Origin of the sequence: Microcoleus sp. B6-A1, assembly GCF_036705085.1 — a bacterium.
Classification (GTDB): domain Bacteria; phylum Cyanobacteriota; class Cyanobacteriia; order Cyanobacteriales; family Microcoleaceae; genus Microcoleus.
Window position 1 is genome coordinate 1 of sequence record NZ_JAUBTU010000028.1, and the last position, 57671, is coordinate 57671.

56 protein-coding genes and 1 tRNA gene (1 of these 57 running past the window's edge) are annotated in these 57671 nt (G+C 45.6%); 30 read left to right on the top strand and 27 right to left on the bottom strand.

What is annotated here, in order from left to right:
* Window positions 1-294 precede the first annotated feature (294 nt).
* Entirely contained in the window at window positions 295-1185 is an 891-nt protein-coding gene (locus tag QUB11_RS12600) for a phosphate/phosphite/phosphonate ABC transporter substrate-binding protein (RefSeq protein WP_333203305.1), read from the top strand.
* A gap of 146 nt (window positions 1186-1331) precedes the next feature.
* Window positions 1332-3239 carry an ATP-binding protein gene (locus tag QUB11_RS12605; RefSeq protein WP_333203303.1) on the top strand — a complete coding sequence of 636 codons (1908 nt, stop codon included), beginning with the start codon at window positions 1332-1334 and terminating at the stop codon, window positions 3237-3239.
* 280 nt (window positions 3240-3519) lie between these two features.
* Here QUB11_RS12605 and QUB11_RS12610 read toward each other — a convergent pair.
* Window positions 3520-3604, bottom strand: a tRNA-Leu gene (locus tag QUB11_RS12610).
* 198 nt (window positions 3605-3802) lie between these two features.
* On the opposite strand from QUB11_RS12610, the gene ndhL reads away from it, so the two are divergent.
* The 6 genes from ndhL to QUB11_RS12640 all read left to right on the top strand — a co-directional run bounded on the left by ndhL (window position 3803) and on the right by QUB11_RS12640 (window position 10140).
* Complete coding sequence (gene ndhL, locus QUB11_RS12615; protein WP_193972727.1) at window positions 3803-4018, top strand: NAD(P)H-quinone oxidoreductase subunit L; 216 nt, start codon at window positions 3803-3805, stop codon at window positions 4016-4018.
* Window positions 4019-4324, top strand: coding sequence for a DUF3007 family protein (locus QUB11_RS12620; protein ID WP_333104690.1), 306 nt, complete (start codon window positions 4019-4021; stop codon window positions 4322-4324).
* A gap of 212 nt (window positions 4325-4536) precedes the next feature.
* Window positions 4537-5334: a tryptophan synthase subunit alpha gene (trpA, locus tag QUB11_RS12625; RefSeq protein ID WP_333256943.1), complete on the top strand. Its 798-nt coding sequence runs from the start codon at window positions 4537-4539 to the stop codon at window positions 5332-5334.
* A 488-nt stretch (window positions 5335-5822) separates the two neighbouring features.
* The gene (locus QUB11_RS12630; RefSeq protein ID WP_333256946.1) at window positions 5823-6470 is read left to right on the top strand and encodes a DUF6658 family protein; all 648 of its coding nucleotides are present in this window, start codon (window positions 5823-5825) and stop codon (window positions 6468-6470) included.
* Window positions 6471-7268: 798 nt separating this feature from the next.
* Window positions 7269-7478, top strand: a complete 210-nt coding sequence (locus QUB11_RS12635; RefSeq protein ID WP_333256949.1) for a hypothetical protein — start codon at window positions 7269-7271, stop codon at window positions 7476-7478.
* Between the two features lie 250 nt (window positions 7479-7728).
* The gene (locus QUB11_RS12640; protein WP_333256952.1) at window positions 7729-10140 is read left to right on the top strand and encodes an ATP-binding protein; all 2412 of its coding nucleotides are present in this window, start codon (window positions 7729-7731) and stop codon (window positions 10138-10140) included.
* Between the two features lie 204 nt (window positions 10141-10344).
* On the opposite strand, the gene QUB11_RS12645 is transcribed toward QUB11_RS12640, so the two are convergent.
* The 3 genes from QUB11_RS12645 to QUB11_RS12655 all read right to left on the bottom strand — a co-directional run bounded on the left by QUB11_RS12645 (window position 10345) and on the right by QUB11_RS12655 (window position 14641).
* A complete protein-coding gene (locus QUB11_RS12645; RefSeq protein ID WP_333256955.1) occupies window positions 10345-11679 on the bottom strand; it encodes a serine/threonine-protein kinase in 1335 nt (444 codons plus the stop codon).
* Window positions 11680-11771: 92 nt separating this feature from the next.
* A complete protein-coding gene (locus tag QUB11_RS12650; RefSeq protein ID WP_333256958.1) occupies window positions 11772-12767 on the bottom strand; it encodes a pentapeptide repeat-containing protein in 996 nt (331 codons plus the stop codon).
* A 182-nt stretch (window positions 12768-12949) separates the two neighbouring features.
* On the bottom strand, window positions 12950-14641 hold the full coding sequence (locus QUB11_RS12655; RefSeq protein WP_333256961.1) for a hypothetical protein: 1692 nt from the start codon (window positions 14639-14641) through the stop codon (window positions 12950-12952).
* 207 nt (window positions 14642-14848) lie between these two features.
* Here QUB11_RS12655 and QUB11_RS12660 point away from each other — a divergent pair, with 207 nt between their 5' ends.
* Both QUB11_RS12660 and QUB11_RS12665 read left to right on the top strand, forming a co-directional pair.
* On the top strand, window positions 14849-16348 hold the full coding sequence (locus QUB11_RS12660) for an NAD(P)/FAD-dependent oxidoreductase (RefSeq protein WP_333256963.1): 1500 nt from the start codon (window positions 14849-14851) through the stop codon (window positions 16346-16348).
* A 134-nt stretch (window positions 16349-16482) separates the two neighbouring features.
* Complete coding sequence (locus QUB11_RS12665) at window positions 16483-16704, top strand: hypothetical protein (protein ID WP_333203288.1); 222 nt, start codon at window positions 16483-16485, stop codon at window positions 16702-16704.
* A 251-nt stretch (window positions 16705-16955) separates the two neighbouring features.
* Here the strand turns inward: QUB11_RS12665 and QUB11_RS12670 are convergent, their stop codons facing one another.
* Window positions 16956-17966: a leucine-rich repeat domain-containing protein gene (locus QUB11_RS12670; protein ID WP_333203286.1), complete on the bottom strand. Its 1011-nt coding sequence runs from the start codon at window positions 17964-17966 to the stop codon at window positions 16956-16958.
* A 178-nt stretch (window positions 17967-18144) separates the two neighbouring features.
* Between QUB11_RS12670 and QUB11_RS12675 the strand changes: the two genes are divergently transcribed.
* A complete protein-coding gene (locus QUB11_RS12675) occupies window positions 18145-18618 on the top strand; it encodes an ABA4-like family protein (RefSeq protein ID WP_333203284.1) in 474 nt (157 codons plus the stop codon).
* Window positions 18619-18852: 234 nt separating this feature from the next.
* Here QUB11_RS12675 and QUB11_RS12680 read toward each other — a convergent pair whose 3' ends face one another.
* On the bottom strand, window positions 18853-21774 hold the full coding sequence (locus QUB11_RS12680; RefSeq protein ID WP_333203282.1) for a GAF domain-containing protein: 2922 nt from the start codon (window positions 21772-21774) through the stop codon (window positions 18853-18855).
* 199 nt (window positions 21775-21973) lie between these two features.
* Between QUB11_RS12680 and QUB11_RS12685 the strand changes: the two genes are divergently transcribed.
* Window positions 21974-23164 (top strand): transposase, encoded by a 1191-nt coding sequence (locus QUB11_RS12685; protein WP_333203280.1) that lies wholly within the window; start codon window positions 21974-21976, stop codon window positions 23162-23164.
* Between the two features lie 187 nt (window positions 23165-23351).
* Window positions 23352-24515 carry a quinone-dependent dihydroorotate dehydrogenase gene (locus QUB11_RS12690; RefSeq protein WP_333203278.1) on the top strand — a complete coding sequence of 388 codons (1164 nt, stop codon included), beginning with the start codon at window positions 23352-23354 and terminating at the stop codon, window positions 24513-24515.
* 261 nt (window positions 24516-24776) lie between these two features.
* Here QUB11_RS12690 and QUB11_RS12695 read toward each other — a convergent pair whose 3' ends face one another.
* Window positions 24777-25004, bottom strand: a complete 228-nt coding sequence (locus QUB11_RS12695) for a hypothetical protein (RefSeq protein ID WP_333203276.1) — start codon at window positions 25002-25004, stop codon at window positions 24777-24779.
* Between the two features lie 279 nt (window positions 25005-25283).
* Between QUB11_RS12695 and QUB11_RS12700 the strand changes: the two genes are divergently transcribed.
* The 3 genes from QUB11_RS12700 to QUB11_RS12710 all read left to right on the top strand — a co-directional run bounded on the left by QUB11_RS12700 (window position 25284) and on the right by QUB11_RS12710 (window position 28253).
* A complete protein-coding gene (locus QUB11_RS12700; protein ID WP_333203274.1) occupies window positions 25284-25916 on the top strand; it encodes a transaldolase family protein in 633 nt (210 codons plus the stop codon).
* Between the two features lie 70 nt (window positions 25917-25986).
* Window positions 25987-27657, top strand: a complete 1671-nt coding sequence (locus tag QUB11_RS12705; protein ID WP_333203272.1) for a calcium-binding protein — start codon at window positions 25987-25989, stop codon at window positions 27655-27657.
* Window positions 27658-27701: 44 nt separating this feature from the next.
* On the top strand, window positions 27702-28253 hold the full coding sequence (locus QUB11_RS12710; RefSeq protein WP_333203271.1) for a GUN4 domain-containing protein: 552 nt from the start codon (window positions 27702-27704) through the stop codon (window positions 28251-28253).
* Between the two features lie 105 nt (window positions 28254-28358).
* Here QUB11_RS12710 and QUB11_RS12715 read toward each other — a convergent pair whose 3' ends face one another.
* Together QUB11_RS12715 and cax are read right to left on the bottom strand one after the other, a co-directional pair.
* Window positions 28359-30428: a serine/threonine-protein kinase gene (locus tag QUB11_RS12715; protein WP_333155454.1), complete on the bottom strand. Its 2070-nt coding sequence runs from the start codon at window positions 30426-30428 to the stop codon at window positions 28359-28361.
* A 1021-nt stretch (window positions 30429-31449) separates the two neighbouring features.
* A complete protein-coding gene (gene cax, locus QUB11_RS12720) occupies window positions 31450-32571 on the bottom strand; it encodes a calcium/proton exchanger (protein ID WP_333203269.1) in 1122 nt (373 codons plus the stop codon).
* A 280-nt stretch (window positions 32572-32851) separates the two neighbouring features.
* Here cax and QUB11_RS12725 point away from each other — a divergent pair, with 280 nt between their 5' ends.
* Together QUB11_RS12725 and QUB11_RS12730 are read left to right on the top strand one after the other, a co-directional pair.
* The gene (locus QUB11_RS12725) at window positions 32852-33322 is read left to right on the top strand and encodes a GNAT family N-acetyltransferase (RefSeq protein ID WP_333203267.1); all 471 of its coding nucleotides are present in this window, start codon (window positions 32852-32854) and stop codon (window positions 33320-33322) included.
* Between the two features lie 83 nt (window positions 33323-33405).
* Window positions 33406-33942, top strand: a complete 537-nt coding sequence (locus QUB11_RS12730) for a GrpB family protein (protein WP_333203265.1) — start codon at window positions 33406-33408, stop codon at window positions 33940-33942.
* Window positions 33943-34265: 323 nt separating this feature from the next.
* Here the strand turns inward: QUB11_RS12730 and QUB11_RS12735 are convergent, their stop codons facing one another.
* Together QUB11_RS12735 and QUB11_RS12740 are read right to left on the bottom strand one after the other, a co-directional pair.
* Window positions 34266-35591: a HAMP domain-containing sensor histidine kinase gene (locus QUB11_RS12735; RefSeq protein ID WP_333203263.1), complete on the bottom strand. Its 1326-nt coding sequence runs from the start codon at window positions 35589-35591 to the stop codon at window positions 34266-34268.
* Window positions 35592-35830: 239 nt separating this feature from the next.
* On the bottom strand, window positions 35831-36190 hold the full coding sequence (locus tag QUB11_RS12740; protein ID WP_333217946.1) for a response regulator: 360 nt from the start codon (window positions 36188-36190) through the stop codon (window positions 35831-35833).
* A gap of 395 nt (window positions 36191-36585) precedes the next feature.
* Between QUB11_RS12740 and QUB11_RS12745 the strand changes: the two genes are divergently transcribed.
* The 4 genes from QUB11_RS12745 (at window position 36586) to QUB11_RS12760 (ending at window position 40094) form a co-directional block, all read left to right on the top strand.
* A complete protein-coding gene (locus QUB11_RS12745) occupies window positions 36586-37002 on the top strand; it encodes a VOC family protein (RefSeq protein WP_333203261.1) in 417 nt (138 codons plus the stop codon).
* Between the two features lie 67 nt (window positions 37003-37069).
* Entirely contained in the window at window positions 37070-37666 is a 597-nt protein-coding gene (locus QUB11_RS12750) for a Uma2 family endonuclease (RefSeq protein WP_333203259.1), read from the top strand.
* A 157-nt stretch (window positions 37667-37823) separates the two neighbouring features.
* Window positions 37824-39023 (top strand): FAD-dependent monooxygenase, encoded by a 1200-nt coding sequence (locus QUB11_RS12755; protein ID WP_333390668.1) that lies wholly within the window; start codon window positions 37824-37826, stop codon window positions 39021-39023.
* Between the two features lie 255 nt (window positions 39024-39278).
* Window positions 39279-40094: an alpha/beta fold hydrolase gene (locus QUB11_RS12760; RefSeq protein WP_333390671.1), complete on the top strand. Its 816-nt coding sequence runs from the start codon at window positions 39279-39281 to the stop codon at window positions 40092-40094.
* A gap of 27 nt (window positions 40095-40121) precedes the next feature.
* Here QUB11_RS12760 and QUB11_RS12765 read toward each other — a convergent pair whose 3' ends face one another.
* The 4 genes from QUB11_RS12765 to QUB11_RS12780 all read right to left on the bottom strand — a co-directional run bounded on the left by QUB11_RS12765 (window position 40122) and on the right by QUB11_RS12780 (window position 42477).
* Complete coding sequence (locus QUB11_RS12765) at window positions 40122-40664, bottom strand: hypothetical protein (RefSeq protein WP_333390673.1); 543 nt, start codon at window positions 40662-40664, stop codon at window positions 40122-40124.
* Window positions 40661-41164 (bottom strand): DUF4365 domain-containing protein, encoded by a 504-nt coding sequence (locus QUB11_RS12770; protein ID WP_333390676.1) that lies wholly within the window; start codon window positions 41162-41164, stop codon window positions 40661-40663. The genes QUB11_RS12765 and QUB11_RS12770 overlap by 4 nt, the downstream gene beginning before the upstream one ends.
* 49 nt (window positions 41165-41213) lie before the next feature.
* Window positions 41214-42086 carry a PD-(D/E)XK nuclease domain-containing protein gene (locus QUB11_RS12775; RefSeq protein ID WP_333390678.1) on the bottom strand — a complete coding sequence of 291 codons (873 nt, stop codon included), beginning with the start codon at window positions 42084-42086 and terminating at the stop codon, window positions 41214-41216.
* A 109-nt stretch (window positions 42087-42195) separates the two neighbouring features.
* The gene (locus QUB11_RS12780) at window positions 42196-42477 is read right to left on the bottom strand and encodes a hypothetical protein (protein ID WP_333390681.1); all 282 of its coding nucleotides are present in this window, start codon (window positions 42475-42477) and stop codon (window positions 42196-42198) included.
* 260 nt (window positions 42478-42737) lie between these two features.
* Between QUB11_RS12780 and QUB11_RS12785 the strand changes: the two genes are divergently transcribed.
* From QUB11_RS12785 to QUB11_RS12795, 3 genes are all read left to right on the top strand, one after another.
* Window positions 42738-42968: a hypothetical protein gene (locus tag QUB11_RS12785; protein WP_333108520.1), complete on the top strand. Its 231-nt coding sequence runs from the start codon at window positions 42738-42740 to the stop codon at window positions 42966-42968.
* Window positions 42969-43068: 100 nt separating this feature from the next.
* Entirely contained in the window at window positions 43069-45840 is a 2772-nt protein-coding gene (locus tag QUB11_RS12790; protein WP_333390683.1) for a DUF3536 domain-containing protein, read from the top strand.
* A gap of 182 nt (window positions 45841-46022) precedes the next feature.
* Window positions 46023-46352, top strand: a complete 330-nt coding sequence (locus QUB11_RS12795) for a ferredoxin-thioredoxin reductase variable chain (RefSeq protein ID WP_445300768.1) — start codon at window positions 46023-46025, stop codon at window positions 46350-46352.
* 92 nt (window positions 46353-46444) lie between these two features.
* Here the strand turns inward: QUB11_RS12795 and QUB11_RS12800 are convergent, their stop codons facing one another.
* The 4 genes from QUB11_RS12800 to QUB11_RS12815 form a co-directional block, all read right to left on the bottom strand.
* Entirely contained in the window at window positions 46445-46678 is a 234-nt protein-coding gene (locus QUB11_RS12800; RefSeq protein ID WP_333035767.1) for a hypothetical protein, read from the bottom strand.
* A 274-nt stretch (window positions 46679-46952) separates the two neighbouring features.
* Window positions 46953-47747 (bottom strand): YdcF family protein, encoded by a 795-nt coding sequence (locus QUB11_RS12805; RefSeq protein WP_333390686.1) that lies wholly within the window; start codon window positions 47745-47747, stop codon window positions 46953-46955.
* Window positions 47748-47916: 169 nt separating this feature from the next.
* Window positions 47917-48300 (bottom strand): hypothetical protein, encoded by a 384-nt coding sequence (locus QUB11_RS12810; protein ID WP_333390689.1) that lies wholly within the window; start codon window positions 48298-48300, stop codon window positions 47917-47919.
* 29 nt (window positions 48301-48329) lie between these two features.
* Complete coding sequence (locus tag QUB11_RS12815) at window positions 48330-49895, bottom strand: AAA family ATPase (protein ID WP_333390692.1); 1566 nt, start codon at window positions 49893-49895, stop codon at window positions 48330-48332.
* 92 nt (window positions 49896-49987) lie between these two features.
* On the opposite strand from QUB11_RS12815, the gene QUB11_RS12820 reads away from it, so the two are divergent.
* Window positions 49988-51019: an adenosine kinase gene (locus QUB11_RS12820; protein WP_333390695.1), complete on the top strand. Its 1032-nt coding sequence runs from the start codon at window positions 49988-49990 to the stop codon at window positions 51017-51019.
* Here the strand turns inward: QUB11_RS12820 and QUB11_RS12825 are convergent.
* Window positions 51016-51195 (bottom strand): hypothetical protein, encoded by a 180-nt coding sequence (locus QUB11_RS12825; protein WP_333390698.1) that lies wholly within the window; start codon window positions 51193-51195, stop codon window positions 51016-51018. The two genes, QUB11_RS12820 and QUB11_RS12825, sit on opposite strands and share 4 nt — an antisense overlap.
* A 22-nt stretch (window positions 51196-51217) precedes the next feature.
* On the opposite strand from QUB11_RS12825, the gene QUB11_RS12830 reads away from it, so the two are divergent.
* Together QUB11_RS12830 and QUB11_RS12835 are read left to right on the top strand one after the other, a co-directional pair.
* Entirely contained in the window at window positions 51218-51871 is a 654-nt protein-coding gene (locus QUB11_RS12830; RefSeq protein ID WP_333155421.1) for a Uma2 family endonuclease, read from the top strand.
* A gap of 126 nt (window positions 51872-51997) precedes the next feature.
* Window positions 51998-52243: a DUF2281 domain-containing protein gene (locus QUB11_RS12835; protein WP_333390700.1), complete on the top strand. Its 246-nt coding sequence runs from the start codon at window positions 51998-52000 to the stop codon at window positions 52241-52243.
* An 89-nt stretch (window positions 52244-52332) separates the two neighbouring features.
* Here the strand turns inward: QUB11_RS12835 and QUB11_RS12840 are convergent, their stop codons facing one another.
* The 6 genes from QUB11_RS12840 to QUB11_RS12865 form a co-directional block, all read right to left on the bottom strand.
* Window positions 52333-52605 (bottom strand): type II toxin-antitoxin system RelE family toxin, encoded by a 273-nt coding sequence (locus QUB11_RS12840; RefSeq protein WP_106150286.1) that lies wholly within the window; start codon window positions 52603-52605, stop codon window positions 52333-52335.
* The gene (locus QUB11_RS12845; RefSeq protein ID WP_333390703.1) at window positions 52602-52805 is read right to left on the bottom strand and encodes a hypothetical protein; all 204 of its coding nucleotides are present in this window, start codon (window positions 52803-52805) and stop codon (window positions 52602-52604) included. The genes QUB11_RS12840 and QUB11_RS12845 overlap by 4 nt, the downstream gene beginning before the upstream one ends.
* A 40-nt stretch (window positions 52806-52845) precedes the next feature.
* Complete coding sequence (locus tag QUB11_RS12850) at window positions 52846-53028, bottom strand: hypothetical protein (RefSeq protein ID WP_333155414.1); 183 nt, start codon at window positions 53026-53028, stop codon at window positions 52846-52848.
* A 163-nt stretch (window positions 53029-53191) separates the two neighbouring features.
* Window positions 53192-53488: a hypothetical protein gene (locus tag QUB11_RS12855; RefSeq protein WP_333138225.1), complete on the bottom strand. Its 297-nt coding sequence runs from the start codon at window positions 53486-53488 to the stop codon at window positions 53192-53194.
* The gene (locus QUB11_RS12860; RefSeq protein WP_333390705.1) at window positions 53488-53898 is read right to left on the bottom strand and encodes a hypothetical protein; all 411 of its coding nucleotides are present in this window, start codon (window positions 53896-53898) and stop codon (window positions 53488-53490) included. The genes QUB11_RS12855 and QUB11_RS12860 overlap by 1 nt, the downstream gene beginning before the upstream one ends.
* A gap of 160 nt (window positions 53899-54058) precedes the next feature.
* Window positions 54059-54220 carry a hypothetical protein gene (locus tag QUB11_RS12865; protein WP_333390708.1) on the bottom strand — a complete coding sequence of 54 codons (162 nt, stop codon included), beginning with the start codon at window positions 54218-54220 and terminating at the stop codon, window positions 54059-54061.
* A gap of 300 nt (window positions 54221-54520) precedes the next feature.
* On the opposite strand from QUB11_RS12865, the gene QUB11_RS12870 reads away from it, so the two are divergent.
* Window positions 54521-54844 carry a DUF433 domain-containing protein gene (locus QUB11_RS12870; protein ID WP_333138231.1) on the top strand — a complete coding sequence of 108 codons (324 nt, stop codon included), beginning with the start codon at window positions 54521-54523 and terminating at the stop codon, window positions 54842-54844.
* Complete coding sequence (locus QUB11_RS12875) at window positions 54828-55067, top strand: DUF5615 family PIN-like protein (RefSeq protein ID WP_333390711.1); 240 nt, start codon at window positions 54828-54830, stop codon at window positions 55065-55067. Before QUB11_RS12870 ends, QUB11_RS12875 begins: the two co-directional genes overlap by 17 nt.
* 152 nt (window positions 55068-55219) lie before the next feature.
* Here QUB11_RS12875 and QUB11_RS12880 read toward each other — a convergent pair whose 3' ends face one another.
* A protein-coding gene (locus QUB11_RS12880) for a hypothetical protein (RefSeq protein ID WP_333390714.1) crosses the window boundary here: on the bottom strand, window positions 55220-57671 show its 3' portion. It continues 1775 nt past the right edge of the window; the window shows 2452 of its 4227 coding nt (coding positions 1776-4227); its start codon lies off the right edge, out of view; it ends in the stop codon at window positions 55220-55222.

A 57671-nucleotide genomic window follows, 5' to 3' on the forward strand; every position in this document is an offset into this window, starting at 1 on the left:
CCGCCCGTCCAAAAAGGACGGGCGGGACGCCCATCCCACAATAACAATTAAAATTGTAAGTTATTTAATTAGCGCTCCTGAGTTAAAGCTGGCAGCGTTTCATGAGTTAAGTTTACAAGATCCGCGGCCTGATACTCGCAACCATAAAACCCCTCGATAAAAATTTTCTTAATAATTTTGCCACAACAGTTGACTGAAGCTTAACCAACGGATAATCTATTTTAATGAAAGCTTATTCCAAATAGCTTATAATACTTATGCAATTTTCAACTGCCACTAAAACTCCTATAAATTATGAAGCGGCGGCATTTTGTTGGGTTATCGCTATTGTTTGTAGCAAGCTGTTCTACAACAGTAAATCAATCTAATCGCACTTCTTCCAGTTTGGCCGTAAGTGAACCTGAAACCCTTGAATTTGCTGTAACTGATGTTCAGGGTGCAGAAGATTTACAGCAAAATTATCAAACCTTTCGGACTGTTCTGGGAAAAGTTTTGGAGAAAAAAATTGAATTTTTCCCAGTAGATAACTATATAGCCGCAGCCGTAGCTCTCCAGTCGGGTCAGCTAAAATTAGCTCTAACAGGGCCATCTGAATATGTGATTATGCGGGCCCGGACAAATGCTGTTCCCATCATTGCCATCACCCGCCCGGACTATCACTCACTTATTCTTGTTCGTGCCAATAGCGAGATTAAGTCAGCAGCACAATTGAAAGGTAAAACAATAGCTATGTGGGAAGCAGGTTCAACCAGCGGTCATTTAGGGCCTACTAAAATTCTCCTCGACGCTGGATTAAATCCCCAAACTGACATCAAAATCTCAATGTTGGGTAAAAATGGTTTACAGGCTCTCAAAAAGGGTGAAGTTGATGCCTTAGCACTCGGTTATACAAGATATAAAGACTTGCTCAATAGCGAGGGTTTATCTGAAAGTGAGTTTCGGCTAATCGCAACAGGACAACCCTTGCCTAATGATTTGTTTGTAGCTAGTAGCAATCTGCCTATTGTTGTTGTTGAAAAAATGCGCGCTCGCCTGGTAGAAAATCAAGATAAGCTAATTGAAGCAATTTTAGTTGGGAAAGCTAATGATAAGTATCAAGGAGCTAAACTGGTGCCAGCAAACGACAGTGATTATAACATGATTCGTGAAGTTTATAAAGCCATTGGTCAGGGGAATGTCTTTTAAGGTTAAATTTTATCTAATACCCAATTTGTAGTAGAGCTTTAGCCCTTAATTCATAAACTATAGGGAATATTCCCTACTACGAATAAGAGACTTTATTTATGTGCATTTACTACTAAAGTTGTTAAAATTTAGCTCAGGTTGCCAGTATGCAAAAGTTTGAACAGGGAGAGAATAGGGCTGTGAGGTTCAAAAACCTTATCGTAAATAGAGGAAAAAATAATGTCCCTGTCACTGAAGGATCTCGCGACATTAAAAATCCTCTCAAAAAAACTCCCTTCACTGCAATTAACCGTTTCATTTCTCGCTTGAGCATTGCCCAAAAAATTAATTATGGCTACTCCCTAGCAATTGGAATAGCCGTACTAGGAACCACAGGGGGAATGATCTGTGGAGACTATTACCAAAAGCAAGCTTTCCAAGCTTTAACCTTCGCCGACGAGCAACAAGATTTGCTCAGGGATTTAGAATATTCCGTGCAGGCAGTGCAGTCACATCCCAAACGGCTAATCTCTGTCTTGGGAGATTCAATCTGGTTTGAATATGAAACTGCTAAGTTCTCGAAAGATGTTAATGCAGTTAAAAAAAATATTGCAGAAATAGACACTTTTAGTGAAGAATACTCGGAAGAATTAGCAGTAAATTATGCTGAATTAAAGGAATTATTAGACGGTTACACAACTGCGACAGATTCGTATTCTAAATTGCTCACCTCTTTTTGGAAAGAAATAGCTCCCTCCTCACTAAAACCAGAGGACGTTAAACAGGCGCAGCAGCAAGTATTGGATTTAATCAGAGGGGATAGAGCAGTTAAGCTCGATGTTCAGTTTGAGCGGCTCTCAGAGAGTTTGAGCTTGATGACACAAGTAGCTAAGGCACAGCAAAGACAAGCCTACATTAATTTTAATATAGCTGAGAAATTGCGAGTGCAAATCATCGTAGTGAGTATGTTAGTGTCAGTTGTGATCGCTACTTTTCTAGCCATCTGTACCAGTCGCGCGATCGCCATCCCTATCCAAGCTGTAACCAGCGTGGCTAAAACTATTACTCAACAAGCAAATTTTGATTTGCAAGCACCTGTCACCACAGAAGATGAAGTAGGAACCTTAGCAAAATCCATCAATCAATTAGTTCAATGGGTAGCAGAATACACCCATGAATTAGAGCTGGCTCGCCAAACTTTGGAAGAGCGAGTAGAAGAAAGAACAGAAGAGCTTACAGTAGCGCTTCACCAACTAAAACACACCCAAACCCAGTTAATCCAAACCGAAAAAATGTCCAGTTTAGGGCAGATGGTGGCAGGCGTAGCCCATGAAATAAACAACCCTATTAACTTTATTCACGGCAACCTAGAATACGCCAACGAGTATGTTATAAACTTGCTGAATTTACTTCGTCTCTATCAGCAGGAATACCCGCAACCCACAAAGGCGATCGCAGAAGAAATCGCAGAAATAGAACTAGACTTTCTCAGAGAAGATTTACTAAAACTGCTGGAATCTATGAAAATAGGTTCAGAACGCATCCGGCAAATAGTTTTGTCTTTGCGAAATTTCTCTCGCTTAGATGAAGCTCAAATGAAATTAGTTGATATTCATGAAGGCATTGACAATACACTGTTGATTTTGAACAGTCGGCTCAAGCAGGGAATTGAAGTTGTCAAAAACTATGGAGAGTTGCCCGAAATAGAGTGTTACCCAGCGCAGCTAAATCAAGTATTTATGAATATTATAGCAAATGCGATAGATGCACTAGAACAATCATCCCATGACTCTAAAAAAGGGAAAACTCCTCAGATTTTAATTCAGACCCAAAAGTTGGACAGTAGCCAAATTATGGTGCGAATTTGCGATAACGGCCCTGGCATTTCCCTCGCAATCCAAAGCAAGCTATTTGACCCATTTTTTACAACTAAAGCACCAGGAAAAGGCACTGGTATCGGACTGGCAATTTGCTACCAGATTGTGGAAAAACATCGGGGGAAAATAGAGGTAATTTCATCTTTGGGAGGGGGAGCAGAGTTTGCGATCGCACTCCCCGCCTCATCTCAAACTTGAAGCTAGATATTGTCTATTTTGAGGACATTAATGTGTTAACGACGGCACATAATTTGTTATTCGACTATTTAAACTCAGCTCCGACAGCCGCCCAATTTCCAGAACCAGCCGATTTGCTCAAGGAGTTGAAAGCCTGACGCAAAAAGTCCGGGGCGAACTGGGCAGATATAGAGGCGCTTTTGGACATAGTAAAAAACCATTAGCGCGAAAATTGAGCGGAAAACAGAAATCTTGGTGACAATAAGTCTGAAACCGTTGAATCACAAACGATTGAAATGGATGGGGGCGGAGGGACTTGAACCCACACGACCGTTTCGGGTCAACGGATTTTAAGTCCGTAGCGTCTACCATTCCGCCACGCCCCCCTTTGGTCAAGCTGCTGTGGTTTTGAGCCACTAAGAGCAACAGCCTTTTATTCTACAGGCAAAACCCCAATTTACGCAACCCCTAATCAAAAAATTCCCAAAAGTCGCGCTGGATCTCCGCAAGCGGTACAATAGTTAACCAGCTAACGGAGCGTGTCAACTGACTTACCCGTGTTATTATTCCCCTAAAGCAAATCTATGTATATTACCTTACTGCTTTACGCCGTCTTGGCAGGAGCCTACCTCCTGGTAGTACCCGCGGCCACCTACGCTTACCTGAACAGCCGCTGGTACGTCGCTACCTCTTTTGAGCGTGGCTTCATGTACTTCTTGATGTTCTTCTTCTTCCCAGGTATGTTCCTCCTAGCTCCGTTTTTGAATTTTCGGCCCAAACGGCGGCAGATAGAAGCCTAAATGCGACGTATTGACGTAATTGGAATCAGTGTCGGCTTTTTTGTAGCAGGTGGGTTTGTCTACTTGCTACTGCAATTTGCCGGACTCGACAGCATGAATGCAGGGATTTGGAGTCAGTTATTTTTGGTCGCCGGCTTGATTGGCTGGCTGGTGACTTATTTATTTCGAGCACTGACTCAAAATATGACCTACAGCCAGCAATTGCAAGACTACAAAGAAGCTGTCTTGCAGAAGCAGCTAGATGCACTCACTCCTGAAGAATTAGCCAAACTTCAAGCCGAAATTGAACAGGAAAAAGATAATTAGTCATTAGTCATTAGTCATTAGTCATTAGTCATTAGTTATTAGTTATTAGCAATCAACGGTGAAATAAAGACTGCCGACTAAAAGCTAAGGAAGATGAATATAGACCGCCAAGTAATGATTGCTGACTAATGACCGCTGACTAATGACTAATGACCAATGACTGATGACCAATGACTGATGACCAATGACCAATGACTGATGACTAATAACTAATGACTATTTCTAATTGTTTTGAAAAGTTACGCAAGAACCACCAATGTGCATTGATTCCTTTTATTACTGCTGGCGACCCAGACTTGGAGACAACGGCTAAAGCACTGCAAATTTTGGATGATAACGGTGCAGACGCGATCGAGCTTGGCGTTCCCTATTCTGACCCGCTAGCTGACGGGCCGGTGATTCAAGCCGCTGCTACAAGGGCTCTACAGCGGGGAACGCGGTTAGATTCGGTGCTGGAAATGGTAGCGAAAGTTAGTCCGAATTTGCGATCGCCCATCATTCTCTTCACATACTACAACCCGATTTTGTACCGAGGTATAGAAACCTTCTTGCAGCAAATCAAAAGTGCTGGAGTTCAGGGATTGGTTGTACCAGACTTGCCCTTAGAAGAAGCAGACAGTCTCATCCAACCTGCCAACAAATTAGGGATTGAACTAACATTATTAGTTGCTCCCACCAGTCCCAAAAGTCGTATAGAAGCGATCGCTCGTCAGTCTCAAGGATTTATTTACTTAGTCAGTGTGACGGGGGTGACGGGAGTGCGCGAAGGCTTAGAAACGAGAGCAAAAGAGTTGCTGCAAGAACTTCGCACCGTCACCGACAAACCCATCGGCGTCGGGTTTGGTATATCGAAACCCGAACACGCTCGCCAAGTGAAAGAATGGGGTGCAGATGCTGCGATTGTTGGTAGTGCTTTTGTCAAACGCTTGGCGGAAGGTACTCCAGAACAGGGTTTAGAGGCGATCGGTGAATTCTGCAAAAGTCTAAAAACAGCGATTCAAAATCCTTAGCAACTGTACAGATACTTTCAGCCATTAGACAGATGTGTGCGATCGGGATGTGTCGCCACAATTGCGATTAAAGACCTTGTTGTACTTGAGATCATAAACCACCTTCCTTCTAGTTCCTGACTAGAAGGTTTTTTTTTGAGCCGAACACGCACAACATTTCAACATAGTGCGCGCATGGAGAACCAAACAGCTATCTAGGGAAACGACTTTGCCTTGTCCGGCGCAGGGTGTGCGGACTTTGAATAATTTCTAGAAGCTCGAAGATTGTCCATTCCGTCTTCCTTCTTCCGTCTTCCGTCTTCCGTCTTCCGTCTTCCTTCTTCCTTCTTCCTTCTACTACAACTTAAGGAATGTAACTTGGGATAGATGAAAAGCTACGGTTTCTATTCGTATACTTAAAAAAGTGTTTAAGTGCCTAATTTGGTAAGGCTAGACATCAACAAAGCCACCAGGCATTTGAGCATCTCACAATAGAAAGGAGCATTTTTATGAACAGACTAACTGCATTTCTCAAAAAAATTCGAGCTGTACAAATTTTAACCGTGTTTCTGGCTGGCATTTTAGTATTTGTGAGTACGGCCTGCAGCGGCCCTGGTGTGGCGGCAGGAAAAACTGATGTGATGGCAGGAAAAGCTGATGCGAGGGTAGGAAAAACTGCCGACAAAATTAGAGAAGAAGTACCGACCGGGGCTGTAACGTCCGAATTCAAAGGCGGCATGAACGACTACCCCGATGTCGATCCCAGAAACAAAAAGATGACAACAACAGAAGCAAAAGCTGATCTTCTCAAAGAGCAAGCGCAGCACCGCATTGACACGAAATCTAGCAACAATGTAGGCGAAAACGTGCGTCGGGTAGCGGACGATGCGCCTGACAAACTCACCCAAGTTGGTGACAAGGTGAAGGACGATGCTCGCACCGCCCAGCGCAAAGCTGATGACTTTGGCGACAAAACCAAACAAGGCTTTGCTAATCTTAAAGAAAACACTCGCGAAGGCTTGAAGGGAGCAAAAGATATTGTTAAAGAAGCCACCGAGGGAGCAAAAGAAAGAGTATCAGAGGGTACTGAGTCTCTGAGATATGGTACCAGCGGCGGCCAAGAAAATATCAATGATGCAGCACGAGATGCAAGATAGAATGCTCAAGATGCCTCAGACAATATTTGCTAGAAAGTGAATCGAGATATTGGCTGAACTCAACGAGCGGCCGAAAGAGCGACAGACGACTAATCTCAAATAACGCTGTTTCCTTATCGGGAAGCTAGATTCCGACAGGGGTTAAAACCCCTGTCGGAATCTAGGTAAAGTCAATCGATTTTAGATTTTAGATTTTAGATTTTAGATTTTAGATTTTAGATTTTAGCATTGACCCCACGGATAAATTCGGGGGCTCCTTTATCGGATACAGGTTTTTTATTTCACCGGTCCTGAGTCTGCTTTCGGAATGAATCACGTGGCGGGTATCCTGGATGCTTTCGGTCAATCGATTTTAGATTTTAGATTTTAGATTTTAGATTTAAGCATTGACCCCACGGATAAATTCCGGGGACTGGAATGCCACTTTTTTCACGACGGATTCTTTATAATTTCTAGAGATTGTATTTGGACTTTTTAAGGTATTAATTTTTTGATCGGCTTTGCGGAAATTTGGGCGATCGCGCTATATTAAATTTAATTAATTACCCATTGTATTTTTAAAGACAGGATAGTGCGGTGTTTCTACGGTCTTTCGCGTTGATTGAATCGCATTTGAGATTAACAGCAGAAACTTATACGTAAGTAAAAAGCTTTAATCCCGATCGCCCCAGTATAAAATGTTGTTCATTAACAGATAATTGGAATTTTCGATCGGGCAATCAAAAATTATGCGGTTTATGCCCTAAGATAGATACACTAAGTTTTGTCAAGCTAATGTTGGAGTTGAGGTCAGCCGATATGGACGCAACAGTAGATGTAGTAGACTTGACTGCGGTAATGGCTGGATATCGCCCGATCGCGCAATTGTACACAGATTCTCGATCGGCTATCGATCGGTTCGGGCGCGAGAAAGACCGACAACCCGCCGCTAAAATTCTCAAACCTACGTCGTTGTGGCGGACGATTTCCGGGACGCGGTGCTGCCAAAATCCAAAAAAGTTGCATTAGCGACCCTTAATGGGATAGGTAGAAATAGTCCTCAACCGAACAGACATTCTCGACGAACTCAAACGCAGACCGGTTATTTACAAATACATTAAACCTTCCAATCTTTTAATTAATCTTGACTGTTACCGACCAGATGGGGGTGTATAAATTTCAACAAAAAGAGGCCACGGATTCGGGATATTCGAGCCGTAATCCGTAGCCAATGGCCAGGGGAAATGGAGGCAAACCTTATCTTGAAAATTCTGTTTTGATGCTAGTAACGATAATGCACGACTTTTATGATGCGCTGGCAGATTTGGCAATCTATGCAGATGCCGCACCCGCGGAGCGCCAACAAATCCTTAAGCGCGTTGAGGCTAGTCAGAAAAAACTCAAAGAATTCGCGCACCATACGCCGATAAATTACCAACACAAGTTCGATCTGGTTGAGGCAGAATTGCTCGGCGTTTTGGGACAGACAGCAGAAGCGATGGAACTATATGATCGAGCTATTACCGGAGCTAAAGCTAACGAATATTTCAATGAAGAAGCTCTTGGCTGCGAACTCGCTGCTAAGTTTTACCTGTCGTTGGGAAGAGAAAGAATTGCCCGAATCTACATGATAGATGCCTATAATTGCTATGTCCGCTGGGGAGATCGAGCCAAAATTGATGACTTAGAAAAACGTTATCCTCAATTATTAAAACCGATTTTAGAACCCGCAAAACTCGCTGCAAATCCATTAGCAAATTTTCCAACACCTGCTGGGCAAAATCAATCGCTTCATCCCTCCATTCATCCATCCATTCCTCCGTCTGTTTCGGCGAGCGTCTCAGATTTCGGGAATTTTTCAACACTGCTAAAAGCTTGTCAATCGCTCTCTAGTGAAAGAGAACTCGATCGACTGATTGCCAAACTGATGCAACTGGCGATGCAAAATACAGGAGCTGACAAAGGAGCGCTGATTTTGCCAAACGGCAATCAATGGGAAATCGCGGCTACCAGCACGCTCGACAATTCGGGAGTCGAGTGGGCGATCGACTTATCATCGGCAAAACTCGATGAAAACAGCGATATCTTGCCCCTCAAAATTGTTGACTGCGTTAAAAATTTATTGAAACCTGTGATTGTTCGGGATCTCGCTCAACAAAGTGATTGGGATTCCGACTCCTACATCCTCAAATACCAACCGCAGAGCCTGTTGTGTTGGCCGATTCTCGATCGAGGGAACTTAGTCGGCATTTTGTATCTGGAAAATCGCTTAACCGCAAAAGTTTTTACCCGCGATCGCCTGCAACTTCTCAATCTCCTGTCTTCCCAAGCAGCCATCTGTTTGCAAAATGCTTTGCTATACAAGAAATATCAGGATTACAACCAGCAATTAGAGCGATCGCTAGTAAAAATTAGCCGAACCGAAGCTCAGCTTGCGGAGCAGAAACAAATGCTGCAAGCGATTCTTGATGTGGCTCCGATTTGGATTTGGATGGTGAATCCCAGTGGTAAAGTACAGTTTTTCAACAAGACATTTTGTGAAGATGTGGGCGTGCCCCTGAGCGAGTTTTTAGCTGTCGATCATTACAAAGATATACTCGGGGAGAATGCAGCGAACTGTCTGGTTTCAGATGCGGCCTGCCTTGCCCAAGATTCGCCGCATTACTCCAGCGAAACTCTCAGACTTGTTGACGGCAAACTGCACTATTTAGAAGTCACGAAAGTGCAGTTAAAAAATTCCCAGGGCGAGACAATCGGGATTATTGGTTTGGGTGTGGATGCCACTGAGCGCAAGCGAGCAGCCGAACTTTTGCAAGAGCAAAATCAACAGCTAGAACGAACTTTAAAAAATTTACAACAAGCACAACTGCAAATCGTGCAAAGCGAGAAAATGTCGGCATTGGGTAATTTGGTCGCCGGAGTCGCCCACGAAATTAACAATCCGATTGGGTTTATTTCTGGCAATTTAAGCGAAGGTAAAAGAAGTTTGGAAGATGTGATCGAACACTTAGAATTGTATCGCTCCGGTGCATCGCAATCGGAAATAGCCGACCACGCCGAAGAGATAGACCTCGATTATCTTTTGGAAGATTTACCGAAGATGATTGATTCAATGCAGCTCGGGTGCGAACGCATTTGCAGCATCAGCAACAGTTTGCGTACCTTCTCCCGAGGCGACAAAGACTACAAAGTTCCTTTTAATATTCACGAAGGCATTGATAGCGCTATTTTAATTTTGAAACATCGCCTCAAAGCAAACGAACACCGCCCGCAGATCGAAGTGATAACTAAATACGGCAATCTCCCTAAAATAGAATGTTTTCCCGGTCAATTGAATCAAGTTTTCATGAACCTGCTTGCCAATGCGATCGATGCCTTAGAAGAGTCAAATATAGGACGCACTTTTAGCGAAATTACCGCCAATCCCAACCGCATCACAATATGCACTGATATAGTTGGCGAAGGGTACATTAAAATTCAAATTGCTGATAACGGCACCGGAATCAAAGAGGAAGTTAAACAGCAGATATTCGACCATTTGTTCACGACGAAAGGTGTCGGCAAAGGAACGGGATTGGGGTTGGCAATTGTCCACCAGATTGCGGTAGAGAAACATGGCGGAAGCATCGAGGTGAATGGCGAGCCGGGAGTGGGGACTGAGTTTGCGATAATTTTGCCTATGAAGGGATAAATTTGAACTAAAATTAAATGTTTTTTGGGCGATCGGGTAATAAGATATACTGACTTTAATTCGGGTCTTTTTTTGAAAGCCTTAGCATAACTCTTTTAAAGTTGTATTTTAGACACCCTATAAGTGAGCGCGTCACCCATTTTGAGTTGGGAGATGTCTATTATACAAAAAAAAATCATCACCAAGGCTTCGCCCTACAAAAATTTATCTTAAATTTAACCAATCTTGAATTTCTTGCGCTAACCAAGCCGCCTCAACCTCTGTCAAATTTTTTCCTAAAACATAAAAGTAAGTTCCCATATCGTTACCGGCACGAATCTTGATTTGATTTCCCGAAAGAGAGTTATTGTGAATGAAAGCACCCAAAATTTCTGATATTTCTCCTGTTTCTTGTAAGTATTTACACCCCAATACCTGATGTGTTATTTTAAAAAATTTGCGATTAAATTTAACTTGCTTTATCTCAAAAATAACCTTAACTAAAAAACCTATTATAAGTACCGAAATTACTACCCCTATGCTCAATTTTCCTGTTAAAAAGGGGATAATTGTCGGGATGAATGTCATTAGCAATACTGTTCCTAGATAAGCAGATAATAAAGGCTTTCTGACTAAGACAGCCGGAATTTTAATGCGTAACTCCGTCGCTGATTTGCTAACTTGAATGCGACAGTGAGGCGGTTTAGCAATTTTCCGAACAGTCGCAATTTGAAGATTAGCCCCTTGTATGTTGCCCGATTTCAAAGCTGCTAAAGCCTCTCTAGCCAGGGGGAAACGCTTTTCTAACCCGATTTCCGTCATCTTCTCAATCCAGCTTACCAAAGTAGGATTGACACTCACGCGATCGCTAAACTGAATCCGAGAATCTTTCTGTGGTAAATCCGCAGGAGTCGCCCCCGTTAACAAATGAATTAAAGTAGCTCCCAAAGCATACAAATCCGAAGCCGCCACCGCCCGCCCCCAAAACTGTTCTAAGGGTGCATAGCCACTCGTTCCTACCACTGTAAACGTTACACCTGTCACCGCCGCTTGAGCTTGTACCGCACCAAAATCTACTAGATAAACCTGCTGATCTTCCCCCAAAATTAAATTACTCGGCTTAATATCTCGGTGCAAAACCGGGGGACTTAATTCATGCAAATAAATTAAAATTTCCAGAACTTCAGTGGCAATTTGGCGTACTTGTTTTTCTGAAAAATGCTGACCATTTTCTAACAATTCCTGAAGCGAAAACCCCGGAATATAATCTTGCACTAACCCAAACCAAGGCAATCCTGCTCCGGCTTCCCGCTCCAGGGAAAAATAATCTCGATAGCAAGGAATGCGGGGATGATGTAGCGCCTGCAAAACTTGTGCTTCTCTTTCAAAAAGCTTGAGTTCTTCCCACTGCATTTCCGGGCTAAAAGCTAACATTTTCAGTGTCACCTGTTCTTGAAACTCTAAATCTACTGCTAGCCAAGTTTGATGACCGGCCGCTGTGCGCCCTAAACGCTGTTGCAATTGATAACGTTCTTGTAAGATTTTTCCTGGTTCTAACACAGCATTGCCCTATTTTTTTTTTATTATATGAAATTTTCTTAACTATTAAATTAACTATTTTGCCGAGAGCGTTAAATTGCTACTAGAAGTAATTACCCGTGCATTTCTCCATTCGGCATAATTGTACCGCGCCACTGAGCACCCGTTAAATTAGCAGTGCTCAAATCGGCCCTAATCAAAGTTGTGCGGTGCAAAATTGCCTCCCGAAAATCTGTTCTAGCCAGGTAAGCATCAGTCAGATCAGCTTCACTCAAATTTGCCTGATTCAAATTAGCTCGACTCAAATCAGCCCTCACCAAATTAGCTCGACTCAAGTCAGCCATAACTAAATTAGCATTGCTCAACTTAACATCAGGAAGAAATGCACCCCGCAAGTTAGCGCCAGCAAATTCAGCATCAATTAACACAGCTCTTTCCAACTTAGCATTTGTCATTACAGCCCAGGAAAAATTTGTTTCTACCAAAGTTGCTTCAGTCAAAAATATGCCATCTAAAATAGCTTCGCTCAAATTCGCCTGAGTCAGATTTGCTTCCCCCAGAGATGCTTCTGTCAAATTCGCGTGACTGAGATTAGCTTTAGTCAAATCTGCACCTTGCAAATTGACGCCCCGCAAATCTGCACCTTGCAAATTTGCACCCCGCAAATTTGCACCCTCAAAAATCCGCACCTCCTTCCGCAAATTTGCACCCCGCAAGCACGCCCCGCGCAAATCTGCACCTTGCAAATTCACACCTCGCATATCTGCATCGCTCAAATTTGCATCAATAAAAACTGCCAAAGAGATATTGGCTCTGCGAAAGTCTGCACCTTGCAAAGTCGCTCCGTGGAAGTCTGCATCAGACAAAGTGGCTCCGCTCAAGTTTGCCTGATTTAAGTTAGCACCGCACAACTTTGCATTAGTTAAATTGGCGCGCTGAAGGTTAATTCTGCTCAGATATGACATCGCTAAGTTTGCTCCACAGAGGTCAGCAGTGCTTAAATTGACGCCAATTAAATCGGCACCGCTCAGGTATACTCCTCTGAGATTCATACCTTGAAAATCTAGTTCTCCTGATGTATATCGCCTTAAGATTTCGCTGGCATTCATATTTGTTTTAGTTGTTAATTAGGTACAATCGGCTATTTCTAGACTGCTTAAATTTTTGTTCGCCCAGGCGGACTTAGTTTTTGTAGCACCCGACTTGAGTCTGAGAAATTTGATGAAATTTCTTGAATTTCAGTTGACGCAGGCGGACTTAGTGTGTGTAGCCTCAGACTTGAGTCGAGCATTTAATGAGTTTGATTGACAAATTCTTGAGTCCAAAAAACTGTTTTGTTGCCTAACTGTCGCCCGTGAATTTTCACATGAGTAAGATATTTGGATTTTAAAGTACACAGTTTTTTGTGAATGTATGTAGCTGTAGCCTGTTGGTTGGGTACTTCAGCAGACTCCAGAATCACATGGAGCCAACCGTCTTTAAATCCTACTGTAGCAGCAATTCCTTTAGGCTGTAGCAATTGATTAATCAATTGGGCGATCGCCTTTGGTTTGCCTTGCTTTGCCATTTCCAGAAGCTGATACTGATTTGCTTTAGGGCTAGAGTTTTCCGGCGGGATTTCGGAAATATTGTCTGCCATATTTTCTGGGATTTTAGAAAGATTTTTTCCGCTTTCTTTTGACTCCAATTCAATCAAAATTTCCAGCAATTTATCGGTAAACTTCTGAACTTTGCCTACATACTCTCTGAGATTTTTATATTTCCAGTACAAACGATCCTCTGCACTTCCGGTTGAAAACTTTCCATTTAAGGCTGATTCTAACTGGGTGAATATATTTTCTATTTGCGCTGTGGCGGAGTTAGCACTTTGACTGACTAATTCTGTCATTTCTTCTTCCAATCCCAACTTGCGTTTGATGGAATCGCTAATATTTATAATAACAGGAGCAGCAGGTTCTAAAATTTCGATAATAGTCGGCATTTCTGCAACTGGGAATGTTTCTACCATTTCCTGTCTGAACTCAGTAGGATAATTATTGCTGGTTTCTGGTTCTTGAAACGGTAGATTTTCTGCCGTGTCCGGCACTAAGTAACTCTTTTGAGGGTCATAATGATAGTGAGGTGGAGCAGCTTGAAGGATGTGGGTAATCTCGCCTGGATCAAAATAATCGCTGCGTTTGTCCACCAGCTCGATCTCTTCATAAACACTGTTGTTTAAATGTGTCTGATCGTAATCTTCACTAGCCGAAGATTCGGCTTCATGGGGTTCTTCCTGTTGCATTTTTGCGTAACAAGGATTCATCGCTTTGATGATTACGCTCGCTGCTTGGTCGTTTTCATCTCTGTTGTCGAGATTGCTAGCAGTTCTGTACAACTGAGATTCCAGTTCGGCTAGGGTGGTACAGACATTAAACAGTTGTCGCAGTAGATTGTCAAGTTCTTGAGTTTTCAGAAGTAGCCAGTCGCGATCGCTAAAAGTAAACTGGTGATAAAGAGTAGAAAAAATGAGGATTTTCGCCCTCAGCGGATTTGTTTGCTGCAAAATTTTTTGTCGCACATCAAATAAAGTGCCGGGGTTTCTTGCCCTTTCTTCGCTGCTGGGTACTTCCGAACTAAAGTGTTCTTCAAATGCGGGAGCTTCCTGACCGCCAAAACTAGATATGTTTACTTCTAATTTGGTGAAGTCTTCAAATTCATACAGCCTGCTAAGTTGACAGACTATGAGGTCGGCTACTAAAGCATACTCGGTTTTTTTATTAACCTTAGAGACTATACTATTTAAAACTGCTTCAATATCTTCTAATCGGCTGTATTTGGCGCACAGTTCTTCGATTAAAATCCTTACATCGGCGCTGGCGAGTTGGGCGGGGTCGTTTTCCCAGAACTCTTTACAAGCAAAAAATATTATTTTTTTAATGCGCGAGAGATTCACGTCTTGTTCTAATTCGCGAACAACTTCATCTAAAATAGATAAAGCTTTCATAGTTTTCCTCCCATAAAAATACCCTGTCAGTCGATTTTAGATTTTAGATTTTAGATTTTAGATTTACTTGCAGCGCCGTGAATCTGGGAACCAGAACTTGAGTCTAAAATTTTAGTATCTCCACTCAGGAGCGTAGGTGGCACGGTACCCGTTTTTGGGCGGGTCAACACTTAGCAAGAAATAATACAATTATACCACATTTGATAAATGCAAGACTTTGATGCGATCGTAATTGGCAGCGGTATTGGGGGCTTAGTCGCAGGCTCGATGCTAGCTCGCTACGGCAAGCGGGTTCTCGTCTGCGAGAGCCACATCATAGCGGGCGGGGCAGCTCACAGCTTTTCGCGCCGGGGATTTCACTTTGATTCGGGGCCTTCTTTTTATTGCGGTTTGACTGACCCCGGGTCGTTCAATCCTTTGCGGCAAGTTTTTGATGTTTTGGAGGAATCGATCGCAGCAATTTCCTACGATCCGCTGGGGCATTACCATTTTCCAGAGGGAAGTTTACCGATTTATGCTGATGCGAGAAGTTACTTAGATGCTGTAGCTAAATTCGCACCGCAAGGTGCTGTAGAATTACAGCAATTTCAAGAAAATTTATTAGTTTTGTATGAAGCTTTGCGTGGAATTCCGGCTTTAGCACTGAGATCCGACTGGCAGTTGATACCTGTTTTGCTGTCTCGGTACTCGCCTGCTTTGCTGAAGCTGTTGCCGCTAGTAGGTGCGATCGCGGGTTCAGCAGGTTCCTTGATGGATCGCGACGTGCGTGACCCTTGGGTGCGGCGTTTGATCGATTTGGAGTGCTTTTTGCTGTCGGGTTTGAAAGCGCACGGAACTGTCGCGCCGGAAATAGCATTTATGATTGGCGAACGATCGCGCTGTGCGATCGAATATCCTGTAGGTGGCAGCGGTGCGATCGTCGATGCTTTAGTGAGAGGTTTGCAGCGCTGGGGAGGAAAATTGCGCCTGGGATCTCCTGTCGAGCAAATATTAGTTGAATCCGGCAAAACCACGGGCGTTCGCTTGAAAAATGGCGAAGTTATCCGCGCCCCAATTGTTATTTCAAATGCCACAATCTGGGATACTTATACAAAATTACTGCGCTCTGAAGATTTGCCGGAAAGCTACCGAAAAAACGCTTTGTCGATGCCAGCAGTAGACAGTTTTATGCACCTGCATTTAGGAATTAAAGCCGAAGGACTCGAAGGTTTGACCGGCCACCACGTCGTCGTTCACGACAGCAAGATTGACATTACAGTACCCGGAAATACTTGCATGATTTCGATTCCTACAGTGTGGGATGCAACTCTCGCGCCGCCCGGACATCACGCCGTTCATGCTTATACATTGGAACCTTACGAAGGTTGGGAATATGGCGAATTGTATCAGCAGAAAAAGCAAGAGCGATCGCAATCTCTGTTTCAAGCTTTAGAAAAAATTATACCGGATTTGCGATCGCGGATAGTCTTAGAGTCGATCGGCACACCGCTAACCCACGCCCGATTTTTGCGCCGATATCAAGGAACTTACGGGCCTGCAATTGCCGCCGGAAAAGGCACATTTCCCGGCCCGCAAACACCAGTCAAAGGCTTGTATCGCGTGGGAGACAGCACCATGCCCGGAATTGGCGTCCCCGCCGTCGCAGCATCGGGTATTTTGTGCGCGAATACTTTAGTAAATTCGGATGTTACAGCACAATTTTTGTAAGCGAAGGAAGTTCGGCAACGGATTATGTAACGGATGTAACGGATGTAACGGATGTAACTCACATCTTGCACCATTGTCAATAAACCTTTTATGAACAGGCTTTTCGGCCTGTTCCACAAAAAAATTTATCTCTTGTGGAACAGGCATCTTGCCTGTTCTTGAGAATGGTGCAAGATGTCAGATGTAACGGATGTCAGGAAGAAGGAAGTTCGGCAACGGATTATGTAACGGATGTAACGGATGTCAGGAAGAAGGAAGTTCGGCAACGGATTAACTGGTTCCCCGCCTCTGGCTGGGAACCGAGATCCAGAGGCTCTGCCTCGCTGGCAAAAAAACAGGAGGCTGAGCAAGAGTGAAATGCGTTCCCAGCCAGAGCCTGGGAACGATGAAAACGAGGAAAAAACTACTTTTTACAAAATCTGCCTGCTGCCAAAACTGATTATCCACCAGCGGCAAAAGCGCCCATAATTGCGATCGACAAAGCCAAACCTGGCAACAGCAGCAATCCTAACATCAAAGCATCGTGTCCGCTCATCACTTTCTCCTGATATTGACCTTTGACATGATACTCTATAAACTGCTATCTTGCCTCGACCTTAATAATTAATTAAAACCGGCAGATTGATTCAGGATTGACAGGGCAAATTTTATTAACAATGGGATTCCCGCGCAAGTCCAGGGTAGTCAACTTTTGCAAAGATTGCAGGGAACTGATATCCGAGATTTGATTGTTGTACAAGTCTAGTAAAAATAAATTATTTAAAGCTTGTAGCGCGCTGCTATCCGAAATCGGATTGTTGAACAGATAAAGTTCAGTCAAATTAGTTAAGGATTTCAGCGGACTGATGTCTGATATTTGATTGTTACCGAGGTTAAGTTCAATTAAATTAGTGAGTGATGTCAAAGGACTAATATCTGATATTTTATTTTGGAATAAAACCAATTTATTTAAGTTTGTTAGAGATTCCAGCGGAGTCAGGTCAGATATTTCATTTCCGAATAGAAACAGCGTTTTGAGATTTTTCAAGGAAGCCAGCGGGGTGATATCCGATATTTTATTATTGTAAAGGTAGAGTGTCTGGAGTTCAGTTAAATTTTCCAGAGGAGCGATATCTGAAATTTGATTTTTGTAGAGAATCAGCGCCTTTAAGTTAGTTAACTTTTTCACCGGAGTGATGTCGGAAATTTTGTTGTCAAACAAGACAAGTGCGGTAAGATTCGTTAGACCTGCTAAGGGACTGATATCTGATATTTGATTGGTATCGAGAACGAGTTGAGTCAGATTTATTATAGATGAAAGCGGACTGATATCTGATATTTGATTAACATCCATAATCAGAGTTTTCAGGTTAGTTAAAGATTGCAGGGGAGCGAGGTCAGATATTTGATTACTGCCGAGGATGAGATTAGTAAGTTGAGTGAAGGATGAGAGGGGGCTGATATCGGTAATTTGAAGATTTTTGAGGTTAAGTTCTGTTGTATTAGAAAGCAGTTCGTTAGCTCGATCGCACTCGGCAGTATCTGATAATTGCAACAGTATTTCTACCGTATGTTTAGCATCAAGCGAGAGATTCTCTTTTTGCTTGCACCAATCGGGAAAGTTATTATAATTTGTCATGGGCTGTGCTGCCTTAATCGATTTTAGATGCGAGATTTGAAATTTTAGATAAGTATAGCAATTCTATTTCATTTGTGAATGAGATTTTTTTCGGGTTTTGAGAAATTTTGGCAAAAATTGTGTAAAGTAATCTTAACATCCTTAATTGCATTGCATTCGCAGGAGCCAAGAGCCAACTATGACACCAGAACTAATTTTTAATGTCGGTAATCTGTTCGTTGTGCCTTTCTGGGCAATTATGATTTTATTACCAAACTGGGGAATTACCCGAAAAGTAATGAATTCCTTTATTCCGTTTGCAGTGCTAGCCGTTTTGTACATATATTTGTTTGGTAGCAGTCTGACTGCGGAAAATGCGGCTGCTTTATCCAATCCTAAGTTAGCAGATATTGCTAAGTTTCTGGGGGAAGAAACGGCGGCTGCTACGGGATGGATACATTTTTTAGTGATGGACTTGTTTGTCGGGCGCTGGATTTATTTGGAAGGACAGCGGACAGGAGTTTGGACGGTTCATTCTTTGGCTTTGTGTTTTTTTGCTGGGCCGATGGGATTGCTTTCTCATATTGTAACTGCTTGGATTACTCAAAGGTTTTTCCCGAGTTCTGAAAGTCTTTCAGGGGCGGACAAGATGCCCACCACACAAGAAAATTGATGTATTGTGGAACGGGCCGCTCGTGCCCGTTCGTCCCTAAGAAGGGCGCAAGATATCAATAACAATATAGAGCGTAGCTAAACCCGCTCCTTGTATTTTGAAAGAGGTAGATGGCGGTTTAATGTTGGGTGGGGGCGGGTTTATGAGATTATGGGTTTTAGGCAATTATTGTTGGTGAAACCCGCCCCTACAATCCTCGATCGCAGGTTGGGATTTTTACAATATTGGGCAATATTAAGAATGGGCTAGGGGCAGCACTAAACGAGCCACAATTAAATTGTTTTCTAACATTTCTATAGAAAAGTTTCCCCCCATTAAGCGTACCGCTCGCTGACAAATTAAGAGATTTTGCACGATCGACCTATGGGAACTAGAAACCGCTAATATATCGGGTTCGGAATCGCCGTTGAAGGCTGCAATGAAGTGTCGATCGCACGCGCCGCTATCGATCACAGACAATTCTAACAAATCTTCCCCCAACAACTCAGAGCGAATCTCAATCTTGGCGCCCACAGCAGAGCGCCTGCAAGCCGTCGCCAGCAATTCGCACAGGATCAAATCCAGCTTGATGCTGTCCCCGCGAACGCTCAAAGTCTGACCCGCAGGCATCGACACAGCAGCTTCTCTGTGCACTTCCAGCAAGACTTGCGACTGTTTGACCAGGGGGGCAGTTCGATCGAGCGATCGCCTCAGCCAAGCGCTCACAGGCACCGCATCTTGTCCGAATTGCAGCCGCCACTGCTCCTGTTTCAGCAGCAAATGAGTTGACCCCACAGCATTGCCAATGTGTCGCAAAACCTGTTGGTAGCGCAAAGTTTTCAGAGCATCCTTTTGCTCCTTCGCCGACTGCAAAATCGACTGACTCAACTCCCCCAACTCCTTCACCCCCGCTCCCACAGTGCGGTAAAAGTCCTCAAAACGGCGCTGTTTGTACCAGTTGAGCAGCTCCAGATCCAATCGCTGCGACTCGGCGGCCGATTGCACGGCCAAATACCTGCGCCACCAAGCCAACTGAGACGCCATCGAGCTGAGTAAACTCACCGACAACTCCGACCACTGGCGGCCCGGAGCGTCCGCAGCCACCACAATGCCCGCCGCAGCGTGTTCTGGGGCAGTCTGCAGCGCCACCGTCATAATCTCGCCAATTCCCGGGCTGCGGAGCCACCGCTTCGTCGCCAGGGGCAGTTGGCTCGTGCTCTGTTGCACCACGCAGTTAGCAGCCAGGGTTTGTTGGATCAAGGCATCTGTTTTGACAGGAATCACCGCCTCGGGATTGAGGGCAAATACAGGATTGGCAGCTACCGTCGCCACGATGGAACCTTCCTCGTCACCGGGATTCCAAGTAATTACGGCTACTAAAGGACAGGAAATTGTCTGGGAAACGTGTTGAGCAAAGTTACGATCGAGCTTTTGTAGTGGCAACTCTGGGAACATCGTCGGTGAAGCAGCAGATATCGGTTCCTCAGATTGCTCATCAGGAGAATGGTGCAAAACCGCCAAACCCGATTTGAGCGAGCGTTCAAATTGCTGATATTTGTCGATTGCCGAACTCTGCTGCCACGAGTGCAGGATCAATCCGAGTTGTTCGCCCACTAGCCGAACTAATTCTTGCTCCGATCGCCTCCAAGTGCGAGTTGCACTGTGCCCGACAACCAGCAAACCCTCGATCGATTTGCGATTGGCGATTTTTGATTTTAGATTGGGGTTTTCTCCCTCTGCCTTTTTCGCCCGAGTGCTCGATGCCAACAGCGATCGCACCCCAGCTTCCCCCAACACTTCCCGCCAAGCGCCCAGCCGCCCATCTTCCTCCCAATTTTCAATAGCCAGAGGTGCACTTGCTTGCAACAGCCCCACGTCAGCCACATCCAGGGCGTTGAGTGGCGACGGCACTGCCCTGCGGTTGCGGGGCAGATTTTGGCAGACAATTTCAAAGCGATTTTGTTCTTCGCCGTACAGCAGCAGCAAAAAGTATTCGCATTTGAGCCGATCGCACAACTGTTCGGCGGTATTTTTCAAAGTCGCCTCCCAGTCAGCATCGCTGTAGATGGCGTGAGCTATTCCGGCAGTTAAATCTCGATCGATCTCAGTTTGTTGAATTTTCTCCTCCATCTCCGACATAGGAGCCGTCAGAGCCACTAACTGCGCCACTCCCCGCAGGTAATGCTTTTCATTATCTTGCCAAATCCGGGGCTCGCCGGCTTCGACTGCCAAAAATCCCAACAATTCCCCTTCCGAAACAATCGGCGCAGCCAACAGAGAGCGAGCGCGGATTTGCTGCATCAACCGTCCCGTCAGCTCAGTTTTCAGAGAACTTTGAGATTCACCGATCCAAACCATTTCTTCCCTGCCCAAAGCCTGATAAAATTCGCCCAAGTCTTGAACGGTGATGCCCGAAGCCGGTCGGGCCGGCCCGCCCAAACCCGGAGTAACTTCGCGGTTGCTGACTCGGCGCCAAAAATAGCGTCGCTCTCGCTCGAACCAATAAACATTGGTGCGTGTCGGCTCGATAAATTCATGAGTTTGTTCGACCACCGCTTGCAAGTATTGGTCGAGCGATCGCAATTCCCCCAACTGCGAAATCAGCGCTAAAAGAGACTCATCTGGGTGTTTAACTTGTTGTCGCTGCCAGTCTTTTTCTATTTGGTAAAGAGCAGTTGCCAGCGCTCCAAATACGATCGCCAACTGCGTTTTTTCCCCCGACTTGGGCGACGCTCCCCATACCTCAGTTCCGAGCAAAATCACGCCGTAGCAGCGGTCTTTGTAGCGCAGCGGAAACAGAGTCGTGCCTTGAATATTGAAAGTTTGAGCTGCTTTGCGCCATTCTCCGGCTCGGTTTTCCGATCGCAAATCCGGGACTCCCACCGGCCGGAGCTGAATCACCACTTGTTCCAGCAAATCCCCTGGGCTGAGGGCAAACCGCTGTTTGAGAAAAGACAGGTCGCCGTTAGGAGTTATGCCGCCTTTCCCGAACAATCTGTGGGCCTGTCGATCGTACAACCCGATCCAAATCAACCGCCAGTCAAATTCCGCTTGCAAGTAACCGAGTGTGGTCGAAAGTAGCACTTCAACATTCTCCTCTTCTCGGAGAGTCAGGAGAACGCGCTCTAGGGTCGCGATTTGTTCGTCTAAATCCTTTGGTCTTTGCTGCTGCCCCATTTCCAAGCTTCCCCGCACCTTTGTATAATTTAAAATTACTAACTTAAAAATTCCAAAAATTAAAATGCCAAAGAATCAACTTATCAAAAATTCTGGGTTTAAAACCCTGTCCTTCTAGGACGGCTTTAATTGTAAACTTTCATTGCATACTCACCCATTTTGTGCTGACTGCGATAGCATAAAAGTGGAGGTAAGAGCAATGCTAGTTTTTGAGTTTAAAGCTTACGGAAAATCAAGTCAGTTTAACGCGGTAAGCGAAGCAATTCGCACTTCTCAGTTTGTTCGCAATAGCTGCTTACGCTATTGGATGGACCATCCTAAAAAGAATAAATACGACTTGAACAAATACTGCGCTGTACTGGCAGCGACTTTTCCGTTCGCTGACGAGCTCAACTCCCAAGCAAGGCAAGCAAGTGCCGAACGCGCTTGGGCAGCTATCTCTCGGTTCTACGAAAACTGCAAGAAAAAGGTTCCTGGTAAAAAAGGGTATCCGCAGTTCCAGAAAGATTGTCGCTCCGTTGACTATAAATCGACTGGGTGGAAACTTGCAATCGACAGAAAGTCGATAACTTTTACCGACAAAAAAGCAATCGGCAAGCTCAAGCTCAAAGGTACGCGAGACTTGCATTTTTATCAAGTCAGCCAGATTAAACGAGTTCGACTGGTAAAACGTGCTGATGGTGTCTACGTCCAGTTCTGCATTGATGTTAACCGACAGGAAAAGACAGAACCAACAGGTAATACGATTGGACTAGATGTTGGATTGAAAGAATATTACACCGATTCAAACGGAGTCACGGTTGAAAACCCTAGATTCCTGAGAAAAGGTGAACGTGTTCTTAAGCGCAGTCAGCGTGGAGTATCAAGAAAAGTAAGAGGTTCAAAAAACAGAGGCAAAGCCAGACAGATTTTAGGTAAGCGCCATCTCAAAATAAGTAGGCAGCGTAAAGACCATGCCGTGAAGTTGGCAAGGTGCGTAATTCAGTCAAACGACTTGATAGTCTACGAAGATTTGAGGATCAAAAATATGGTGCAAAATCATTGTCTAGCTAAGTCTATTAACGACGCATCTTGGTATCAATTCCGTGTTTGGCTTGAATATTTTGGAAAAGTATTTGAGCGCGTAACGGTTGCGGTAAGTCCGCAATATACCAGCCAAGAATGCTCTAGCTGCGGTGAAATGGTCAAAAAAACACTATCCACCAGAACTCACGCTTGTAAATGTGGATGTCTGATGGATAGAGATTTTAACGCCGCTAGAAATATCCTAAGTCGGGGATTGGGTACGGTAGGGCATACCGGAACCTTTGCTCTAGAAGCAAGCAACGCTTTGGGAGAATTGACCTCTACTTTGGTTGGAGAAATCCTGCCTGAGCAAGTCAGCTCGTAGATCAAAGAATCCCCTCGCCTTGATAGCAGGGGAGTGTCAAAATATAATCGTCTCACTTATCCTTCAGTCTCAAACATTGGATAAAGTCGATCGAAGTTGAAGTAACAACCTCACCTTCACTGTCTGCTCGTGAATATTTTTATTTTCCTTCTCATTTCTAATTTGTAAATTGCCCCAGTACAAATCATTGGATATTTATCAATCAAGTGTACGCCCGCTGTTGTTTTCCGTATTGAAAACCGATGCCGAGTGGCTGCACAACCGCACTCTCCAAGTTCTAGAACTCGCAGCCAGAACCCAGTCAAACCCCGCCACCAGCCAAATGCTCTCTCGATTGCAGAAATCTTTGGGAGTCCAAGATTCTCGCCTCGAACAATCTTTATGGGGACTGAGCTTTAACAATCCTGTCGGCTTAGCCGCCGGATTTGATAAAAACGGCGTAGCTGCCGACATTTGGGCAAATTTTGGCTTTGGCTTTGCCGAACTCGGCACTGTCACTTGTCAACCACAGCCGGGAAACCCCCAACCTCGCTTGTTTCGCTTGACTCAGGACAGTGCAGCCCTCAACCGCATGGGATTTAACAATCAAGGAGCCGCGGCAATGGCAGCCCGGTTTCAGGCAGCACAGAAAAAGTCCCCACTCGATGCCCAGCGCCCCATGCCTCAGTCCCCGTTACCCTTGGGCATCAATCTCGGTAAATCTAAGGTAACACCGTTAGAGCAAGCCGCTGCCGACTATTTGGAGAGTTTTAAGCTGCTGAAAGATTGGGGCGACTATTTTGTAGTCAACGTTTCGTCTCCGAATACGCCTGGGTTGCGATCGCTCCAAGATGCTGCTGGACTTAGCACAATTTTGGAAATTTTGCAACAAGAAAATCAGGGAATCAAGCCAATTTTAGTCAAGATTGCGCCGGATTTGGAGCCAGAGGATCTCGTATCAATCCTTGACTTAGCAAAAACCTACCAACTAGCAGGAATTATCGCCACAAATACCACCATCCGCCGCGACGGATTGAAAACACAAATATTGCGAGAAACAGGCAAACCAATCGCCGAAGAAGCCGGGGGAATTAGCGGGCTTCCTGTGCGGGAGCGATCGACAGAAGTAATCCGATTTATCTGGCAATATACAAAAGGCGAATTACCCATAATTGGAGTTGGTGGCATTTTCACCGCCGAAGATGCTTGGGAAAAAATAGCCGCCGGTGCAAGTTTAATTCAAGTTTACACCGGTTGGGTTTACGAAGGGCCTTGGATGGTGCGTCGGATTCTCCAAGGTTTGCTGCAAAAGTTGGAAGAAAAAGGATTTAATTCGATTTCTGAGGCAGTAGGTTCGGAAAATATTAAGTAGCAAATATGGACACAACAATATTGTGTCTTTGGGGCGGATTGATAGCAACCGCCAAAACAGTTGATATCAATAAAAGTTTGATATTGGGAATTGGGCGAAGCCCAGGGATGAGGCATTGAGTCCCATCCGATTGGGAAATGGGAAAGCCTGTACTATAAAAAGCACAGGCTAGAGATTAGGAATTGGATGTTAAAACTTAAAGATTCATCGCACTCGGGCATAATACCAGTGTTTATTACCAATAACCAATAACCCAAAAATTTACTTGGGTTTAGAAAGTCCTGCCAGCGACCAAGTTAGACTCACCATCATTAACCGTGCTAGAGCCTTCAAACCATCTTCACCGTGATTTTCAAATGCTTGAGACTCAGTTTGAGAATTATCATTTTCTGGTAAGTCTTGAGGGGCTGATGCTGGTTTTTCAAACTCCGCTTTGTCACAAGATTCCTCAAGACTGACTTGTGACTGATGATTTTCTTTTTCTCTCATTTTATGAGTCACCTCCTTGAGTTACTGCATACATAACCCATACTACAAATATAAATTGTTTGTTTCCGGCATTTGGCGATCGAAGTTTTCTTACATGGCGATCGTAATCAGCAAGTGACGTGATACCCATCACTTAATTGTTATTTTTACTTCCTAGCGATGTTTTGACAAATCTGCTACAGTTAATACCTAACAATCAATTTGACGCTCACTGGCATCAAATTGAAACTAAGCCTCGGAAAACTCAGAATAAACTAAAAAAATAAAGGTGTAGAGCTGATGGGAATTTATCTCGATACTGCAATTGTAGCAGAAGCAAAAGAGGCGAGCCAGTTCGGCTGGCTTTCGGGAATTACTACTAATCCAACCCTCCTGGGAAAAAGCGATTTATCTCCAGATGTGACGCTCAAACAACTGGCGAAACTTATTCCTGGGGAAGTGTATTATCAGCTAACTGCATCTGATTTTGATGGCATGGTAGCAGAAGGAAAAGTGGCTTTTGAATTAATTGGACAGCAAACAGTTTTGAAAGTTCCAGCAACGGCGGCTGGTTTTCAAGCAGTAGCGCATTTGTCACCGGAAATTCCTTGCGCGGTGACAGCTATTTACAGCGCATCACAAGCAGTTGTTTCAGCAGAAGCGGGGGCAAAATATGCGATCGCCTACGTGAATCGCGCCACCAGATTGTTGGGAGACGGTTTTGCCTTAGTGCAAGAAATGGCAAATGTCTTGAAGAAAAGTAATACTGAAATTTTGGCAGCTAGCATTAAATCGCCGGAAGAAGCGGTGAAGACTTTATTAGCTGGCGCCCATCATTTAACATTGCCTTTTGACGTGTTGCAAGCAATGACAGTTCACGAATTATCGCAGCAAACTGTTGATGAATTTGCCAAAAACGGGCGGGGAATATGAGCTTGGCTATCTTGTATGCTGCGAGTAAGATCCGGGGATATTTAAACTTGTCCTTTTAACACCAATACTTATGACAATTACTCGCGTCTCTGTTGACTCAGCAGGCAATCAGGGGAACAACTGGTCCGTACGCCCCTCCATCTCAGCCGACGGGCGGTTTGTGGCGTTTGAATCATCTGCCTCCAACCTAGTGCCGGGGGACACTAACAATAACATCGACATCTTCCTGCGGGACTTGTCAACCAACACCACCACCCGCGTCTCTGTTGACTCAGCAGGCAATCAGGCGAACGGCTGGTCCTCCCAGCCCTCCATCTCAGCCGACGGGCGGTTGGTGGCGTTTTATTCTGATGCCTCCAACCTAGTGCCGGGGGACACTAACAATCTCGGTGACATCTTCGTGCGAGACTTGTTAACCAATACAACTACCCGCGTCTCTGTTGACTCAGCAGGCAATCAGGGAAACCTTGTTTCCTCCGATCCCTCCATCTCAGCCGACGGGAGGTTTGTGGCGTTTCAATCTCAGGGCTCCAACTTAGTGCCGGGGGACACTAACAATACAAACGACATCTTTCTGCGGGACTTGTTGACGAATACCACCACCCGCGTCTCTGTTGACTCAGCAGACAATCAGGCCAACAGTGACTCCTACTACCCCTCTATCTCAGCCGACGGGCGGTTTGTGGCGTTTTCTTCAAATTCCTCCAACCTCGTGCCGGGAGACCCTAACTATCGCTACGAAATCTTCGTGCGGGACTTGTCAATCAATACCACCGCCCGCGTCTCTGTAGACTCAGCAGGCAATCTGGGGAACGGCTACTCCTACACCCCCTCCATCTCAGCCGACGGGCGGTTTGTGGCGTTTTTATCTGATGCCACTAACCTCGTGCCGGCGGATGATACTAACAATAGCCCAGATGTCCTCGTGCGGGACTTGTCAACCAATACCACCACCCGCGTCTCTGTAGACTCAGCAGGCAATCTGGCGAACAGTGACTCCTACATCCCCTCCATCTCAGCCGACGGGCGGTTTGTGGCGTTTTTATCTGATGCCTCCAACCTCGTGCCGGGGGACACTAACAATACCGCTGACATTTTCATGCGGGACTTGTTAACCAATACCACCACCCGCCTCTCTGTAGACTCAGCAGGTAATCAGGGAAACGCCTCCACCCAAGACTTCGCCAGCCCCTCCATCTCAGCCGACGGGCGGTTTGTGGCGTTTCCATCATCTTCCTCCAACCTCGTGCCGGGAGACACTAACAATCACAGCGACATTTTTGTTTCTAACACCCCCAGCACTCCAGGTGGCAGCAATAACCCTCCAAACGTCATCAACGGCACTCCCGGCAACGACAACCTGACAGGCACGAATGGCAGCGATAACATCAACGGTTTGCGGGGCAATGATATCCTTAATGGCGGCGACGGCAGCGACAACCTATCTGGCGGCAAAGGTTTTGACACTCTCAACGGCGGTTTGGCCAACGATAATCTCGTCGGCGGCGCAGGCAACGATGTATTTGTTTTAGGTGCGGGATTGGGAATTGATACAATCTCTGATTTCGCCAACTCTCAAGATACGATTCAATTAATCAATGGCTTGACCTTCGGACAACTATCAATTTCCCCTGGAACTAACGGCACATTAATTAGAGTAGCCAGCAGCGGTGAAGTTTTAGCTTCTTTGACAGGCGTTGCTCCCAATTTTATTGGCTCTGAAGATTTCATCTCGGTCTAGAGATGGTAAACTGTCCTTTGTTAAATCACTTTTAATCAGGGAACATGATTAAACTTGGCAAACTATCCCTCGCATTAGTAGGCACATTTATTGCAGTTTTGCAACCAGCATTTACCGCTAATTCACAAGAAAGCAACAGCGAATTTAGCAAACTTCAATCCTTATTAGAAGCCAAAAAATGGTACGAAGCAGATCAAGAAACAGTCTCTCTGATCCGTAACAACCCCGCCAATCTGTCTTGCCCGAACCTCCGCGCGATCGATCGCCTGTGGATGCAATCGAGCAACGGAAAATATGGATTGACTCCACAGTTAGAGATTTGGCAGAAAGTGGGCGGTTCTAGCTGTCGCACTTGCGAAGGTCAAATTCAAGATTTTAGCAAGCAAGTAGGATGGAACATGAGCTCGCAAGTAAGTCCTATACCAGGGGAGTTTCCAGCCCAGTATCCCACTGTTGCTTCATTAAGTTGGCAAAGTTATGTTGACAGCGATAAAAGCATAACTAGGTACAGTCTTTTTGCTGGCGCGCAGACATGGCAAGCGTGGAGGGTTACAGAATTTAACTTGTTTTCTACTTTTGCCAATTGTGGCAAGTAACAGTTGTAGGGCGGGCAATGCCCAGACTTCCACGTCGGAGTCGGGATGGGATTTCTCACTCGCCTCGACTCTTCAATCTAAAATCTAAAATCTAAAATAGTAAAATTATGGCATTCGCCAAATCTTAATAGTGCGATCGGGACTGGCGCTCACAAAAGTCTTGCTATCTCTGGAAATAGCAATAGAACTCACAAACTGACTGTGACCAGAAAGACTGCTTCTTTCTTTTCCCGTCTTCAAATCCCAAACTATAATATCTCCGCCCCCGCTGATCAAAGTGCGGCTGTCCGGGCTAAAGGCGATCGTCCTCACCCAGTCCGAATGCCCTTTAAAAGTGCGGGTGCGCTTCCCGTCTTGCACGTTCGACAAACGGATCGTATTGTCGGTGCTAGCACTAGCCACACTTTGCCCGTTCGGGCTAAAAGCCACAGCAGTAACCGGGCCCCGGTGACCTGTGATAATTCTTCTGACTTCTCCGGTGCCGAGATTCCACAAACGCACAGTCTTGTCCTGGCTGCCGCTAGCGAGAGTTTTACCGTCCCGGCTCCAAGCGATCGCGTTTACTCCTCCGGCGTGGCCGCTCAAAGTCCGCAACCTGCTCCCGGTTTTGACATTCCACAAGCGAATAGTTTTGTCATCGCTGCCACTAGCGAGAGTTTGACCGTCCCTGCTAAAAGCGATGGAGTTGACGGCGGCTGTGTGAGCGGGAATCGTCCGCATCCGTCGCCCCGTCTTCAAATCCCAGAGAATCACATTCTTGTCGCCGCCGCCACTGGCCAAAATTGAGCTGTTCGGGCTCACCGCCAGCGTGTTGACAGATTTTTTAGAATGCACCGAATTGAGAGTCCGCACCAGCCGTCCCGTCCTCACATTCCAAATTCTAATCGTCCCAAAGCTTGCGCTCACCAAAGTTTGACCGTCCGGGGACAGGGCGATCGCATTTACACTCCCGACATTATCCAAACTTCTTTGCAAAAAATGAGTGGTAGGTAAAGTCGAAAGCAGCCACACCGGGTTTGCCGGAAACACCCCGTAACGCAGCGAACCGTAAATTTGGGACGCGCCAATACTCACCATCAAAACAGCCGTGCCCGCCAGCAACTTCTTTTTCCAATCAAAAACATCTTTTTCGGTCTTGTTCAATCCCGAATTCAGAGGTCTGAGGCGGTTTATGGAACTCTGCTTCTTCGCCCCAGACGCCCCGGCAGTTGCGCGAATTTTAGTTTGCCCCGTCGTCGGCAACTGAGTCGGCACCTGAGTTTCTGCGCCGTCGAGATTAATTTCCTCCAAGCACTGCAAAACCATCTGGGGACTTTGAGGTCGATTCCCCGGAAAAGGCGCCATCAGATAATCGATCACATTAGCCACGGAGTCGGAAACTTGAGGAGCTCCTTTGCGCCACATTAATCTGCCCGTGCGCGGATTCTCTGGAAACGCAGTCGGCGGCTTTCCAGTCAGCAAATAAACAAAAGTGCGCCCCAGAGCAAAAAAATCGGACTGCGGAACAGCCTTGCCATTTGTTTGTTCCGGCGGCGTGTAGCCGGGGGAAACAATACCAGTTACATTTTGCCCCTGGCCCACCTTAGCGAAATAAGTCGCCGACACTTCCCGAGCAGTCCCGAAGTCAATCAGCACTAACTGCCCGTTTGGCTTGCACATAATATTGTGCGGCTTGATATCCCGATGGAAATAGTTGAGGCGGTGAACTTGGTCTAAAATTTCCGACAGTTGTTTGAGCCAGTTCACAGCTTGTTCTTGACTGATCGGGCGGCCCCGATGTTTCAGCCAGTCTTGCAAATTGGCCCCAGCAATTTTCTCCATCACCAGACAGTGAAAAGACTCTGTGCTGTGAGCTGGCGTAAATATAAAATAACCGTCGCGATCGACTTTTGGAATACCTGGATGTCTGAGCCTGACCAATACGTCGGCTTCTTGCTTAAACAGTTCTACAGCTTTGGGATGTTCTTTGAGCAGGACTTTGAGCACTCTTCGGGCGCCGTTGTCGTCCACTTCAAATGTTCTGCCAAAGCCACCGCCTCCGAGAGGCGCGACTAGCCGATATCGACCTTGCAACAAAAGTTCTGACCCGCAGTGGATACACGCGGATTTGCCAGAGTTGGCGGGATCGGAGGGATTCGGGCATTTGGGATTGAGGCAATAACTCACAGAAGCCACATAACCCTGATTGAGGTTGCTCTATCAAGTTTTACTTTGACACTGCTCTACAAAACTTGGCTAAACTTATCTAAGCTTCACCATTCAACTAGAAGTATTTTCTAGAGGGTTTGATTCCTGTTTCTGCCAAGAGAGTCGGCTCTTACTTGTCCACAGGCGTAAATTCGGGTGGAGCAGCACCCTATTTTTGAAGTCTCTACAACTATTTATTAGTGTGGAAGCTTTTAGCCATTGTTTAACCATTATTTTCAACCAATTTAACGAATCGTGGTATCCCGTTCGACCTTTTTATAGGCTGGTCAGTTTTAAATCGACCGTCGTTTACTGTGTGCACTCTTGGTGAGTGAGATTTTTGATTCAGCTTGCGTTACTGGCCTTGACAAGATTACTCAAGCCGCATTAGAGGTGTCTTCTCTAAAATCGTTAATTCCGGTATGGCATACCGTATTTGATTAGTCCTCTTTATCTAGTTCGGTTTTTGTTCAAATACGAGTTTTCCTAGACGGCAACACCGTGTTTGTGAAACGACGTACTCAACAATAAGAGTACGATGTTTTACGTTGTCTAGTTAGACTCAATTTTCAACTTATGACGATCGTAGCACACCTAGTAAAAGACTCATGAGCACCCTTGATTGAAATCTTGCAGCGTCTCTGAAGTCAAGGGAGGCTTTAGTCTGGCTTGACTTCAGCATCCCGTGTTTTTGTATAACCGGGGGCACTGCGATCGAACGATCGGGTTGAGGCCAAAGGTTTTGTTGTTTGTCACAGCCGATCGAGGTCACAAATCCCTGATGAGAGCACATAATGTACAAACACACCAGAACTAATAACGAGAGAGCAGCCACATTTCAATTGTACGATCGCAACCACCACTCTCGAAGAAATAAGTGAGAGTGGGCGAGGGGGAGAGTGGGAGAGTGGGAGAGTGGGAGAGTGGGAGAGTGGGCGAGTGAGGGAGTGAAAAAATCTGCCTTCTTCCCTCTTCCCTCTTCCCTCTTCCTTCCCGATAAGAAAGCCTTTTAAACAAGTCCCTCAATTACCGGATGGAAGTAGAACGCCAGCGCCAAAACCGTATAAGCTGCCAACAGCAAAGTACCTTCGAGCCAGTTAGAGTTGCCGTCAGAACTGATAGAATTGGCGATCAGCACCGACACCGCAACCGCTACAAGTTCAAACGGGTTGAAGTTCAAGTCCATCGGTTTGCCCAAGACAAAACCTGCCAAAACCAACACCGGCGCAACAAACAAAGCAATTTGCAAACTCGAACCCACGGCCACAGAAACCGACAAATCCATTTTATTTTTCATCGCCACCGTCACCGCCGTCGTATGTTCGGCCGCATTGCCAATAATCGGCACTAAAATCACCCCGGTAAACAGTGATGTCAGCCCCAAACGCGCTGTCGCTTCTTCCAGAGTACCCACCAACAGTTCCGACTCGACAGCTACCATCAGGGTACAGGCCAATAGCACCCCAATCCACAGCGGCAGATTGACTTTGTGGTCAGGACTGTCTGGTGCTAAGTTATTTTCGGCTAAATCTTCCAGCATTTCTATTTCTGCCACCCCTGCATCGTACAGATAACTGTGGGTTTTCATCGAAAACAGCAGCGTCAGCACGTAGACGATAATCAGCACTACAGCAACAGCGCTAGAGAGGTTCTGCATAGTTGCCGCAGGGATGCCAATAGAGGTGGCATTAACTGCTGTTGGCACCAAAATGGCAATCACGGCTAAGTTCATCGCTGAAGCATTCAACCGGGCGACTGTCGGCTGAAAATCTTGTTCTTTGTAGCGCAAGCCGCCCAGCAGCATCGCCAATCCCATCACCAGCAGCAGGTTGCTCATAATTGAACCGGTGATGCTGGCTTTGACAACATCTATTAGTCCGGCGTTGAGGGCGACGATGCCGATAATCAGTTCCGTGGCATTTCCGAAGGTAGCGTTCAGCAAACCCCCCAAATTGGCACCGAGGACGACGGCGATTTCTTCGGTGGCCGTCCCCATCCACGCGGCTAGGGGGATGATGGCTAAAGCCGAGGTGACGAAGATTGTGGAGGATTCCCAGCCGAGAAAGTGTCCGGCGATGGAAACTGGGATAAATAACAGCAGGCTGGAAATAATTGTATTTGTGTTTAGCATTTAGATTCTCAAAAGCTGCCAACCGTCAATCATAGCCTGTGACCAAATGAAAAAAAGGGCGAGGGCGAGGGATTTGGGTGTTCGCTTAAAGCTGGGGGCGGAGGATCCTCTTCTGCAAGCTTCGCTAACGGGCGATCGCTGCATGGCGGCTTTCACTGATGTGACAAACTAAGAGAGGGATTTGTTTAGCCGATCGGTTCAATGGATTTTTGTATTCGATTAGCTTCCTTAGAAGACATTCCTAAGTTAACAACTTTAATTCCTGATTCTGCTAGAGCTTGTGCCTGCAAGCTACTATAGTTCAGAGCAGATTGAAGGTGCACTGGGCCTAGTTTTTGGGGTTGACAGTCAACTGATTCTAGACCAAACATACTTTGTTGCTGAGAACAATCACCAAATTGTTGGTTGCGGTGGTTGGAGTAAGCGTAAAACGCTTTATGGAGGTGATTCAGGCAAAAATAATCCAGAAGACAGCCTGCTCAACCCAGACAGCGACTCGGCAAAGATTCGTGCATTCTTTGTTCATCCAGCCTGGCCACGTCGAGGAATTGGAAGTCGGATTATGCGAGTATGTGAACTGGCTGCTGAGCGTGCTGGATTTAAGCAAGTTGAGATGATTGCGACGCTGGCGGGAGAGCCATTTTACACAAAATTTGACTATCAGGCGATCGAGCGGTTTGAAATTTCTCTCCCAAACAGTCAGTTCCTCCCCGTTGTCCGTATGTTTAAGAGCTTTGGGCGCAACCCGTAAAAAATGAGGCCTAATAAAATCTGTTTCGGTTAAATGCGATCGTAAATCAATGAGATGACAAAGAAAGCAAATAATTATCAGCCATGTCAATAAAAGTAGGTTTTTTCAAAGTAGAAGTCGTCCCGCACGATCCAAATTGGCGCAGCGCCTTTGAAACTGAGTCGAAACTGATTGCACTTGCACTTAGGGAAAATGTGGTTGCTATACATCACATTGGTAGCACAGCGATTCCACAAATTCATGCAAAGCCGATTATCGATATGTTAGTTGAGGTTAAAGATATTACTAAAATTGATGTACAGAGTTCAGCACTTGAGGCATTAGGTTATGAAGCAATGGGTGAGTTTGGGATATCCGGTCGTCGTTTTTTTCGCAAGGGTAATGAAGCAGGGATTAGAACACACCACCTTCACGGGTTTGAAGTGAACTCAGCGCAGATAGAGCGTCATTTAGCGTTTCGAGATTATATGATTTCCCATCCAGAGGACGCGCAGCAATACAGCGAACTAAAGAGAAAGCTTGCCAAAAAATACCCTGATAATATTCAGGGGTACATGGACGGAAAAGATGGGTTCATTAAAGCAATGGATCTGGATGCGGCTAATACCAATTTTTTATGAGGCCCCGTAGAATCCGATCACCCTGGTGCCCCCCGCGTCCGGGGGGGACAAGAGTCCGATCTTTCGTCCCCCTACTATCAGGGAGATGCGAGGGGGATCGAGATATGTGCAACTTCACATTAAATTGGTATTAGAGACTACTAAATAATTATAAAAAATGCAAATGTCCTGACAAAGAATTAGCACAAATTTTCTTTAAATAAAAAGATAATTTAATCTAGATTGTCTGATTTGGCAGAGTCGGGTTTTCCTATCCATTTGACTAATACTGCTGTGAGTCAGGTGGAAGAAGTGACACGGAACCAGACAACGGGATCAACTACTTATGATTCTAAGGGTAGAGAAAGGGTGAATACAGCCCCTTGACCGGGTTTACTACTGGCTGTAATACTGCCTCCATGCGCTTCAATAATGCGTCTGGCAATCGCTAGACCCAGACCAACCCCATTCTTACTAGAGCGGCTCGTGGTGTAAAACTGTTCAAAAATGCGAGGTAAATCGGTTTCAGGAATGCCGCTTCCCTGGTCTTGAATTGAAATCAGAGCCTGTTGCTTGTTGCCAGAGGCAGCAATGAAAATACAAGCATTGGGGGTAGAATACTTAATCGCATTGTCTAAGAGATTCAAAAAAGCCTGTAATAAGCGTTCCGAATCGCCCATAATCCGAAGGTCAGCAATATCAACTTCTACAGTCACGTTTTTAGCCTGCATACGAACTTCCATTGCTCTAATCGCACGGCTGATGACACTTTCTAAGGCAATGGCTTGGATTTCTAATAGCGTGACACCCGCTTCTAAGCGTCCTAAATCAAGCAAATCGTGAATCAAGCCCGAAAGCCGCTTCGTCTCCTCTTTGATGGTTTGAAAGAAGCGATCGCGCAACTCCAGCTCATCCACAGCGCCACGCTCCAGCGCATCAATGGTGACCTGAACATTACTCACAGGGGTCCGCAGTTCATGGGAAACATTCGCTAGGAAGGCTCTGCGTTCGTTGTCCAATGATTTCAACCGCTCACTCATACGATTCAGTTCCGTTGCGAGTTGGTCTAGTTCATTGCTTTGACGAATCACGAGTTTGTCATCAAACTGTCCTCTACCCACACGAATCGCAAAGTTTCGCATCACCTCAATGGGTTTAGAGAGACTCCGGGCTAATCGATCGCTGACCAAGGTACAGAGAAGAATGGTAATGCCAAGGGCGGCTAAAATTGTCCAGATCACCCTTACAAACTGTTTCTGAAACTGTTCTAAAGTAATCGAGATGCGTAATATCCCCAACATCTGACCATTGCGAGTCATCGGTTTGACAATATAGAGGCGATCGTCCCTTGATAAAACCCCTTTAGTAACGCCCTGCACCGAATGACCGTGTAGTGCTTCTGAAACGCCAGATATCAGCAGCCAATTGGTGATTTGTCGATCTGTTTGAGGGTCAGAGGTGGCTAGCAGCGAACCTTGGGCATCAAAGACACGGAGTGTGATATTGGCGGGTGCCCCATAGCGCCGGACAATGATCTGCACCCGTTGCGTATCTTTTTCTTCGAGGACATCTGCAACGCTCTCGCTCAGTGCTGTTGCCCAGTTTTCTAAATCTGTCTGACGAGACTGCATGAAAAAGGCATAAAACGTCCATAGGATGTAACCAGACATAAGCGAGGTTCCTAAGACGATCAGGATCAGGTAGGTAGCCAAGAGCTTCGTGTGGATTGAATTCCACCGAAGAGATGCTAACCATCTGCTCGTAAAGGAGTCTTGGGCAAAAAGTTTCATCGGCTCAAACATGGCTGGGATAAATGGTGTATCCGTTGCAAGTGATCCTAACCTAGCGCCATTGGTGATGGATTGAGCCAACCGAGCTATCAAACCCTTGAAGGATGCCTTAATCGCTTTTAAGTAGATTCCGCATGATGGCGACGCAGCAAAGCTTTAATCCGTGCGAGCAATTCCTGCGTATTGAAGGGTTTGGTCACATAATCATCTGCCCCTGCCTCTAAGCCCAACACTTTATCCATATCTTGGTCTTTAGCCGTTAGCATCAGTATAGGCACATTAGAAAAAGCCCGGATACGCCAACACACTTCCATCCCATCAACTTCTGGCATCATCAGATCGAGCAGAATGATATCGGGTACTTGCTTGTGGAATTGTTTGATGGCGCTGTGTCCATCTGGTGCTGTAGTGACCTCATAGCCTTCCTTTCTCAGTGAGTAAGCAAGGCTTTCACAGAGTGGGGCTTCGTCGTCTACCAACAAAAGATGCGGCATGAGTATAAATAGTTACATTTCATATGGAGTATCTCAAAGGCAGGATTAACCGACATCTACCTTGAGAGGTAAATCGTCTTGGTTCCGCTCAGGTTTTGCTGCTTACAAATACTAGGCAGCAAAACGATGGACAGTTACGAGCGGTTATACCAATTTAATGTGAAGTTGCACATATCTCGATCCCCCTCGCATCTCCCTGATAGTAGGGGGACGAAAGATCCGACTCTTGTCCCCCCCCGGACGCGGGGGGCGCCAGGGTGATCGGATTCTACGGGGCCTCATAAAAAATTGGTATAAGTGGCGATCGTCTCATTAAATTTATGAGATTGGAAGTGGCAATTCTTGATATTAAGCCTAATATGACTGGAGCAACATAACATATGAGTGATATAGGTATCACACACATCGCACTGCCCGTTTCTGATGTCGATCGCAGTATTGAATTCTACTCCAAGTATGCTGGAATGCAGGTCGTTCACCGCCGCATTGATGCAGAAACTGGTGTTGCTGTGGTCTGGCTTTCTGACCGCACTCGCCCTTTTGTAATTGTGCTAATTCAAACAGACTCCGTACATCCAGTTTTGTCTCCCTTTGCACACCTCGGAGTAGGTTGCAAAAGCCGCGAATACATGGATTCTCTCTGCGACAAAGCACGTCAAGAAGGCGTACTGCTTGAAGAACCAAAAGACTCTGGATATCCGATCGGCTACTGGGCTTTTTTGCGAGACCCGGACGGTCACACGCTGGAACTATCCTACGGGCAAGAAATCGGATTTACAGTGGAGGATGCTACTTAAAGTTATAATAAACAAATCGCCCTCCAAACCCGATCGTTTCTCATCTGGAAATAGACTGGAGAATCAAATGACTGCAGCAATCATCGCACCACCCAGAAAAGAATCACCCCTTCTGTTTGACGGACTCACTTGGAGAGAGTTCAAAGCAGTTGAGCAATTGTTAGACCGTCCAGGATATCGACTTTCTTTCCTGGATGGAGTTTTGGAGATTAAACTAATGCCGGGAGAACCCCACGAAACCGTTAAGAAGAGAATTGCCGCATTGTTGGAGCTTTACCTGCTGATGGCGGGGTTTGACTTTACTCCAACTGGCTCAATGACTCTGGAAAGTGAAACCGGAAAAGTCAAGCGAGAGGCGGATGAATCTTATAAACTTGCTCCTGGTCGCAGGCTACCCGATCTGGCGATCGAGGTCGTGTTTTCCAGTGGTGGCATCAACCAACTGGAGGCATACAAGCGGCTGAAGATAAAAGAAGTGTGGTTCTGGGAAGATGGATTGTTAGAGGTTTATCACCTGCGGGGAGAGGGCAATACACTTCATTATGAAAAGGTTTCCAGTAGTGAGGAGGTGAAAGGGATCGATTTGGATTTGTTGTTGCGCTGCATCAATATGGTGAATCATGTTGATGCAGTTAAGACTTTTCAACAGGCACTCCAAAAATAGCTGGGATTAAGAGACTTCTCCAAAAAAGCAGGTTTTGAACAGGCATCCTGCCTGTTCCACGATAATAATTATGGGAGATGTCTAATAGATCATCGCGCACCCTTGAACCACCTCTGTTTGCATCTCAATATCCGCAACAAGCAATGGAAAATACCAAATGACACAAGTTGTAATTGTCGGAGCGGGGCCAACTGGTGCGGCACTTAGTTTGCTGCTGGTGAAACGAGGTATTTCTGTAACGTTGGTTGAGGCTGCAAAAGATTCCTACCGAGTGTTTCGCGGTGAAGCGTTAATGCCGAGCGGATTGGATGCGATCGCCCAAATGGGCTTATCCACTATGCTAGAAGGTGTTCCAAACCGACAAATTGATGTCTGGGAGTTCGTTGTGGGCGATCGACAGTTATTTCGAGTTGATGAGCCAATGGGGTCAAATCGACCTTGTACACTGGTATCGCAACCGCCTTTGCTAGAAACACTAATTTCAGAAGCTCAGTTACATCCAGAGTTTGAATTTATCCCAGGTGTTCCCGTAAAAGATTTACTGTACAGGAACGATCGCATTGCGGGTGTAAAGCTAGGAGATGGGCGAGAGATTCCTGCTGCACTTGTGATTGGTACAGATGGTAGAAACTCGGTTGTACGACAACGTGCAGAATTAGAGTTAGTAAAACAGCAGAATAGTATAGATGTTCTGTGGTTTAAACTTGCCGCTCATCCTCGGTTTGTGGCGGATAATGTATTTTATTCCATCCTGAATGGCGGTAGCGGATTCAGTGTCTTTCATGGGGCAGAATCAGGAAAACTTCATCTGGCTTGGGTGTTATCTGCTGATGACAAAACCGATTGGAAACACACAGACTGGGCAGAAACTTTCGCATCGCGATCGCCTGCGTGGATGGCAGAACATTTCCGCAACTGTGCCGATACGATCGAATCTCCGATGCGATTATCTGTTGTGGTTGGTCGCTGTCCGCGCTGGCATCGACCAGGAATCATACTTTTGGGGGATGCGGCACATCCCATGTCTCCGGTTCGCGCTCAAGGAATTAACATGGCGTTCCGCGATGTAATTGTTGCGGCCAATCACCTTGTACCTTTATTGAAAGCAGGGGCTAATTCTGAGGATATTGACTTAGCATTATCGCGGATTCAGGCAGAACGCGAACCCGAAATTATTCGCGCCCAACAACTTCAAGCACAAGAAGCGTGGAAAGGCGAACAACTACGAAAAAATGGATTATTGCGTTTATTGATGATGCAAGCTGCTCCGTTTTTGGGTGAAAAAATTAAACAATTTTGGGTAAAAGGACAGTATGAATTGCGTCAAGGAGTAACAGAGGTAAAATTGGTTGTGTAAAATGAGGAAATTGGAACCTGACTTACCCGTCCAAACCAAAGAAACCGGGTTTTTACCTTTTCTGCGATGCTCTAATATCAATTCCGGTTGTATCGGAATGATTAAACCACAGAGGGCACAGAGGACACAGAGAAAGAGAAGAGAGAGATGCATAATTCCGATGTTAACGGATTTGATATAACCGAGTATTATTGCGAAAAATCCGGTTTCTGACTACCCGTGCGTCCAGGACTATAAAACTTAGGAGAAGTTTTTATGCGATCGACAACTATCAAAGGACCGATCGGCACTATTCACATCATCGAAGCCAGCGGCCCTGTCACCGCTGGGGAGTCGGAACCGCTGCCGGTGGTATTCGTGCACGGTATGACGGTTTCTGCGAGCATCTGGGATGCCCAGCTTGCTCATGTCGCCGGTACCCGACGGGCGATCGCCCTTGATATGCGGGGACACGGTGATTCTGCACCGCCGGAGGACGGCAACTATGCGCCCGCCTCCTGTGCAGCGGATGTTTTCGCGGTACTGGATGGGCTGGGACTCGATCGAGTGGCGATCGTCGGGCACAGTTTCGGTGCTTGTATTGCCCTCGCCACAGCAGCCACCGCACCGCACCGCATCGCGCAGTTAATCCTGGTAGATCCACCTGGAGACTTTACCAAGGTGCCTCCAGAGGTGCACGAGGCACGCATCGTCCCCTACCAGAGAGCTCTGGAGACGGAGGATTGGCGGGCTGCTGTGGAAACCAGCTTCAACGAGGCGCTGACAGGAAGCAGGGCCCAGACGTGCGATCGGATACTCGCTTGCTTGGCGGCGACTCCACAGGATTGTCTGTGTGGAATGTCTCGCGGGATGTTTGCCTTTGAAGCAGTTGATGCTCTCGATCGCTACCTAGCAGCCCCTGGAACACGAGCCCACGCCATTATTGCTCCCTCAAACACTTTTCCCTTCAGCCTCCACATCCTCCGTCCCACGCTGACGACAACTACGCTACCCGATACTGGACACTGGCTGATGCTGGATGCGCCAGAGGCCTTTGCTAGGGAACTTGATATCTGTTTGGAAAGTGTTTAATATAGATTTCGACAAAATCTGTTAGTTTTACCAGAATTCATCGAGAGTTAAGTTGTGGGGGTTTTTGAGGATGAAGGCGTTGTTGTCTTTGATTAAGTCACCGCTACAGAGAATCGGTAAGCGTTCTTGATAAGCTTTAATCGCCAGGATATAATCTTTGTCTGCAAGTGAAGTTTGAATTTTCCGCAATTTGTCAGCAATGACGCCTATTAAGGTTATTTCGCCACTTAATTTTTCGGTGTTGGGGGTGTGAACTTGCATGACAATTCCCTGTAAGGTCATATTGGGGAGTGAGGTGATCAAGTCTGCTAATATTTCAATTTGAGAGCGATTTTCGACAATTTCTAGGGTTTCCATGACTTCGTACATCCGCAGAGCAAAACCGCTGACTTCTGGTTTTAGAGCTAACAAAATTTCGTAGTCTTCGCCTGCTTCATTCTTGCGAGTCCAGATGGATGATTTGTCACCGTCTCGGCTTTGTTCGTGCCATCCGTGTTTTTGTAAATAAGCAGCGACTTGAGGCGGTTCTAAGGTTTTGAGAATATCGGGGTCGCGGACTGTTACTATCATAGGAGTTCTCCTGATTCAATGCGCTGCATGAGAGTTTTTAAAGCGTCTGTGTTGAAAATGTTTTGTGTGGGTATTTGAACAGTGACAGTGTTTTGATTTTGGGTGGGCGGTAGCCCTCGCAATGATGCCCAGTAGCCACAATAGCGAAGGGAGAGTTCTTGTTGAGATTGGCGCAACCAATCCTCTTGGCTGTCGGGTACTAAAACGATAATCAGAATCCGGGGGACGAAAGGGTTTTCTAGCCTTAATTCTTCATAGTTTTTAACTTCTAGGGGATCTCGGATAATTTCATTATCCAGTAATTTTCTGGAGGTGCATTTTATTTGGACATCTAGGCGAGGGCGGCGCGTTGATTGTGATGGTCCCAAACCTGTAAGAATTACGTCAACTCCTTCTGCATCTAAGGGACGCGGGGCTATTTGGAATGAGTAGCTTGCCGCGGCTGTTACCGCATAGACATAAGCATAGCTAAATTCCTCTTTGTGGGTGTTCAGAACCACGCTTATTTTAACCTCGATAATTTTAAACAGGTCTTTACAAAATAGCTAATCATTCATTATCTTGTTCATTGATTACTGATGTATTGTCTGGCATACGCCCTGGACGAGAAACTATAACTACATCAAAAATACCCAGCGTTTTGATTCCACTCTTTAATAAGTCGTGTTCTTCTGTCCTGCGAGAGTCATCCCAGATAAAAGCAATCATTTCTTCATGGGGGGAGCCTTCAGCTAGGTATAAAGACTTATCTTCGGCCATTTCGCCAATAATTTTTTGGGGATTGTCTTTGCGATACCAGAACTTGATTTCAATAACCAATTTAAGCGAGGGAATTTCTAGGTCTACTCTTGGTTTTTTCTGCCCTACCGATCTAGTATATTGTTCTTCTCTGATATCGGCGAACACCGCAGCTAATAAAAAATATAGCAAATTTTGCACATGATATTCATTTTCTATGTACCATTGCCGAGGTGTACCGCCCTGTGTGCGTGACTTTTCTTCCCATGTCCAACGTCGAAGTCCCGCTGGAACTCGTTTTAATAATTTGCTAACATCTTCCAAGCTAAAGGAGCCTAAAGCAGATTGATAAGAAATGAACAACCCTTTTTCATAATGTTCTTTAACTGCCTTCAAGTTTGACAGATGAGTCTCTAAAGTCGTTTTAAAATCCCAGCCCCAGCATTCTTCAATTAAGGTTCGCTGACTGCTAGTTAATGGGATAACTTGATCGAGAAGTAACTTGTAGTTAGTCTGCCACTTTTGCCAATCATAATCTCCATCCAAGACATATCTTTCAGGCGCTTGTAGAGATGGAAAATATTCTACTGGTAGGACTTTTATTGCTTTGTACATGGCCTCTCCCTCAGCTATAAGTTCCTTAAACTGATCGAGGTATCTCTTAAAATTGTTGGAAGTTAACATAATTAGGTTTCGGCTTCCATTAATTAATTTATTGATTTAAGGCAAATCCCACACTCAACTCTAGCAAAAAATCGCGGCTGCGATCGATTAAAGCTTTCTCTAATTCTCGCTATTGCGCTTCTTTGCCTAAAAAGTACGGCCCGCACTTGATATTGCACAATACGTTCCTTAAGTTCTCGCAAAAAATCATGATAATCTTCAGCAATTGACGAACTATCTGCCAGAACCCACCCTCGGCAGATTTTCCCGAATGATCGCCTCTAACTTGGCACTCTCGGCAAATTGCCTCTCCCACTTCGCCGTCAAATGCAGCCTCTTTTCGTCCAAACCCTCCTCCTCCTCCTCCAATCCCTCCGCCCTCACATACCTCTGAGGGGTTAAAACCTAACACTTACCGTTTTGCTTTTTTGTTGCCTTTTGACTCCGCACCAGTGTTACAACTCTTCTGGAAAGTACATTTGCAGCAAATCTGCCCCGCCCTAACCGAACCGGCCTAACTTCTCCAGAACTTAGGTAAAAAGCACCTAAAGTATGATGCGAAACTCAGGCAAAACTCTTATTCTATAAGTCGATCGGGTATTAAACCGATCGCCACAACCGCTAAGATTTATTGCCAAAAATTAAATCTTTCCGGCGAAAAGTTGCTATTTAATGAATAAGACTTTACAATCCAGCAAGGTAAATGAAACTCTCAATGAGCAGCCCTGCAAGCACGAACCCGAAATGGGTCGCAAGTGCCAAAAAGCAGCAAAAGCTACCTTTTTTAACTCTTTCAACAGCAAAGCATTGGCAAAAAAACCAGGGATCGACGGTTGGCATCTTGGAACGAATGCTTTGCTCGCCATACTACAAATGTATCAAAACTTATCTGCCAAAATTTAGCCCGAACAGATGCCTAGCTGAAACTCTTGCTGCGTAAGGTTTCAGTTTCTAATTAGGCTGGTTTTATTGTCTTTAACTACTTGAGTGAGGATTTGCCCGCATGGTTTCGATTTCTACTACTCAATCCGATGTGCTACCTTTGTCTTCGCCAACCGTAACGGCTGCAACCCAAACCAGCGTGGCTGCTGCAACTGGAGTGTGCGTGACGGTTCACGGTCACTTTTACCAGCCGCCCCGAGAAAACCCTTACCTGGACGCGATCGAACGCCAAGCCAGCGCCTCTCCCGCCCACGACTGGAACGAACGCATTGACATCGAGTGCTACCGCCCGAACGCCTTTGCCCGCATACTCAACGATCGCGGCGAAGTCGCGGGGATCGTCAATAACTACGAGTATATGAGCTTCAACATCGGGCCGACCCTGATGAGCTGGCTGGAACGCTACGACGCGGAAGTCTACCAGCGGATTCTGGAGGCCGATCGCAAAAGCTGTCAGCGACTCAACGGTCACGGCAACGCGATCGCCCAAGTCTACAATCACATCATCATGCCTCTCGCTAACGAGCGAGACAAATACACCCAAATTCGCTGGGGGATCGCTGATTTTCGCTCCCGATTCGATCGCGATCCCGAAGGAATGTGGCTCGCCGAAACCGCCGTAGACTACGCCACCCTCGAAGTTTTAGTCGCTGAAGGCATCCGCTTCATTGTCTTAGCCCCCTCCCAAGCCGAACGCTGCCGCCCGCTAATCGGGCAAAACCACGAAGGGGAACCAGGGCAAAATTCCGAATGGCACGAAGTCGGCGGGGGTCAAATCGATCCGACACGCCCGTACCGCTGCTATTTGAAGCCGGAAATGCGGTTGATGGCTGACCACCAACTCTCGCCACTGAGCACTCACCATTTTGGCCGCAGACACTTCCAAAATTCCGAAGCCACACCTGCCAACACCCCCTACATTGATATCTTTTTCTACGACGGCCCGATCTCGCGGGATATGGGCTTCAACGACGTTCTCAGCAGCAGCAACCACTTGGTGGGGCGCTTGGGTCAAGCAGTGCGGGGAGACCACCGACCGGCTCAATTAATCTGCGTGGCGACGGACGGCGAAACTTTCGGCCACCACAAACACAGTACCGAAAAATGCCTCGCCTACGCCTTCACAGAAGAGTTTCCCCGCCGCGGCTGGACGGTAACGAATTTTGCTCATTATTTAAGTCAAAATCCGAGCGCTTGGGAAGTGGAACTCAAACCGGTGACGGCCTGGAGTTGCTCTCACGGGGTCGATCGCTGGCAAGATGATTGTGGCTGCGGTGGTGGCGGCGGATGGCACCTCAAATGGCGCCGCCCTCTGCGGGATACTCTCAATTGGCTGCGCGATCGACTGATTCCGATTTACGAAGAAGCGGGGCGCAAGCTGTTGTGCGATCCCTGGAAAGCCAGAGATGAATATATTGAGGTCATCCGGGATCGATCGCCCGCTAACGTTGACAGTTTCCTTCAACGCCATCAAGTGCGCCCCCTCGATGCCGGAGAACAGGTGGACGCCCTGCGACTGCTGGAAATGCAGCGCCACACCCTGTTAATGTTCACTAGCTGCGGCTGGTTTTTTGAAGAAATCTCGCGGCCAGAAGGCGTGCAAATTCTGCGCTACGCGGCCCGGGCGCTGGAATTGGCGGGCGAAGTTACCGGCGTCCAGCTAGAAAAGGAGTTTGTCGATCGACTAGCCCTCGTACCCAGCAACGTTGACTATTTCCAAACAGGGGCCGAAGTTTACCGCAAACTGGTGGTGACAGCCCAAATTAGTCTCAGACAAGTGGCCGCCCACTACGCGATTAGTTCTCTGTTTGCCAAATATCCCCGGGAACAGCGAGTTTACTGCTATCAGGCCCAGCAGGAAGACTTCCAAATTCAGCGCATGGGCTCGATGACTCTGGCTGTGGGTCAATTGCAGTTAACCTCGGAAATTACGCGGGAAACAGAGATTTTTGTGTTTGCTGCGTTGCACCTCGGCGGCTGGGACTTCCACTGCTGCATTCAGCCTTTTGGCAGCCGCCGGTCTTACACTATGCTCAAAGAGCGGTTGTTTGGAGTTATGCAAGAAGCTTCGGCGGCCCACGCGATTCTGGAAATGGTGCGCCTGTTTGGGGATCAGTCCTTTAGCTTGCGGGATTTATTCGCTGAGGAACGCCACCGGATCGTGCAGTTGCTGAGTCAGGAAAATTTGACTCGGTTGGATCAGCTTTACACTCAGGTTTACCGCGAAAATTACGGGGTGATGATGGCGTTCCACCGCGACGAGCTCCCTGTGCCGGTAGAGTTGCAGGTGGCTGCTGAGGTGGCTTTGGGACACCGCTGTTTGACGGCGGCCAAGGCCCTGGAAGTGGAAACGGAGGATGTGGAACCGCTGCTGGCAGAAATTGAGGCGATCGCCACTGAAAGCGGCCATCTCCGCTGTCGGTTGAATGTTCCCGAAGTCAAGGAAATTTTGGAAAAGATGGTTTGGCGATCGCTAGACGCGCTGCTGCAAGCAGGATCGGGTGTGGAGGATCGCTCGCCTGTCAAGTTGGAAGCTGAGATCCGCACGATCGAGCGTTTGATTGCTGTGGGCGATCGGCTGAGTCTGGGCTTGTGTTTGGACAAATCGCAGGAACTGTATTTCGATTCTCTGTACAGTCAAATTGTGCCTCTGTGTTTGGGCTGGCTGCAACGGCAAGATGCCTCGGCGGACGAAACTGCGGTGGCTGCTGTTGCCTTGGAGATTGCACGTTCAGGCGGCGGCTGGGAGTTGTCTTCGATCAGGCAGTTGCTGGAGTTGGGTCAAACCTTGGCTGTTGATGTTGAGTGTTGGTTAAATCAGTTAAGTAAATAGTTTCCTGATTAGCCTGCATCTATTCCCGCCCTTGAGAATCCGCCCGATCGAGCTGGAAATGCCGATCGGGCCTGCGGGTTCAACCGAGAATAGATCGGCCTGGATGCCTCCATGCCGATCTTGGCTGGCGATCCAAGCACCGACAGAGAACCGCCAATTTTGTTTAAGTTTTCGCTCTACTTATGTGGGAAGATAAAAAGACTGTCCCCAAAGCGTACAAGTGTTCTGCACTTTCGCGCTTTGTAGAGTTTGGAAGAAAGAACACTAAGTTTAAATTTATGAAAGTTGGCGATCGCGTTTGCATTAAAAACTCTGTTGTTGTCTACCACCATCCTGAAAATCGCAGTCAACCATTTGATATTAAGGGTATGGAAGGAGAAGTCGTGGCGATCGTTCAGGAATGGCAGGGCAGACCTGTAAGTGCCAATTGGCCGGTTCTAGTTCAGTTTGACAAAAAATTTAAAGCTCATTTCAAAGAAGATGAGGTTGAATTGATCTCTTCTGAAGTCTAGCTGTTTGATCCCCGACTTCTTTAAGAAGTCGGGATCTTGGGCTTCAGTTTTTTAAAGTGTGATTAAGTTAATATTCGTAATTTATTTAACGCTTAATTTTTCGACCGTCTGCGGCTGAACCAACCTAAAATATTCCAATCTCCCTGCATTTTCTGCAATTCCTGCTGATGCTGCTTTGCTGTAGCGTAATACCACTGGCAGTGAAGTTCTAGTTCTTGACGGTACTTAATTTCGTCGTAAAACTCGCGGACAATTTGGTGTCTCTGAAAAATTTCGGCCGCGGGAGTCGGTTCTGGGGCAATGTTTTGCAACTCGTGGGGCAGCATGATTGTTTGGGGGCGACGGTGGCTAATATTGGCTGTAATGACTTTAAGCTAACACACTGAATCATAGGATTTTAGATTTTAGCTTTTAGATTTTAGATCGTATCCATTTGATTGGGAATTTTATCTGATGAAGTTTTGTAGGGCGAGTTCGCCAAGATATTTGATAAGTATAGACAAATTATATAAACCCGCCCCTATAATTGGGATGCAACCGGATTTGATATTAGCTTAAATTCTTCAATCTAAAATCCAAAATTTAAAATCTCAAATTCTGTTAAAGCCATCCCCGCAGCCGATAAACGATTAAGCCGATGTATTCTTTCAAAGCTTTAGTTGACTGGTTTAAATGATAGGTATCCGGCAATAAATCCAAGGCGACTGCTTGCCAATTGTTTTGGGATGCTGCGATATCCTGCTGCGTGATCTGAAAGTCTGTTGGTGCGGCAATTGCTTTTATTCCTTGACGCTGGAAAATTAAGAGCGATCGAGTCATGTGCATCGCCGATGTCACTAGCAAAACCGGCCCTTTTATAGCTTTAGCATCTAAAATTTTCCGCACGTTGACAGCATTTTGATAAGTGTGGTGTGAATCGGGGTCTTGCAGAATTGCTGATGCCGGTACACCCATTGTTTGGGCGATTTCTGTCATGTCTGCCGATTCGGGAGGCCCGCCGCCTTTCCAATCTACTCTACCGCCGCTGAGAATTAGCAAAGGAGCTTTGCCTTGCTTGTAAAGTCGGGAACCGTAGATTATTCGATCGCCCGCTTCCGCTAATTCTACCCAAGGACGGGGAGGTAAAGCTGCTTTGACACCGCCACCCAAGACGATAATCGCTTCAGCTTGGGGGAGTTCGGCGGTTGGTAAGTTTTGCCATTCGAGCGATCGAACTAACGATTTTGAAACCCAACCGCTACTTCCGAGCAGTAAAATAATTAGAGCCGCAGCAATTGGCGCCGCCGCCCATTTCGGACGCTTCCAAAGTGTGATTAAAGCCGCCATCATTAAGAGGCAACTCAACCCCAAAGGATAAATAAACAGCGGCAGGAGTTTCGATAGAAATACAAACATTCAATTGGGAATTTGGCATTTGGAACTTGTACGATCGTGTAGCCGAAGTATGGGGTATTGGGACGAAGGGCATTAGTGAATGTTAACTAATGACTAATGACTAATGACTAATGACTAATGACTAATGACTAATGACTAATGACTAATGACTAATGACTAATGACTAAAGCTAGCGACGATCCTCTGGTCCAGATAACCAGCCAAAAAATGTAGCAGCATCACCCCTAGAGGTTTTGCTATATTTATGACCGTCCCTTTGCACTACTTCTTTGTTGAGGATAGCATCCGAGGTTTTATCCTGGGAATTTATATTCGGGTTGAGTAGTAATTCATTGTGCCACCAAGCGACAATTAAACCTGCTGCCACGCCACCGATGACACCAAGGCCAAGACTCAGGGGCAGCGTACATCCTACTAAGCGAAACCCAACGGTAAACAACACAAACCATATCAGCGCGGGGCTAAAGCCCTTGGAGTCTCCGGTAAATTTTGGCATAAGCTGCAACTTTTTTTTGTAATAAAACAGAAAGATATTTACAATATTAGCAGACAATCAAATTGCCAAGGGCGATCGAACTGCAACTACTCCCCACAAATCTCGTTTAATTGTACCTCTAAGTCTTGCAGGGTATCTACAATCTTTACAGAAATTTGCTCTAATTCTGTAAAAGGTTCAAAAGCTGCTTGCTGCGAGCTCAATAGTTCTGCTGTCGCGTCCGCAATATCGCCCCTGCGCTGTTGCAGTCGTTCTCGCAATACTTTAATTGGTGCGGTGCAGTAAATGATTTGCAGGGGTAAGCCGTGGGATTGAGCCTGATTAATCGCATCGGTTCTCCAGTTTTGGCGATCGAACTTTGCATCTAAAATCACATCCCAACCTCGGTCAGCCAAAATTATGCCCAACTCTAAGAATCTACCATAGGTCTGAGTCGTCATTTCATCCGAGTACAAATCTTGCCCGCCGCGTTCATTTAAAGGAACTCCGCCTAAATGTTTGCGAACCGCATCGGATCGAATGTGAATTGCCCCAGTGTGGCGAGCCAAATATCGAGCCGCTGTACTCTTGCCAGAACCCGACAAACCCGACATCAAAGTTAACTTTCCCCGGTGCGGTTTTGTGTATTGCCAAGCCAGTTTATAGTAATGAGCGGCACTCTGTGAAATCTCGGCTTTTTGGGCAGTTGAAATAGCGGGATCGTCCAACATTAACGAAGTTACTTTTGCTCTAACATAAGCTTGACGGCTCAAATACAGAGGCAACAGTTGCAGTCCTTCCCAATCGCCTGTTTGTTCGATGTAAGTATTGAGAAAAGCATTGCCTAAGTCTCTTCGCCCCCGCGATTCTAAATCCATTACTGTAAAAGCGACATCGTACATGACATCAACAAAGCGAAAAGGCTCGTTAAATTCAATGCAGTCGAACAGCAATATTTTATCTGGCCACAATGCTATATTCCGCAAGTGCAAATCTCCGTGGCACTCGCGAATTTTATTCTTGGCAATCCGCAGGTTAAATAACTCTTGATTTTCCGCAAAAAACGCATCTGTATAATCTTTAGTTTCCTGAAATTGGATCTGAGTCTGCGGCCCGCCGATATATTTTTGCGAAATCAGGTAATTGTTGTCTATTGCTGTGCGAATCTGACTGACTTCGCCAAATGTGCGAATGTAGCTATTACTAATTGCTGTGCTGTGAAACTTGGCAACTTCCCGCCCTAAGTCTGCCATAATTTGCTCGGTCAACAGTCCGTGATCTAACAAACTGAGAAACAGCGAATTTTGAGGAAACTCCCGCATTTTCAGCACATATTCTACAGCAACTTCAGCCGGAGTTATAGCAGGTAATTTGCTGCCCAATTGAAACAAATCCCCAATTTGAACAATTGGCAAAACTTCTAGATAAATTTCCGGTGCTGTGCGTCGGTTCAGCAGCAATTCTTCGTTGCAAAAATGCTGCCTTTTCTCCAAACTTGAATAGTCCAAAAAGCCAAAATTGACTGGTTTCTTGATTTTGTAAGTATAATCTCCTGTCAGCAAAACAAAGGAAGCGTGAGTCTGAATTAGCTGCACTGGTTCTGTCACCCCGTGCGGGTAAAAGCCGGGCTGCAACATTTGCTGAATCAGAGGTGGGAGAAAAGTATCAGTCATATCGATTTTAGATTGTAGATTTTAGATTTTGGATGTTAACTTGAATCCGATTTATTATAGAGTTGAGAGTTAGTGTAAACCCAAAAGCAGCGATGACAGAAAATAATCAAGGAAAAAACAATCAAGATTCCGGTTCGGTGGATGTGTTTGGGGTAGGCAATGCCCTGGTAGACATCCTAGCATTGGTGGAAGATGAATTTGTACTCGGCCACGGCCTGAATCGCGGCGGGATGACGCTGATGAATTCAGAAACGCAGGGGGGGATTTTGCACGATTTAGAGCACAATTCGCTGCAAATGCGATCGGGGGGTTCGGCGGCAAATACGATGATTGGTTTGGCTCAGAGCGGCGGTAAAGCGTATTATTCGGGGAAGGTTGCTAAGGATACTAACGGCGAATTTTATCGGCAAGATTTGCTGGCGGCGGGGATTGATTTTAACGTGCATCCTGCTGCTGAGTCGAACGGGCCTACGGGTACTTGTGTTGTGCTGACTACGCCGGATGCGGAACGCACGATGTGTACTAATCTGGGTGTTTCTACTACTCTGGCGACGACTGATATTGATGTCGATCGACTGGCTCACTGCAAGTACAGTTATGTTGAGGGTTATCTTTGGGATGCTCCAGACCCTAGAAAGGCTAGCATTGAGACGATGGAACAGTCTAAGCGTCTGGGCGTGAAGGTGGCTTTTACTTTTTCGGATGGCTTTTTGGTCGATCGATTTGCTGATGATTTTCACAAGGTGGTTTCGGAATATTGCGATGTAATTTTTTGCAATGCTGATGAAGTTCGGAGCTTTTTTAAGGAGGAATCTCTGGAAGAGTGCGCTCGGAAAATGAGCGAGATTTCGGATTTGGCTTTTATCACTAATGGGGATAAAGGCTGCATGGTGGTGGAGAACAAACAGATTGTTGATGTGGCTGGATTTCCGGTAAAGGCGATCGATACTGTGGGTGCTGGGGATGCTTTTGCGGGGGGTGTTTTGTTTGGAATTACTAACGGTTTAAGTTCTGCACAAGCGGCTCGCTGGGGCAATTTCTTGGCTTCTAGGGTGGTGCAGATTCATGGGCCGCGGCTTGAGGGTTCTCAGGCTCATCTTTTGAGTGAGGTGATTTCTGGTTAGGAATTGAAATGGGCGATCGCACTTTTTTTGTTAAGGGCGATCGCACTTTTTTTAACTGCTTCCATAGCACGGGCGTCTCGCCCGTGCCACAGTGGAAATGAGTCACTTCCATAGCAGGCGTCCTGCCCGTGCCACAGTGGATGCAGATGGGAGAAGGGTGTGTTAAAATCAATCAAAGCTTAACTAATTATACCTGCTATGGTAACAACCACATTGACTCCTCCTATACAAAGTAGCGAGGAAAAACTAATTACTTTGACAGGCATTAAATGGTCAACATTTAAAGCGATAATGTCTGATGTCGGCGACGGTAGAGCGTGGAGAATTGCTTATGCTGAAGGAGTTTTAGAAATCAGAATGCCATTACCGAAACATGAAAGACCTAAAGTCATGCTGGAACTATTTATTGGAGCTTTAGCAGATGAGTTAGAAATTGAAGCTATGAGCCTCGGTGCGTTGACTCTGGAACGGGAAGATTTAACTCGTGCTATTGAACCGGATACTTGTTTTTACATTCAAAATGAATCTTTAGTTAGAGATAAAGATGAAATTAATTTACCTGCCGATCCGCCACCGGATTTGGTAGTCGAATCAGACTACACGAGTTCTTCTTTGAATAAGTTCTCAATTTATGCTTCTCTGGGGGTTCCTGAAATCTGGAGATATCGCAATCTATGTCTTCAAGTGTATCAATTGGTTGAGGGTAATTACGAAGAGAGGGAGAATAGTCTGGCTTTTCCGTTTTTGCCGATCGCCGAAATTCCTGGTTTGATAGAACAAAGTAAAAGTATTGGACAAAGGGCAGCGGTGCGTTTGTTTCGGGAAAGGATTAGGGAAGTTTTGGCGCAGTGAGTTTTGGAAAAAGTAGGAATGGGCGATCGCTCTTTTTGAAACCCAGATGAAAACTGACACGAAAAAGCCGATCGCTATTGCTTAAATAAAATTTAACGACAGTTTATTTCTCACCAGATTATGACTATGATTGAACAGATTTACGCGATCGTCAAAACCCTTCCCGAAAACCAAGCTAGCGAAATTCTCACTTTCGCTGAGTTTATTCGTGCCAAGTACCCGAATGATAACCAATCCACCGACACAGTAGATTCTTTAACTCCTTCGACAGAATTGGTTTATTCCCTAGCTGGAACATGGGCCGAAGACTTTCCTACTCTGGAACAGATTCGTGCGGAGTCGGGGGAAGACATCTTGCGGGAGAGCTTTTAGATGTACATTTTGGATACAAATACATTAATTTACTATTTCAAAGGACAAGGACAAGTTGCCCAAAACCTTCTGTCAGAGTAAAAACAGCTTTATGGTGGAAAGTAGCGATAAATATCTTTCCGGTGAAGCACCCTGGCAAAAGTAACAGTTTCGCCATCAAAATAAAAACCTATTCGATAGTCTCCAACCCGAAGCCGATACGCATTATCATCACCTTTCAATTTTTTTAAGTTAACAATTGTTTGTAAATCATTACTATTGGGAATTTCCGCAAAAGCAAAATCCTTGATTTGCTCAAACACAGGCGTACTTTTAAGAGCTTTTAAATCTTTCAAAAAACTGGGTAGATATTCGACTTTCATTCAGTTTCCAGTTCTGCAAGTGCTTGCTGTAAATTTAACGGGTTTTCATTTTTTACTTCGCGCATAGCCTGGAGAAGTCCTTTATCTTCGATCGCTTCTAGGAAATACTGATAGTCGGTATAATCTAGAATAACTTGACTAATGTTGCCTTCGGCATCGAATATCAATTCTTTAGCCAGTGGATAGTCTTCTATTTTCATACACTTTTATGGTGAGATGAGTTATGAGGGAATGATGCTTCTATTTTAACAGCGATATCTCAGAACCCGATGAAGTGCGATCGGGTATGTTGGCTATTGGGTCTAATAAAATTTGTCCGGCTTCGTTGACGAGAACGCGATACTCTGTTGACTTGGGTTCGAGCTTTAAACTGAGGTGTCCTTGTGGATCTGTGCTGATTAAGTTTTTCAAAATCCAAAACATATCTTTCAGCTATTATAAAGTTAGGTAAAACTCTCAAGGGTAGAGTTTTACTCAATTATAACAAATTAGATGTTGTTTGTCTATTCTGATTTTAAGGGCGATCGCGCTTTTGGTCGTAAGGGCGATCGCTCTTTTTTTAACCACAGACGAGCGCTGGTTTTTGTCAATTTTGCAGAATGTATTGACTGATAATATTTTTGAGTTCTTGAGGAGCTTCTTTGGCAATCGCCGCTCCTAAATCTGGACGCACAACCCACCACCAAACCAGTTGTTCTAAACGATCGGGAGGATTTTCATTAGGACACAATTCGATCGTACTTTCATTGACACCAATAATGTTAGCACAAAGGTCATTAGCAATGCTAACACGAGCGTCTAGATTTTCAAACTGTACGATGTCTTGCCAGCTAATTTCATTGGGAATAGAATTGAGGATTGATTGGATATCTAGAGTCAGCATTAAACTGTTCCTCCGAAAGCTATAATAACTCTAATGCCAAAGTCTTGTTGTTCTGCAAAAGATTGAGTGCTGAGCCACCCTCTCACGGTTAGAGTATTCGTACCTGTTAATTCAGGTTGGACGGAGTTGTAGAAATTGGTAATTTCCTGATGAATTGACCCAGTACCGTGTTCTAGCCGGACGAGATTGCCTGTATTGTGTATTGCTTCTGCCCCGAATCTCTGTAAATTTGATGTTGTTTGCCCAACTATATGATGCCACGCTAAGCCCGTTCCTGCCACCCCCATCGTTCTTTTAAATTCACCAAAAGTTTGAAAGCCTTGTCCGGGTGTTATGGGTGAGATGACTGTCCTTGATGCTAGTTCTCTAGCTAGTCGTCTCGCTATTTCTCGTCGAGTTTCGTCGGTCATTTATGCGAGTTAGCTTTCACTGCTGTGATTTAATTTTACGATCGTTTATCACGCTTAAATCCCGATCGGCATATTCAGAAAAGTCACCGAGATCGTGTACTTCACCTTTAGCTGCTTGTGCGAGGCCACACTTAACGGCGGCTAATGCTTGGGGGTTTTGCTACAACCATTGCTCGCGATCGGGTATGTTGGTTATTGGGTCTAATAAAATTTGTCCGGCTTCGTTGACGAGAACGCGATACTCTGTTGACTTGGGTTCGAGGTTTAAACTGATGCGTTCTTGTGAATCTGTGCTGATTAAGTTTTTCAGAATCCAAAACATATCTTTCAGCTATTATATAATTGAGTAAAACTCTATAGGTTGAGTTTTACTCAATTATAACAAATTAGATGTTGTTTGTCTATTCTGATTTTAAGGGGGATTCCCTTCGGGATAGCTTCGCACGCGCGTACTTTTTGTGTTAAGGGCGATCGCTCTTTTTAGCAACCGCAGATGAAGGTGGATGGATGGGGAGGGATTAAGGGCGATCGCTATTATTAAAAATTCCAAGCGAGCGAGCTTGTAAAAATCTCTGTTTTGGCTATAATAGTATTATTTTTGAATCATACCTAATAAAAAATCATGACAACAACAGTAAGCGTAGAACACATTGAAAGAACACCGGGAGTACGAGGCGGGAAACCCCGGATAGCTGGGACGAGAATCGCCGTACAAGACGTGATGGTGATGCACCTAAAAATGGGTTACTCTCTTTTAGAAATTGCCACTAAGTACGATCTGCTTGTAGCCGCAGTTTATGACGCTATGGCTTATTATTACGATCATCGCCAAGCTATTGACAGAGAAATGGCAGAAGATGATGCTTTTGTGGATGAATTTATGCGTCAAAATCCAGGTAGGTTACAAGCAAAAATAAAGGAATTAAAAGGTGAGTCTGCGAATTAGGTTTCATTTAGATGAGCATATCGATCGTGACATTGCTAGGGCGTTACGTCTCTATGGTATTGATGTGACTACAACGGTTGAAGCAGGATTAAGGACTAAGATAGATGAGCAGCAGTGGTTGTTTATTCAACAACAGCAGCGAGTGCTTGTTACTCAGGATCGAGACTTTCTAGTTATGGCTGGTATGAGTAAGGATCATCCGGGTGTGGCTTATTTTAAATAGGGGAGTCGTTCGATCGGACAAGTAATAGAAATGTTGATTTTGCTCTATGAAATTTACACACCGGAAGATATGGTCGGAATGGTAGAGTATTTGTGAGGGCGAAGGACGATCGCACTTTTTGTCGTAAGGGCGATCGCACTAATCCGATTATCCTAAATCACTGGCAGATTGATGGGGACAAAACTACCGCTTAGCTGACTTGGAGATACGCCGACAACAAGACCTAAAATTTGATTTGAACCTGCAATTTTGATGACAGTATTTCCCTCAGCGAAGTTCAAAAGTAGGTTAGATTCTGTTAATCCTTCTGTCAGTCCAATTTTATCTGCACCTAATTGGAAGTCTAAGATAGCATCTGGCAGAAAATCTGCCGTTACAGCCGCATTTCTTGGTAGTACAAAGGTATCGCTGCCGGGGCCGCCTATTAAGATATCTCGACCTAAATCGCCGCTGAGGGTGTCATCGCCTTCGTTTCCTTTCAGGCGATCGTTGTCACTACCGCCTAAGATCAAATCATTGCCTCGGCCGCCAAAGATATTGTCATTTCCGCTGTCGCCAGTGAGGATATCATTGCCTTTGTTGCCGTAGATGATGTCATCTCCGCCAAGTCCGGCAAGGGTGTCATCGCCAGCGAAACCAGCCATGCTATCTGCTGCGTCTATGCCAACTAGATTGTCGTTTTCAGGGGTTCCTAGAACTTGACGCAGTGGAGGACGAGGTGGGGTAGGTGTTGGTACAACATTATCTGTCCCCGATTCGGTACCGTCATTTGTGACTGTAGTGCTGGCGAAATCGACATCATTGGAGATGTCGGGGTCGAAGGTTTTACTGGTTATGCTAGAAGTACCGGTGATGTTTCCAGTTGTCGGCGCGGTAACGGTTATGCTAACAGTTGAAATTTGACCTTTGGGTACATCGCCGAGGTCAAAAGTGAGTTCATTTCCTGACTGTTTGGTGGGAGCGATATTAGCGGAAACAAATTTAGCACCCTCTGGCAAGGTTTCGGTGAGGATTGCACCTTTAGCGTTATCAGTGCCGTTGTTGGTGACTGCAACGGTATAGGTGACGTTGCTTCCCGGTATTGCTGTATCGCGATCGGCTGTTTTAGTGACTGATAAATCTGCTGATTCTGTCACTTTAATCGGCAGCGGTGCGTAGCTGAAAACAGGTGCGTTGTTTTCATCCATCGCCATTGCGTAGACGTAGTAATCGCCAGTGGCTATGCCTTGAGTGTTCCAGACGAAGTTGCCTGCACCGTCTTTTTCTTCAAGGCCATCTTTGATTAGGATGCCATCGAAACCTTGGTTGTCATTGTCGTAGAACAGGCTAACTTTGGCAGTAGAGTCAGCATCAAAAGTATTGTAGTTGATGGTGACGTTTTGTCCGCTAACATCTTTAGATGGAGCCGTCACTTGAACAGTAGGAGCCTGAGAATCCTGAAATGCACTGTACTCTACAGTACCTAAAGCAGCGGAATTTGTTAAGTTGATATCCCAAGTACCTGGTTGTGGATTGGCGATAATAACTGCCTTGGTAGTTGAAGTGGTGAGGGCATCAACAATTGCAATTTTATTGGCTGCAAAATCAGACTCTTTGAAAATAGTGCCATTAGGGGCTTTAATTTCAACTGGAGTATTGGTGCTAGCATTATCCCAGTTGGCGTTGAGGATGATCCACTGTGTGCCGGGGGCAACAGTAAAACCTTGCGTAGCGGACGCTGTTTTATCTGCACTAGCTTCGATTTGATTGCCAGAGCCAACTCTTTCGATTTGGCTAGAGGCAGCTATGGAACTGCTTGTTTTAGGCGCTTCTCTTGTTAAAATTTTGAATTTTCCGTCAAAATAAACTTCAACACCTGTTGTAAAAGATATATCAGGAATAAACGGCCCAATTTTCTCTAACTTCAATGTTTGTGTAACACGCGCATAGTCATTTGAGAAATTCTTATCGTTGGTGAAGTTGACAACCATACTACTCGATATTTTCGTATCACCTCCTTCATTTTTTTTGGTATCCGGCAAACGAAGGACTTTAGGAAAATTGATTTGTGGTTCGCCAGTAATTGTGAATCCTTCTGGGGTAACTTTGAAATTACCGTCTAGTGAAAATAAGCCATTAAACCCTGAAATTCCACCTTTTACGGTAACAGATTTATCTTTAAAATCTCCTTGAATTTCAACATTTCCCCCGGCAATAATATCTTCAAAAAATTTGGCTGCTCCTCTGAAAGTCAGGCTATCGAAAAAGTCCATTATGATAGCTCCTTTAAATTCCCCGAGAGACGAAAAACTCTGGTCGCCACCAGCCCAATCAGGCAAGGGGATTTTTATAGAATCCGATAGCTGAGGTCCCAATGTGAACTTCAAGTCTTCAGCACTAAGTTTTATATTTGGAAGGTTTGGTTCTCTTGAGAGCCGTCGCCGAGGATTAAGGTTGTCTAACTTAACTGCCCCCCCCTGAAAATATAAAGAAGTCCCCGGAATAGGCTTGTTGAGGTTGTCCACTTTTCCAGCAAGTGATTTCAAATCCCAAGGATTGTAGGTAATACCAATCTCTCCTCCTATTTCTAGGCCATCTTTCTTCCCTCCTGGAGGATCTGGAAAC

Bases quoted from the DNA above. Each gene is read 5' to 3' on its own strand.
- QUB11_RS12620 (WP_333104690.1), top strand. From the start codon at position 4,019: ATGCGACGTATTGACGTAATTGGAATCAGTGTCGGCTTTTTTGTAGCA.
- QUB11_RS12835 (WP_333390700.1), top strand. From the start codon at position 51,998: ATGATTGAACAGATTTACGCGATCGTCAAAACCCTTCCCGAAAACCAA.
- QUB11_RS12695 (WP_333203276.1), bottom strand. From the start codon at position 25,004: ATGAGAGAAAAAGAAAATCATCAGTCACAAGTCAGTCTTGAGGAATCT.
- cax (WP_333203269.1), bottom strand. From the start codon at position 32,571: ATGCTAAACACAAATACAATTATTTCCAGCCTGCTGTTATTTATCCCA.
- QUB11_RS12700 (WP_333203274.1), top strand. From the start codon at position 25,284: ATGGGAATTTATCTCGATACTGCAATTGTAGCAGAAGCAAAAGAGGCG.
- QUB11_RS12750 (WP_333203259.1), top strand. From the start codon at position 37,070: ATGACTGCAGCAATCATCGCACCACCCAGAAAAGAATCACCCCTTCTG.
- ndhL (WP_193972727.1), top strand. From the start codon at position 3,803: ATGTATATTACCTTACTGCTTTACGCCGTCTTGGCAGGAGCCTACCTC.
- QUB11_RS12855 (WP_333138225.1), bottom strand. From the start codon at position 53,488: ATGCTGACTCTAGATATCCAATCAATCCTCAATTCTATTCCCAATGAA.
- QUB11_RS12630 (WP_333256946.1), top strand. From the start codon at position 5,823: ATGAACAGACTAACTGCATTTCTCAAAAAAATTCGAGCTGTACAAATT.
- QUB11_RS12730 (WP_333203265.1), top strand. From the start codon at position 33,406: ATGTCAATAAAAGTAGGTTTTTTCAAAGTAGAAGTCGTCCCGCACGAT.
- QUB11_RS12680 (WP_333203282.1), bottom strand. From the start codon at position 21,774: ATGGGGCAGCAGCAAAGACCAAAGGATTTAGACGAACAAATCGCGACC.
- QUB11_RS12860 (WP_333390705.1), bottom strand. From the start codon at position 53,898: ATGACCGACGAAACTCGACGAGAAATAGCGAGACGACTAGCTAGAGAA.
- QUB11_RS12670 (WP_333203286.1), bottom strand. From the start codon at position 17,966: ATGACAAATTATAATAACTTTCCCGATTGGTGCAAGCAAAAAGAGAAT.
- QUB11_RS12605 (WP_333203303.1), top strand. From the start codon at position 1,332: ATGCAAAAGTTTGAACAGGGAGAGAATAGGGCTGTGAGGTTCAAAAAC.
- QUB11_RS12865 (WP_333390708.1), bottom strand. From the start codon at position 54,220: ATGTTTTGGATTCTGAAAAACTTAATCAGCACAGATTCACAAGAACGC.
- QUB11_RS12765 (WP_333390673.1), bottom strand. From the start codon at position 40,664: ATGATAGTAACAGTCCGCGACCCCGATATTCTCAAAACCTTAGAACCG.
- QUB11_RS12755 (WP_333390668.1), top strand. From the start codon at position 37,824: ATGACACAAGTTGTAATTGTCGGAGCGGGGCCAACTGGTGCGGCACTT.
- QUB11_RS12660 (WP_333256963.1), top strand. From the start codon at position 14,849: ATGCAAGACTTTGATGCGATCGTAATTGGCAGCGGTATTGGGGGCTTA.
- QUB11_RS12710 (WP_333203271.1), top strand. From the start codon at position 27,702: ATGATTAAACTTGGCAAACTATCCCTCGCATTAGTAGGCACATTTATT.
- QUB11_RS12675 (WP_333203284.1), top strand. From the start codon at position 18,145: ATGACACCAGAACTAATTTTTAATGTCGGTAATCTGTTCGTTGTGCCT.
- QUB11_RS12735 (WP_333203263.1), bottom strand. From the start codon at position 35,591: ATGTCTGGTTACATCCTATGGACGTTTTATGCCTTTTTCATGCAGTCT.
- QUB11_RS12795 (WP_445300768.1), top strand. From the start codon at position 46,023: ATGTGGGAAGATAAAAAGACTGTCCCCAAAGCGTACAAGTGTTCTGCA.
- QUB11_RS12635 (WP_333256949.1), top strand. From the start codon at position 7,269: ATGGACGCAACAGTAGATGTAGTAGACTTGACTGCGGTAATGGCTGGA.
- QUB11_RS12840 (WP_106150286.1), bottom strand. From the start codon at position 52,605: ATGAAAGTCGAATATCTACCCAGTTTTTTGAAAGATTTAAAAGCTCTT.
- QUB11_RS12785 (WP_333108520.1), top strand. From the start codon at position 42,738: ATGAATAAGACTTTACAATCCAGCAAGGTAAATGAAACTCTCAATGAG.
- QUB11_RS12850 (WP_333155414.1), bottom strand. From the start codon at position 53,028: ATGTTTTGGATTTTGAAAAACTTAATCAGCACAGATCCACAAGGACAC.
- QUB11_RS12820 (WP_333390695.1), top strand. From the start codon at position 49,988: ATGACAGAAAATAATCAAGGAAAAAACAATCAAGATTCCGGTTCGGTG.
- QUB11_RS12845 (WP_333390703.1), bottom strand. From the start codon at position 52,805: ATGAAAATAGAAGACTATCCACTGGCTAAAGAATTGATATTCGATGCC.
- QUB11_RS12685 (WP_333203280.1), top strand. From the start codon at position 21,974: ATGCTAGTTTTTGAGTTTAAAGCTTACGGAAAATCAAGTCAGTTTAAC.
- QUB11_RS12640 (WP_333256952.1), top strand. From the start codon at position 7,729: ATGCTAGTAACGATAATGCACGACTTTTATGATGCGCTGGCAGATTTG.
- QUB11_RS12650 (WP_333256958.1), bottom strand. From the start codon at position 12,767: ATGAATGCCAGCGAAATCTTAAGGCGATATACATCAGGAGAACTAGAT.
- QUB11_RS12600 (WP_333203305.1), top strand. From the start codon at position 295: ATGAAGCGGCGGCATTTTGTTGGGTTATCGCTATTGTTTGTAGCAAGC.
- QUB11_RS12705 (WP_333203272.1), top strand. From the start codon at position 25,987: ATGACAATTACTCGCGTCTCTGTTGACTCAGCAGGCAATCAGGGGAAC.
- QUB11_RS12830 (WP_333155421.1), top strand. From the start codon at position 51,218: ATGGTAACAACCACATTGACTCCTCCTATACAAAGTAGCGAGGAAAAA.
- QUB11_RS12775 (WP_333390678.1), bottom strand. From the start codon at position 42,086: ATGTTAACTTCCAACAATTTTAAGAGATACCTCGATCAGTTTAAGGAA.
- QUB11_RS12790 (WP_333390683.1), top strand. From the start codon at position 43,069: ATGGTTTCGATTTCTACTACTCAATCCGATGTGCTACCTTTGTCTTCG.
- QUB11_RS12805 (WP_333390686.1), bottom strand. From the start codon at position 47,747: ATGTTTGTATTTCTATCGAAACTCCTGCCGCTGTTTATTTATCCTTTG.
- QUB11_RS12815 (WP_333390692.1), bottom strand. From the start codon at position 49,895: ATGACTGATACTTTTCTCCCACCTCTGATTCAGCAAATGTTGCAGCCC.
- QUB11_RS12800 (WP_333035767.1), bottom strand. From the start codon at position 46,678: ATGCTGCCCCACGAGTTGCAAAACATTGCCCCAGAACCGACTCCCGCG.
- trpA (WP_333256943.1), top strand. From the start codon at position 4,537: ATGACTATTTCTAATTGTTTTGAAAAGTTACGCAAGAACCACCAATGT.
- QUB11_RS12760 (WP_333390671.1), top strand. From the start codon at position 39,279: ATGCGATCGACAACTATCAAAGGACCGATCGGCACTATTCACATCATC.
- QUB11_RS12870 (WP_333138231.1), top strand. From the start codon at position 54,521: ATGACAACAACAGTAAGCGTAGAACACATTGAAAGAACACCGGGAGTA.
- QUB11_RS12745 (WP_333203261.1), top strand. From the start codon at position 36,586: ATGAGTGATATAGGTATCACACACATCGCACTGCCCGTTTCTGATGTC.
- QUB11_RS12655 (WP_333256961.1), bottom strand. From the start codon at position 14,641: ATGAAAGCTTTATCTATTTTAGATGAAGTTGTTCGCGAATTAGAACAA.